This is a genomic window from Streptomyces sp. NPDC048441 (genome assembly GCF_043200235.1).
GTDB lineage: Bacteria > Actinomycetota > Actinomycetes > Streptomycetales > Streptomycetaceae > Streptomyces.
Genome location: NZ_JBICXM010000003.1, coordinates 171,657 through 229,327 on the forward strand (window position 1 = coordinate 171,657; position 57,671 = coordinate 229,327).

Consider the following 57,671-nt stretch of genomic DNA (forward strand, 5'->3'; position numbering starts at 1 on the left):
GGCTCGGCTACGGGGCGAGCTACGCCCTGCCCCTGACCACCGAGACGGTGGGCCGGATCGGCGCCGCGGTCTGGCTGTACGACGAGCCCGCCGAGCCCGGCGAGCGGCAGCGGCACCTCATCGGCCTCTACGCACGGCACGCCGCCGAGCACCTGGCGCGGCTGCTCGAACTGGACCGCGCCCGCACGACGGAGGCCACCCTGCGCGAAGAGCTGCTGCCCTCGCGCCTGCCCCGGGTCGCCGGGGTGCAGCTCGCCGTCCGGCACCGCACCTCCGCGCTCGGCGGCGGCGACTGGTTCGACGCGCTGCCGCTCCCGGACGCGGCGCTCGGCCTCGCGGTCGGCTCCGTCACCGGGTCCGGGCCCAGCGCCGTCGCCGCGATGGGGCGCCTGCGGGCCTCCTTGCGGGCGTACGCCGTGATGGAGGGCGAGGACCCCGTCGCCGTACTCTCCGATCTGGAGCTGCTGCTCCGGCTCACCGAGCCCGCGCGGTCGGCCACCGCCCTCTTCGCGTACTGCGAGCCCGCCCTGCGCAAGATCGTCCTGGCCGGGGCCGGACACAGCCCGCCCCTGGTGATCGGCGAGCGGCGCACCGAGTTCGTGGAGACCTCGCTCTCGGCACCACTGGGGATGCTCGCGTGCTGGGAGGCGCCGAGCGTGGAGATCCAGACGGAGCCTGGAGAAACGGTGCTTCTCTACACCGACGGCCTGCTGCACCGCACCGGGGACCCGATGGACCGGGCTTTCGCGCGGCTGCACGCCGCGGCGGCGAACGTGCCGAAATCCATGCGCGACGACCCGGACGCAGTCGCAGATCACGTACTGCGGACGGTCCTGCCGGAGGGGATCGACGCGGTCGACAGCGACGAGGACGTGGTCCTCCTGGCCGCCCGTTTCGAGTGAGGCTCCCCATCCCGTTCGAGTGACCTCCGCAATACGGCATGTAATGGGCCTTCCGGCTCTGGGCCCCCGTCCGTACGCCCGTACGATAGAGGGGGCCCAGTGTCGTACATAGGAGGCAGATCGTGTCGGAGGAGCTCATTCGGGAGAACCCGGAGACCCCGGAAGACCTGGAGATCGAGTCCGAAGAAGAGCCGATCAAGCAGCGCAAGAACGGCCTGTACCCGGGCGTCTCCGACGAGCTCGCCGAGAACATGAAGTCGGGCTGGGCCGACACCGAGCTGCACGACCTGCAGCCGATCGCCCAGGCCTCGCACACCGCCGCCCGCCGCGCCGCGCTCTCCGCGCGCTTCCCCGGCGAGCGTCTCGTAGTCCCCGCGGGCAATCTCAAGACCCGCTCGAACGACACCGAGTACGCCTTCCGCGCCTCCGTCGAGTACGCGTACCTGACCGGCAACCAGACTGAGGACGGCGTCCTCGTCATGGAGCCGACGGACTTCGCTGACGGCACGAGCGGCCACGAGGCCACCATCTACCTGCTGCCGCGCTCCGACCGCGAGAACGGCGAGTTCTGGCTGGACGGCCAGGGCGAGCTGTGGGTCGGCCGCCGGCACTCCCTCACCGAGGCCGAGACCGTATACGGCATCCCGGCGTCCGACGTGCGCGAGCTCGCCGAGGCGCTGCGCGAGGCGACGGGCCCCGTCCGGGTCGTGCGTAGTTACGACGCCGGTATCGAGGCCGCGCTGACCGACAAGGTCACCGCCGAGCGCGACGAAGAGCTCCGCGTCTTCCTCTCCGAGGCCCGTCTGGTCAAGGACGAGTTCGAGGTCGGCGAGCTGCAGAAGGCATGCGACTCCACGGCTCGGGGCTTCGAGGACGTCGTACGCGTCCTGGACAAGGCCGAGGCGACCAGCGAGCGCTACATCGAGGGCACGTTCTTCCTGCGCGCCCGCGTCGACGGCAACGACATCGGCTACGGCTCCATCTGCGCCGCGGGCCCGCACGCCACGACGCTGCACTGGGTGCGCAACGACGGAGCCGTGCGCTCCGGAGAGCTGCTACTGCTCGACGCCGGTGTGGAGACGCACACGTACTACACCGCCGACGTCACGCGGACGCTGCCGATCAACGGCCGCTTCAACGCGTTGCAGCGCAAGATCTACGACGCCGTGTACGAGGCGCAGGAGGCCGGTATCGCGGCCGTGCAGCCGGGCGGCAAGTACCGCGACTTCCACGACGCCGCGCAGCGCGTGCTCGCCGAGAAGCTGGTGGAGTGGGGGCTCGTCGAAGGGCCGGTCGAGCGTGTCCTCGAGCTGGGTCTCCAGCGTCGCTGGACCCTGCACGGCACCGGCCACATGCTCGGCATGGACGTCCACGACTGCGCGGCCGCGCGCCGTGAGACGTACGCCGACGGCGTCCTGGAGCCCGGCATGTGCCTGACCGTCGAGCCCGGTCTGTACTTCCAGGCCGACGACCTGACGGTGCCGGAGGAGTACCGCGGCATCGGCGTGCGGATCGAGGACGACATCCTCGTGACCGCCGACGGCAACAAGAACCTGTCGGCCACGCTGCCGCGGCGTGCCGATGACGTCGAGGCGTGGATGGCTGAGCTCAAGGGCTGAGCATCCTGCCGGACTGACCGGGTCCCTTCTTAAGAAGGGACCCGGTTTCTCGTATCCGGGGCCTGGCGCTCATCTCTGGGTCCTAGCGCTCATCCTCGCCCGCGATCTTGGCGGTGCTCAGGGCGATGCGGTTCCAGGTGTTGATGGTGAAGATCAGGGCCAGGACGTGGCCCAGTTCCGTCTCGTCGAAGTGCGCGGCCGCGTGGGCGTAGACGTCGTCCGGGACGCCGCCCCGGTCGACGCGCGTGACGGCCTCGGTCAGGTCGAGCGCCGCCTGCTCCTTGTCGGTGAAGAAGTTCCTGGCCTCGCGCCAGACGCCCACCATGTGCAGACGCGCCTCGTCCTCGCCTGCCTTGCGGGCGTCGGAGGTGTGCATGTGGAGGCAGTACGCGCAGCCGTTGAGCAGCGAGGCGCGGATCTGGATCAGCTCGACGAGGGCCGGGTCGAGGCCTTCGCGGGCGGCGGCGTCGAGGCCGATCACGGCCTTGAACGCCTTGGGGGCGGCCTTGGCGAAGTTGATGCGGGGGACGCGAGGGGCGGGCGTGAGGGTCTGTACGGCGGTCTGCGTGGCGGTCTCGTTGTTCGTCATGACCATGAATCTACGGGCGCAATAGACCTTGGATAGGGTGCATTCTCATGCCGGAATCATGGGTCAATTTGGCGGAGCGCATCGGGAGCGACCTGTACCTGGAGCTCTCCGGGGCCGGTGGCCGCCGCACCGTGCTCATCCGTGCGCTGCGGGACGCCGTGCGCGAGGGGCGGCTCGCTCCGGGCACGCGGCTCCCGCCCTACCGTTCCCTCGCCGCCGATCTGGGCATCGCCCGCAACACCGTCGCCGACGCCTACGCCGAGCTGGTCGCCGAGGGCTGGCTGACCGCACGGCAGGGGTCCGGCACACGGGTGGCCGAGCGGGCCGCGCCGCCCGCACGCACCCGGGTACCCAAGCGGGCCCCCGCCCGGCCCGCCACGCCGGCCCCGCCCACGTACGACCTGCGCCAGGGCCGGCCGGATGCCGCGTCCTTCCCGCGCACCGCCTGGCTCGCCGCGGCCCGGCGCGCCCTCAACGCCGCGCCGAACGACGCCTTCGGTCCGGGTGACCCGCAGGGGCGCATCGAGCTGCGCCGGGCGCTAGCCGACTACCTGGGGCGTGCCCGCGGGGTGCGCGCCGACCCGGAGCGGATCGTGGTGTGCTCCGGGTTCGCGCACGCCCTGCGGCTGCTGTTCGGGAGCGGGGGAGGCGGGATGCTGAAGGGGCCGTTGGCCGTGGAGTCGTACGGCCTCGGTTTTCATCGCTCCATCCTCGAGACCGCGCGCGTACGGACGGTCCCGCTCGGCCTCGATGAAGAGGGTGCCCGGATCGAGGAGTTGACCGGGAGCCAGCGGGGCAGGAGAGCGGCCCGGAGCGTACTGCTCACCCCCGCACACCAGTTCCCGACCGGCGGGCCCCTGCACCCGGCCCGGCGTGCGGCGGTGATCGACTGGGCGCGCACCCACGACGGCCTCGTCCTGGAGGACGACTACGACGGCGAGTTCCGCTACGACCGGGAGCCGGTCGGTGCCGTACAGGGTCTGGATTCCGAACGCGTCGTCTACATGGGCTCGGTCAGCAAAAGCCTCTCTCCGGGAGTCCGCCTCGGGTGGCTTGTTCTGCCCGAACACCTCATCGACGAAGTGCTCACGGCGAAGGGCGAGCGGGAGGCGTGGGCGAGCGTGACCGACCAGCTCACACTCGCCGACCTCATCGAGTCGGGCCACTACGACCGGCACATCCGCCGTATGCGGCAGCGCTACCGCCACCGCCGCGACCAGCTCGTCGCCGCCCTCGCCGCGCACGCCCCGCACATCGGCCCCACGGGTGTCGCCGCGGGCCTGCACGCCGTCCTGAGGCTGCCGCCCGGCACCGAACAGTCCACTGTCAAAGCGGCCTCCTGGCAGGGCCTCGCGCTGGAGGGTCTCGCCGATTTCCGCCATCCGGATGCCACGATGCCCGCACCCGACGGCCTGGTCGTCGGTTACTCCACGCCGCCGGAACATGCCTACGGAGCGGCGCTCGAGGCTCTGTGCAGGGCGTTGCCGCCCGGCTGAAACGGATGGGCGTCAGGCAGTGACGAGAGGCGTGTCCTCGCGCCATTTGAGGATCTTGTCGAAGCTGATCACCGCGCCGCCCCTGCCCGGCTTGTTGCCGAACTGCACATGATCGGCGAGCTCCTGGATGAGGAACAGGCCCCGCCCGTGCTCGGCGTTCTCGGAAGCGGGCACCGTGACGGGGATGAACCCCGGCCCGGAATCGGCCACTTCGATGCGGCACTTCTCGCCGTCGAGGTACGCCGTCACCCGATACGCGCCGGCCGATCCCTCGGGGACCGTCGCCCCGCCGTGCTCCACCGCGTTGGCACAAGCCTCACTGAGGGCCACTGACAGGTCATAGGAGACGTCCGGATCCACCCCCGCGGTCTCCATCGTGCCGATCAGCAGTCGGCGTGCCAGCGGGACGCTCGCAGCTTCGCGCCGCAAATGGAGAGACCACCACATGCTCATGCTCCAGCCTCCTGGCCGCGGCTCGACATACCGATACGTATTGCCGTAAGCGCCCGTGTATAAGCGCGCAGTTGACGTGATGCCGCCCATACGGCGGATGCGCGGACACCGCCGGACGGTGTAAACACGTCACCCGACCACTGCCCGTGAGCAGCCCAAAGGCGCACATTCAACACTTACGGGAATCGATGGGTACCCATCGGCATCCATGGGAGCTTGCGGACCTGCCGTATGTGGCGGGTAAGGCCAGTGCGATGATGGCCCGGCCATGACTGCCCCCCACCAGCGCGGAGCGCGCGACGGAGCCGGCCTCCGGCTGCTGAGAGCCACGGTGTTCGCCGTGCTCTGCGTCGTGCTGTCCGCTGGGGGCCATGTGCTCGCTTCCTGCGCCGCCGTCCCGCTGTGGACACTCGGCGCCGGATTCCTCGCCGTCCTCGCCGTCGCCGCGCCGCTCGCCGGGCGTGAGCGCTCGCTGCCGGGCATCGCCGGAGCGCTGGCTGCCGGGCAGGTGGGCCTGCACGCGCTCTTCGGGCTCGGCCAGCACGGCGGCACGGTGGCAGCGTCCGCCGACCCGTCCGCGGTGGAGCGGGCCGCGCGCCTGATCTGCGGAGCGGGAGCGGCGACGCTCAGCCCCGCCCAGGCCCAGCGGATCCTGACGACGGCGGGCCTGGAGCCGGGCGGTGGGGCCACGGGCCACACCATGCACCACGGCACCCGGGCCGCGGCGGCGGACACCGCGATGGACTCGATGTCGCTGTTGCCGTCGCTTCCGATGCTCCTCGGGCACGTACTCGCCGCCGTCGCCGCCGGATGGCTGCTGCGCCGCGGCGACATCGCGCTGCTCCGGCTCGTGCGGCTCTCGGCACACGGGGCGTATGGAGTCGCCGAAGGAGCGCTCGTACGTTCCTTGCGCGGGGCTCTTGGTCTCGTACGCGCCCTGTGCGCCGGGCTGCCCACCGCGCCCGGCGCGGGCCCCCGGACACCGCGTACCGCGTTCTTCGGACTACCGAAGCCGCACACCGCCACGCTCCAGCACACGGTGATCAGGCGCGGGCCGCCTCCGGCCGCCTCCGCACACGTACTCGCTGCCTGACGCGACGCACTCCACCGCAGTACTACGGAGAGGTGCCTCACGGTCGGCGGCATCCACGCGCGCGTGCCCGTGCCCGCTCGGTTCGTCGCCGCGCGCGCCCTCCCCCTGTTGATCACGCCTGTTGGTGACGCCTGTTGGTGACACCTGTTGGTCACGCCTATTGGTCATGACCACTGATCACCACAGCTGATCACCACTGCTGATCACCACTGCTGAAAGTGGAGTGTTCCCGCCATGTCTGTCCTGTCTGCTCTGTCCTCCGTGAAGGCCTCCCGCGTCTCCGTCGTCGGTGGCGTCGCCGCCTCCGCCGTCCTGCTGCTCTCCGTCCCCGCCTTCGCGCACGTCAGCGTCACGGCCGAGGGCGAGGCCGCCAAGGGCGGCTACGCCACGGTCAACTTCAAGGTGCCGAACGAGATGGACGACGCCTCGACCAACAAGGTCGAGGTCTCCTTCCCCGAGGACCACCCGCTCGCCTCCGTCATGACGGCGTCTGTCCCCGGCTGGACCGTGAAGGTCACCAAGACGAAGCTCGACAAGCCGCTCGAGATGCACGGCGAGAAGATCGACGAGGCCGTCTCCAAGGTCACCTGGACCGCCGACGGCAAGGGCGTCGAGCCGGGCTCCTTCCAGAAGTTCCCGCTCTCCATCGGCGCGCTGCCCGAGGACACCGACGAGCTGGTCTTCAAGGCCGTCCAGACGTACGACAACAAGGACGTCGTCCGTTGGATCGAGCCCCAGAAGAAGGGCCAGGAGGAGCCGGAGCACCCGGCCCCGGCCCTCGCCCTCACCGCCGCGTCCGAGGACGGCCACGACGCCGCAGCCTCGCACGACGACGCCAAGGAAGACGCCGAGTCGGACGACAAGAGCGAGAGCGCGTCCTCCTCCGACAGCAGCGACTCCACCGCCCGCGTCCTCGGCGTCGTCGGCATCGTCGTCGGTGCGGCGGGCGTCGCCTTCGGAGTGCTCGCCGGTCGTCGGCGCACCAACAGCTGAGCAACCCTCCGGGCCGCACCGGAGGCGCTTGGCCGCCCCCGGTGCGCCCGCGCCCCCTCACATCTGGGACATTTTCCTATGCGCAAGAAGAAGCTGCTCGCCGCCGCCATGCTGGCCGCGGCCGCCCTCACCCTGTCCGCCTGCGGCAGCGGTGACGACAGCAAGAAGCCCGTCGCGGACGTCTCCGCCGAGTCGAACGGCGACAAGGCCGCGACCATCCTCGACAAGCCCTTCGAGAAGCCGGACCTCGTCCTCAAGGACACCCACGGCAAGAAGTACGACCTGCGTGCGCAGACCAAGGGCAAGCCGACGCTCATCTACTTCGGCTACACCAACTGCCCCGACGTCTGCCCCCTGACGATGAGCAACATCGCCGTCGCCAAGAAGCAGCTGCCCAAGGCCGAACAGGACAAGCTCCAGGTCGTCTTCGTGACCACCGACCCCAAGCGCGACACCCCCGCGGCCCTCGGCAAGTGGCTCAAGTCCCAGGACACCGACTTCATCGGCCTGACCGGCGACTTCGACACCATCCAGGGCAGTGCCCGCACCCTCGGCATCAGCATCGAGCCCTCCAAGAAGGAGAAGGGCAAGATCGTCTCGATGCACGGCACCCAGGTCATCGCGTTCTCGCCGAAGACCGACGCCGGGTACGTCCTGTACGGCGAGGACACCACCGTGGACGACTACACCAAGGACCTCCCCAAGATCATCAAGGGAGCGACTCCGTGAACCACCGCCCTCTCCTGAGCGGGGCCGTCGCGCTGGCAGCGGGGCTCGCGCTAGCGGGCTGCTCGGACTCGTCGTCCGGCGACAAGGCAGCCGACAAGGCAGCCGACAAGCCCGAACTCAAGGTCGCCGGCGCCTTCATGCCCGAGCCCGCCATGGACACCATGGCCTCCGGGTTCTTCACCGTCACGAACAAGGGCGGCGACGACAAGCTCACCTCGGTGACCAGCTCCATCGCCCAGCAGATCACGCTGCACAGCACCAAGAACAACGCCATGAAGGAGCAGAAGTCGTTCGACGTGCCCGCGAACGGCGAGCTCGACTTCGCGCGGGGTGGCAACCACCTCATGTTCGAGGAGCTCAAGCACAAGCCGAAGCAGGGCGACAAGGTCGCGGTGACGCTGCACTTCGAGAAGTCGGACCCGATCGAGGTTGAGGTTCCGGTGAAGGCCGCCACGTACAACCCCAAGCCAGGCAAGCACGCGTCGCACTGAGGGACTGATTGTTGATGCAGACCATCGCTCCCCGCTGTGGAGCTCGCTCCGGGGCCGCCGCCCGCTTCGGGACACCCCCCGGCGTCGGACGGCTCCTGCTCGTCGTCGCCGTCCTTCTCGGCGCCCTGCTGGGCACGGCGGCGCCGGCCTCCGCCCATGCCGCGCTGACGGGCAGCGACCCCAAGCAGGGGGCGGTGGTCGACAAGGCGCCCTCCACCGTGTCGCTGACCTTCTCCGAGAAGGTCGCCATGTCCGACGGTTCCGTACGGGTGCTCGACCCGCACGGCAAGCGTGTGGACACCGGCAAGGCCAGTGACCTCGGGTCCAACACCTACGGCGTGAAGCTGCACAAGGGGCTGCCGGACGGCACCTTCACCGTGGCCTACCAAGTCGTCTCCGCCGACAGCCACCCCATCTCCGGGGCCTACACCTTCTCCGTCGGCGCGCCGTCCGACACGAAGGTCGCGCTGCCGGACCAGGAGGTGGGCGGCGGATTCGTCGGCGGGCTCTACGGCTTCGCGCGCTACCTCGCATACGCCGGGTTCATCCTCGTCGTCGGCGGGGCGGCCTTCGTGCTCGGCTGCTGGCCGCGCGGCGCCGGGGTGCGGCCCGTGCAGCGCCTCGTGGTGTCCGGCTGGGTCACGCTCGCCGCGTCGACCCTCGTGCTGCTGCTCCTTCGTGCCCCTTACACCGGGTCGGGGAAGCTCGCCGACGCCTTCGACATGGGCAAGCTCGGCGACGTACTTCAAACGAAGACGGGCGCCGCCCTGGTCTCACGGCTGCTCCTGCTCGCCGCGGCAGCGCTCTTCATCGCGGTGCTCTTCGGTGCGTACGAGAAGCGAACCGACCCCAAGGAGCGCAAGGACCTCACCTTCGGGCTCGCGATAGGCGGCGGCGTCGTCGCCATCGGGCTCGGCGCGACCTGGGCCATGGCCGAGCACGCGTCGACCGGCATCCAGGCGGGGCTCGCGATGCCCGTGGACGTCGTGCACCTGCTCGCCGTCGCCACCTGGCTCGGCGGACTCGCGGCGCTTGTCGTGGCCCTCTACTTCGCGCCTTCAGTAGAAGCCGGTGCGGTACGACGCTTCTCGCGCGTGGCGCTCTGCAGCGTGACCGCCCTGGCCGCGACCGGGCTCTACCAGTCGTGGCGGCAGGTCGGCTCGTGGTCGGCGCTCACCGGTACGTCGTACGGGCAACTGCTCCTCGTCAAGGTCGGCCTGGTCGTCGTCCTCGTCGGCATCGCCTGGACCTCACGGCGCTGGACGGCGCGGATCGCGGGCCAGGCGGGCGGGATGGCGCCGGAGGCCGCCGCGGCGGAAGTGATCGAGGACCGCGCGCAGAAGCGGGCGGAGAAGCTCGCGAAGCGAGTGGAGAAGAAGCCGGTGACGGTGCCCGCCGGGGGCGCGGAAGCGGGCTCCAAGCGCTCCGCCGAACTCTCCCGCCAGCAGGCCGCCATGACCACCGCCCGCGAGAAGCGGGTCCGCGACGCCGACCCGAACCGCTCCGGTCTGCGCCGCTCCGTGCTCGCCGAAGCGGGAGTCGCCGTCGTCCTGCTCGCCGTCACCACGGTCCTCACCTCCACCGAACCCGGGCGCACCGAGGAGGAAGCGGCGGCTTCCAAGACCGCTGCCGCGGCCGCTCAGCGCTCCGGCCCCCTCATCCTCAAGATCCCCTTCGACACGGGCTCTGCCGACGGCAAGGGCACCGTGCGGCTCGACCTGGACCCGGGCCGCACCGGCAGCAACGACATGCACCTCTACGTGAAGCGGCCCAACGGCAGTGCCTTCGACCTCCCCGAGGTGAAGGTCTCCTTCACTCTCAAGTCGAAGGATGTCGGACCGCTGCCTGTCGCTCCCGACCACATCACCACCGGACACTGGAGCGCGAGCGGGGTACAGATCCCGATGGCGGGCAACTGGAAGATCGCGGTGACCGTGCGCACCTCCGACATCGACCAAGTGACCGTGAACAAGAACGCGCAGATCGGCTGAACAACCATGACGGAGAGCGGGATCTCAAGGCGGCGGCTGCTCGGCACCGCCGGCGCGACCGGCCTGGCGCTCGGCGCGGCGGGTGGCGCGGCCGGCTATGCGGCGGCGCCCGCGGACACCTCGTCCTCGTCGCCTGCGGCGTCTCTGACGTCCCTCGGCGCTGACGCGGTCATGTTTCACGGGAAACATCAGCCCGGCATCACCACGCCCGTCCAGTCCCGCGGCCATCTGATCGCCTTCGACCTGGCGGCGGGCGCGGGCCGCAAGGAGGCGGCGGCCCTGCTGCGCCGCTGGTCGGCGACGGCCGAGCGGCTGATGGCGGGGAAGGCCGCCGCGGGCGAGGACACGGATGTCGCGCGGGACGCGGGGCCGTCGTCCCTGACCGTCACCTTCGGCTTCGGGCACAGCTTCTTCTCTCGCACCGGCCTGGAGAAGCAGCGCCCTGGGGCGCTCGATCCACTGCCGGACTTCTCCTCCGACCACCTCGACAAGGCGCGCAGCGACGGCGACCTATGGGCGCAGATTGGCGCGAACGACCCGCTCGTCGCCTTCCACGCGCTGCGCGCCATCCAGAAGGAGGCCGGTGACGCGGCGCGGGTGCGCTGGCAGATGAACGGCTTCAACCGCTCGCCAGGCGCGACCGCGCACCCGATGACGACACGCAATCTGATGGGCCAGATCGACGGCACGAACAACCCGAAGCCTTCGGACGACGACTTCGACCGACGGATCTATGTGCCCGCCACAGGAGCCGCAGGAGCCACGAGAGACCCGTCGTGGATGGCAGGCGGCTCCTACGTAGTCGTACGCCGTATCCGGATGCTCCTCGACGACTGGGAGAAGCTCGGCCTGGAGCACCAGGAGGCGGTCATCGGGCGGCACAAGTCCGACGGCTCACCGCTGACCGGTGGCACGGAGGCGACCGAGCCGAAGCTGGAGAAGGCGGGCGCGGACGGCAAGTACGTCATCGCGCTCAACGCCCACGCCCGCATCACACGGCCCGACCAGAACGGCGGCTCCGCGATGCTGCGCCGCCCGTTCTCGTACCACGACGGCTTCGACAAGGGCGGCGAGCCGGACGCGGGGCTGCTCTTCGTCTGCTGGCAGGCGGACCCGCTTCGCGGCTTCGTGCCGGTGCAGCGCAAGCTCGACCGAGGGGACGCGCTGTCGGAGTTCATCCGGCACGAGGCGAGCGGGCTCTTCGCCGTGCCGGGCGGGGCCGCGAAGGGCGAGTACGTGGGGCAGCGGCTGCTGGAGGGGTGAGCCCTGGCCTCTTCGTACGTGAGGCGCCTGCTTACGTGGGGCGGGTGCCGCCTGCTTACGTGGGGCGGGTGCCGCCTGCTTACGTGGGGCGGGTGCCGCCTGCTTACGTGGGGCGGGTGCCGCCTGATGAGACGCGTGAGCCATGCCACGTACGGGCCATTAGGGTGACGGTATGTCGGCGATGCGCTACACCTATCTCGGCCCCGAGGGCACCTTCACCGAGGCCGCCCTTCGTACGCTCCCGGAAGCGGCCACCCGGGAGCTCGTCCCGATGGTGTCCGTCCCGGCGGCGCTTGACGCGGTCCGGAGCGGTGACGCGGCGGCGGCGCTTGTGCCGATCGAGAACTCGGTCGAGGGCGGCGTGACGACCACCGTCGACGAGCTCGCCAAGGGCGCGCCCTTGATGATCTACCGCGAGGTCGTCCTGCCGATCGCCTTCGCGCTGCTCGTGCGGCCCGGCACGCAGATCAAGGACATCAAGACGGTGACCGGCCACCCCGTGGCCCAGCCCCAGGTCCGCAACTGGCTCGCCGCGAACCTCCCGGACGCCCTGTGGGAGTCGGCGGCCTCGAACGCGGACGGCGCGCGCCTGGTCCAGGAGGGACGCTTCGACGCCGCCTTCGCGGGCGAATTCGCGGCGGCGACGTACGGCCTCGAACCGCTGGTCAGCGAGATCCACGACGCGGCGACCGCCGAGACCCGCTTCGTCCTGGTCGGCCGCCCGGCCCGCCCCGCGGCGCCGACCGGGGCGGACAAGACCTCGGTGGTCATCTGGCTCGGCGACGACCACCCGGGCGCCCTGCTCGAACTGCTCCAGGAGTTCGCCGTGCGCGGGGTCAACCTGATGCGGATCGAATCGCGGCCCACCGGCCAGCGCATCGGCAACTACTGCTTCTCTGTGGACGCCGAGGGGCACATCACGGACCGCCGTGTGGGCGAGGCACTGATGGGCCTCAAGCGGATCTGTCCGCAGGTGCGCTTCCTCGGCTCGTACCCGCGGGCCGGGGTCGGTCCCGGTGACCTCCGGCCGCTGCGGCCCGGGACGACCGACGGCGAGTTCCTGGCGGCATCGGACTGGCTGACGCAGTGCCAGGACGGCCGGTTCTGAAGCGCCGGGGCGGCGGCTCCTGAGCGGTCTTACCTGCTGATTTACGTTATCCACAAAGTTATCCACAGGGCGGGTTCTCGACCTGGGGACAAGTCGACAACGAAGCGCGACATGGTCGACAAATCGGCCTACAACCCACAAGTCCGTCCACAGTCGCGCACGTCACCCCTCGTCCACTCTTTTCCATTGATCAACTCTTTGGAGCGAACCATTTCCACTCGAAAGTGGGTGTCGAGGTGGTTTGGGACAGGAATCCTTCGTCACACATGCGGCTTTCGGAATGATCACTTCCGGCATCCACAGATCTTTCGCACAGCCTGTGGATAACTTTTCTGAGGTATCCATTCCTGTGGACAACCGGGGCTCCAAGTTGCCCTCCCCACAAGGGGATCGAGTCAAGGAGGCGAGTCCCCTCTGCCCCTTTTCGGGGAATGAAGCCCTTTTCATTGACCCAGAACGCTGGAGTCCAGGGCGAGTGGAACTACCTGCGCGACCCGACCGCGACGACGGCGTGATGATGGCCCGGCAGTAATGCGTCATCGCGCAATCAGTGCACAGCCAGCGCGCGGCCAGTGCACAGCCGGCCCGCATTTTCAGGAATTCACATTCCGGCAAATAGGGCATAACGCTACAGAATGGAATACCGGGTCGTGGGCCGGAACCGCTCAACGGTAGCCTGGTGGGGTGATTGACCTTCGCCTGCTCCGTGAGGACCCCGACCGTGTTCGCGCCTCCCAGCGCGCCCGTGGAGAGGACGTCGCGCTAGTCGACGCCCTGCTCTCCGCCGACGAGCGGCGCAGGTCGTCCGGGCTCCGCTTCGACGAGCTCCGTTCCGAGCAGAAGTCGCTCGGCAAGCTCATTCCCAAGGCCTCCGGTGACGAGAAGGCCGAGCTCCTGAAGAAGGCCGGGGAGCTCTCCGCCGCCGTCAAGGCTGCCAACGCCGCCCAGGACGAGGCCGACGAGGAGACCAAGCGTCTTCTTCTGCAGCTGGGCAACCTCGTCCACCCCGACGTCCCGGTCGGCGGCGAGGAGGACTTCGTCGTCCTCGACACCATCGGCACCCCGCGCGACTTCGCGGCCGAGGGCTTCGAGCCCAAGGACCACCTGGAGCTCGGCGAGGCGCTCGGCGCCATCGACGTCGAGCGCGGCGCGAAGGTCTCCGGATCGCGCTTCTACTACCTGACGGGTGTCGGCGCGCTGCTCGAGCTCGCCCTGGTGAACGCGGCGATCGCGCAGGCGACGGAGGCCGGGTTCATCCCGATGCTGACGCCCGCCCTGGTCCGCCCGCGCGCCATGGAGGGCACGGGCTTCCTCGGCCAGGCCGCCGAGAACGTGTACCACCTGGAGAAGGACGACTACTACCTGGTCGGCACCTCCGAGGTCGCGCTCGCCGGTTACCACATGGACGAGATCATCGACGCCGACAAGCTGCCCCTCCGGTACGCGGGCTTCTCGCCCTGCTTCCGCCGCGAGGCCGGCACGTACGGCAAGGACACCCGCGGCATCTTCCGCGTGCACCAGTTCGACAAGGTCGAGATGTTCTCGTACGTCGACCCGGCGGACGCGGAGAACGAGCACCAGCGGCTCCTGGAGTGGGAGAAGCAGTGGCTGACCGGCCTCGGCCTGCCGTTCCAGGTGATCGACGTGGCCACAGGTGACCTGGGCTCCTCGGCTTCGCGGAAGTTCGACTGCGAGGCGTGGATCCCGACGCAGGGCAAGTACCGCGAGCTGACCTCCGCGTCGAACTGCGACGGTTTCCAGGCCCGCCGCCTGTCGATCCGGATGCGCGACAACAGCGACGGCAAGAAGGTCATGCAGCCGCTCTCGACGCTGAACGGCACGCTCTGCGCCGTCCCACGCACGATCGTCGCCCTCCTGGAGAATCACCAGCAGGCCGACGGCTCCGTGTGGGTGCCCGAGGTGCTGCGTCCGTACCTGGGGGGACGAGAGATCCTGGAGCCCATCAACAAGTGAGCCACCCTGCTCCCGCCGCCCCGTCCTTCCCGTACAAGCTCGTCGCGACCGACCTCGACGGAACGCTGCTGCGCTCCGACGACACGGTCTCGGCGCGTACGCGCGACGCGCTCACCGCGGCCACCGCGGCGGGCGCCGCGCACATCATCGTCACCGGCCGTGCCGTGCCCTGGACCCGGCACATCCTCGACGACCTGGGCTATGACGGCCTGGCGGTGTGCGGGCAGGGTGCGCAGGTCTACCACGCGGGCGAACACCGCCTGCTGACCTCCGTCACGCTCGACCGGCAGCTGGCGGGCATCGCCCTCGCCAAGATAGAGGCGGAGATCGGCCCGCTGGCGCTGGCCGCGAGCCGTGACGGCATCGACGGCGAAGTGATCGTGGGCCCCGGTTACGCGGTCCAGGACGGCCCGCTGCCCGCCGTCCCGTTCACCGATGTCGCCGAGCTGTGGGCGGCCCCGCTGAACAAGGTGTACGTCCAGCACCCCGGCCTGAGCGACGACGCGCTGGCCGCGGTGGCGCGTGAGGTGGCCGGGGGTCTGGTCGGCGTGACGATGGCCGGCGAGGGCATCGTCGAACTGCTCCCCCTCGGCCTCTCCAAGGCCACGGGCCTGTCCCTCGCGGCCCGCCGCCTTGGCGCGAAGGCCGCGGACACGATCGCCTTCGGCGACATGCCCAACGACATCCCGATGTTCGGCTGGGCAGCACATGGAGTGGCCATGGCCAACGCCCACGACGAACTCAAGGCGGTGGCGGACGAGGTGACGGACTCCAACGAGGAGGACGGCATCGCGGCGGTGCTTGAGCGGTTGCTGGGGTAAATCAGCCCGTCCGGCGTTTGGGGACGAACTCGGCGAAGCCGGTGACAGACGGCGCGCACCCGGTGCCGGGCCACCGAAGTCGGCGGCTCAAGCCCAGTGCAACGCCTCGCGGAGGATGCGCGGATCGAACGCGCGCGGGATTTCCGGTCCCGACGACGGCTTAGCAAGCCGCTGCCTTACCACTCGGCCAATCCTCCGGGTGGGCGGCCCGCGCAGCGAAGTGCGCGCTCGAAGCAGCCGCCCCGGGCAACTCCCCCGTGGGCGGGGCTCTCGGAGTGAGTAACTACTCCGAAGCCTGCCGCGGGCTGCCCTGCTGGGAACTCGACGGACTACTGAAGGACACGTCGGCTCCTCTCCCAGTAGGCGGGCGCCAGGGTCGTGGCGCGGTGACACAACTACTGTGCCCGCGCCCGCCAGTCGCCCGCCACTGAATTACTTCCTATTCCTCCCCGGCCAGCGTCAGCGACCGCAGCTTCTGCCCCGCGTACCAGGTGGCGAGGATCGTGACGCCGACCAGCAGCACGGTGGCGACCGGCAGCCCGACGTCCGAGGTGACCAGGTCGCCGCCCGCGGTCTTCTGGGCGACGGCGAGCGACCACTGCTGGACGCTGAGCGTGCGCGCCCCGGAGACCAGCGACCCGAAGAGCGCCTCCCACACGAGGGCGTAGACGAGCCCGAAGACCACGGCGTGCCGGGTGATCGTGCCGAGGAGCAGGAAGATCGCGGCGTACGCGATGGAGGCGACCAGGGCGGCGATGGTGTACGCCACCGCGATCTGCTGGCCGTTGCCGTTCAGGATCATGCCCGCGATGAACGTCGGGATCGCGGAGAACGCCATGGTCACGGCGATGGCGACGGTGAGCTTGGTGATGATGATCGTGGGCCGCTTGACCGGCTTGGAGAGGAGATAGACCACGGAGCCGTCGTCGATCTCGGGGCCGATGGCGCCGGTGCCCGCGATGACGCCGATGATCGGCACCATCGTGGCGAGCGCGAAGCCGCCGAGGAGGTCGACGGCGACCTGATCGTCGGCGCCGCTGAATCCGCGGACCGCGGCGGAGATGACGATCAGCAGGACGGGCAGGGCGCAGAGGATCAGAGCCCGGCGGCGGCCGAGCAGGGCCCGGTAGGTGAGCCGGGCGACAGTGGGGTCGTACACAATGGCTCCCTTCAGGCCGCGACGAGGTAGGAGAAGACCGACTCGAGGGACTCGTCCGAGGGCGAGACCGTGAGGAGTCGGATGTCGTGCTCGCGGGCGATGCGTGGCAACAGGGCGGTGAATCGCCCGAAGTCGATGGCTTGGATGCGCAACGCGCCTTCCTTGAGGTCGACTTCGATTCCGGCCGTCGACGGGTCAGCGATCAGTGCCGCGGCCAGTGCGCGGTCGTCGCTGGAGCGGATCAGGTAGCGGTGCGGGCGGTCGGTCATCAGGCGGCGGATCTTGCGGAAGTCACCGCTCGCGGCGTGCCGTCCGGCCACGATCACCTCGATGTGCGAGGCCAGTTGCTCGACCTCTTCGAGGATGTGCGAGGAGAACAGGACCGTACGGCCCTCGTCTCCCATACGCCGCAGCAGGTCCATCAGCTGCATGCGCTGGCGGGGGTCCATCCCGTTGAACGGCTCGTCGAGCAGGAGCACCGACGGCTCGTGGACGAGGGCGGACGCCATCTTCACGCGCTGGCGCATACCCTTGCTGTACGTCGAGATCTTGCGGTCCTGCGCGTACTCCATCTCGACCGTGGCGAGGGCCTTGTGCGCGGCACGCTCGTCCAGGCCGTGCAACTCGGCGTTGGCGACGACGAATTCGCGTCCGGTGAGGAAGTCGTACATCCCCTCACGCTCGGGGACGATGCCGATGTCCTTGTAGATCTGTTCGTTGCGCCAGATCGGCTTGGCGTCGAGGGTGACGCTGCCGGTAGAGGGGGCGAGGAAGCCGCCCATCATGTTAATGAGGGTGGACTTCCCGGCGCCGTTCGGGCCGAGGAGGCCGGTCACACCCGGGCCGACGTTCATCGTGATGTCGTTGACCGCCACCACGTTCCCGAACCAGCGTGAGGTGTGGTCGATGTTGATGGTCGTCACAGCCCGACCTTTCGGTAGCGGCGCATCAGTGCGCCATAGCAGCCCGCGATGAGGGCGAGGACGACGATCACGTAGACCACGCCCGTGCCGGACGAGGGGCCTTCCCCTCCGGGGAAGGCGGAGGTCGCGCCGAGGAAGGCGGTCTGTACGCCGTCGATGAGCGTGATCGGTGAGAAGAGACCGAGCCAGGCGATGGCGTCGGTGCTGCCCTGTTCGTAGGCGATGGCCTGGACCGTGGACACCGCTCCGTAGCTGATGGTCAGTACGGCGATGACGGCGGCGATTCCGAAGCCGCGGCGCGGTGTGATCGCCGAGACGATGAGGGCGATGCCGGAGAAGAGCAGCGAGAGGAGCGCCACGGAGACGAGTCCCTGTGCGAACCCCTTCGTCTGATCCGCGAAGTCGAGCTTGGCGAGCAGCGCCCCTACGTAGAGCACGAGCAGCGGCGCGGCCGTGAGGGCGAAGAGGGCCGAGGCCATGGCGGCAAACTTCGCGCGTACATAGTCGCTGCGCTCGATGGGACGGGAGAAGTAGAGCGGGACGGTCTTGAAGCGCAGATCGCGCGAGACCGTCTGGGGGGCCTGGGCGGCGAGGTAGAGACTGATGACGGCCTGCAGCACAATCGCGTAGCGGGTGTAGTCGAGCGGAAGGTCGTTCGCCTTGGTGGTCACGGCGACGGCCACCATGATCGCGGCGGGTACGCACATGACCGCGAAGAGGATCATGGGCAGGACCTTGGACTTGGCCGAGCGGCCCAGGCCGTACGCCCCGCGCAGGCTCTGTGAGAAGAGCGAGCGGCGGGCGTAGGAACGGCCCAGGCGCGGTCCGTCGTAGTTGCGATACCCGATGTTGTGGATCTGGGTCTGTTCGCCGGCGTGTGCCGGGGTCTGCTCAACCGCCATGACGGACCGCCTCCTTCCGGGCTTCCTGATCGGACTGCTCGGGCTGTCCGGATCGCTCGGTCTGCTCTGTCTGCTCGCTCTGCTCGGACTGGAAGACCTCTGCGATGTGGTGCCTGCGCTGTTCCATCCGGACCAGGCCGAGGCCGAGGTCCGCGACGAGGTCGCGCACCAGGTCGTACGTCTCGTCGCCGGTCGCTTCGAACAGCACGGTGTGCCCGGCGCCCGGCAGGCCGCTTCCCTCGTGGGTGGAGACCCCACGCCCCTGCAGCGCCTCGCGGAACGCCTTCGTGCCGTCGGGGTGCTCATCGGTGTCCGTCACTTCGACGGCCAGTGTGGTGGTGGTCTGGGTGAAGTCGGTGGTCGAGCTGGACCTCAGGAGCTTGCCGCCGTCGATGACGACGACGTGGTCACAGGTGCGCTCCAGCTCGCCGAGCAGATGCGAGGTGACCAGGACGGAGATGCCGAAGTCCGTGTGGACGCGGCGGATCAGGCCCAGCATCTCGTCACGGCCCACGGGGTCGAGGCCATTGGTCGGCTCGTCGAGGAAGACCAGGTCAGGGTCGTGGACCAGGGCCTGGGCGAGCTTCACACGCTGCTTCATACCCGTCGAGTAGCCACCGATGGGGCGGTAGCGCTCCTCGTACAGACCGACGTGCCGCAGGGTGTCCGCGGTGCGCTCGCGGGCCGCCGTGGGCGGCAGGCCCGACATGCGCGCCATATGGACGACGAACTCGGTGGCCGACACATCGGGTGGCAGGCAGTCGTGCTCCGGCATGTACCCGACGCGCTCACGGATCTGGCCGCCGCTGGTGGCGACATCGAGGCCGAGCACCGCGGCGGTGCCCTCCGTGGCGGGGGACAGACCCAGCAGGATCTTGATCAGTGTGGACTTGCCGGCTCCATTGGCTCCGACGAGTCCGGTTACACCGGGCCCGATATCCATGGAGAGCCGGTCAAGCGCGGTAACCCTCGGGAACCGCTTGCTCAGGCTTTCGGTCGCGATCACAGTCACATTTCGAAGGTAGTGGCGCAGGCCACATCAAGCGTCAGACCAGGGTGCTGTCCTCGCCTCACTCTCCGGTATTACGGGCCCGTAAGGGTCGTCCTGAGGTCGCCCCCTGGGGGATACCCCTCGGTCTACCCCGGAGTCCGGCCCGGCTCGTGCACAGCTATTGACGTAGCCGCTGAGCATTGTCACATTCATCAGTGTCAAGTTACGGACGCGTACTGCGATGGAACGGACACGGACGGACGGTGGCATGACCTCAGCAGTTGCAGGCGAACTCTCCGCGGAACTGCGGGGGTTCAGGGAAGTCCAGACCCTCGCGTATGAATGCGCGGAGGCGGTCGCGGCGCAGCTCAAGCCGGGTGTGACCGAGCGCGAGGCGGCGCGGATGCAGCGTGAGTGGCTGCGTGAGCGGGGTGTGCGGGACTGGTTCCACCTGCCCTTCGCCTGGTTCGGGGACCGCACGGCGTTCGTGAACTTCCGGATACCGCTGCAGTTCTTCCCCACCCACCGCAGGCTGGAGCCGGGGATGCCCTTCATCCTCGACATGGCCCCGGTCTACAAGGGCTACACCGCGGATATCGGATACTCGGGCTGCCTCGGCCTCAATCCCGTGCACGACAAGCTGCTCTCCGACCTGGAGGCGCACCGCGAGCTGCTCCTGCGCGAAGTGCGTGAGCGCCGCCCGTTGCGCGAGATATATGAGGACGTGGACCGGCTCATGGTCCGCCAGGGCTATGCCAACCGCCATCGCGCGTATCCCTTCGGCGTCATCGCGCACAAGATCGACCGGGTCAAGGAGCGCCGCCTGTCGCCGAATGTCTTCGGCTTCGGCACGCAGGCCTTGAAGGGCCTGGCTAGTGACGCGATCCATGGCCACCGGGACGGCTGGTCCCCGCTGTGGTCGCCGTACAAATTCTCCGACCACCCGCCCCAGAAGGGGCTGTGGGCGGTCGAACCGCACCTCGGTTTCAGAGGTACGGGCGCAAAGTTCGAGGAGATCCTGGTCGTCACCGACTCCAAGGACCCCGAGCAGAGCGCGTTCTGGCTTGATGACGATCTGCCGCATGTGCGGCGCTGGGCTGAGGAGAGGGCCGCCGCATGACCACGGGAGGAATCACCGACGGAATCAAGGACGCCCGCGAGCGCTGGGTGCGTACGGGCGGAGTCGAGCTGTGCGTCGCCGAGCTCGGCGACCCGACGCAGCCCACGGTGCTGCTCGTGCACGGCTATCCGGACTCCAAGGAGGTGTGGTCGGACGTCGCCGAGCGCCTCGCCGACCGCTTCCATGTCGTCCTCTACGACGTGCGCGGCCACGGCAGGTCGACGGCTCCGAAGCCGCTGCGCGGCGGCTTCACGCTGGAGAAGCTGACCGATGACTTCGTGGCTGTCGCCGACGCGGTGAGCCCGGACAAACCGGTGCACCTGGTCGGCCACGACTGGGGTTCGGTGCAGGCCTGGGAGTTCGTCACGGTCAAGCGCACCGAGGGGCGCATCGCGTCCTTCACCTCGATGTCGGGGCCCTCGCTCGATCACTTCGGGCACTGGATCAAGAAGCGGATGACCCGGCCCACACCGCGCAAGGTCGGCCAGCTGCTCGGCCAGGGCGCCAAGTCCTGGTACGTGTACATGCTGCACACGCCGGTGCTCCCCGAGCTCGCCTGGCGTGGCCCTCTCGGCAAGCAGTGGCCGAAGATCCTCCAGCGCATGGAGAAGGTGCCCGCGGGCGACTACCCGACGTCCTCGCTGCCGTCGGACGCCGCGCACGGAGCATGGCTCTACCGCGACAACATCCGCGCCCGGCTGCGCAAGCCACGCGCCGATGCCTACGCGCACGCGCCCGTGCAGCTCATCACGCCGTCCGGCGACAGCTTTCTGTCGGAACGGCTCTATGACGAACTCGAGCTGTGGGCTCCGCAGTTGGTGCGGCGCAGCATCCCTGCCAAGCACTGGGTGCCCCGCACCCGTCCTGACCAGCTGTCCGCGTGGATCACCGAGTTCGTCACGACCAATGAGGACGGTATGCCCGCCAACGACAGTGTGGCCACGGGGAAGCACGCCGATCGATTCGGCGGCCAGCTGGTGCTCGTGACGGGTGCGGGCAGCGGTATCGGCCGGGCCACCGCCTTCGCGTTCGCCGAGGCGGGCGCGCGCGTCGTGGCCGTCGACCGGGACGCGGAGAGCGCGGCGCGCACGGCGGAGATGTCCCGTCTGATCGGCTCCCCCGGGGCCTGGGGCGAGACGGTCGACGTCACCGACGAGCAGGCCATGGAGAAGCTCGCCGAGAAGGTCGCCAGGGAGTACGGCATCGTCGATGTCCTGGTGAACAACGCGGGGATAGGCCTCTCCGGCTCGTTCCTCGACACGAGTGCCGAGGACTGGAAGAAGGTCCTCGACGTCAATCTGTGGGGCGTGATCCACGGCTGCCGGCTCTTCGGCAAGCAGATGGCGGAGCGCGGCCAGGGCGGCCACATCGTCAACACCGCGTCCGCGGCGGCGTATCAGCCCTCCAAGGCCCTGCCCGCCTACAGCACGTCCAAGGCGGCGGTCCTGATGCTCAGCGAGTGCCTGCGCGCGGAGCTGGCGGGCCAGGGCATCGGAGTTTCCGCGATATGCCCGGGATTCGTGAACACGAACATCACGGCGACCACGCACTTCGCCGGGGTCGACGCCGAGGAGGAGAAGCGCCGCCAGAAGAAGACCTCGCGCCTCTACGGCCTGCGGAACTACCCGCCGGAGAAGGTCGCCGACGCGATCCTGCGTGCCGTCGTCAAGAACCAGGCCGTGGTCCCGGTCACCCCGGAGGCCCGTGGCGCCCACCTCATGTCCCGCTTCACGCCCAGGGCCCTGCGTGCGATAGCCCGATTGGAGCCGCCGCTGTGAGCACGGAGAAGAGAACCGACACGAACACCGAGGAGCACTACACGATCGTTCCGCGCCGGGTCTCGTTCGACTGGGAAGAGACCCCGCTGCACTGGATACCGGACGAACCCACCGCCACCCACGTCATCAACGTGCTGCATCTGTTGCTTCCGGCGGGGGAGCGGTGGTTCGTGAAGGTCTTCAAGGAAGGCCTGCCTCTGGTCACCGATCCGGTGCTGCTCAAGGACGTCAAAGGGTTCATGGGCCAGGAGGCCACGCACAGCGTGCAGCACGCGCATGTGCTCGACCACCTGGCGGCGCAGCGGCTCGACACCGCCGCGTTCACCAAGTACGTCGACTTCCTCTTCGAGAAACTGCTCGGTGAGAAGCCGCCGTTGGGTGCCCCGATACCGACGCAGGAGTGGCTGCGCTTCCGCCTCGCGGTCGTCGCGGCGATCGAGCAGTTCACGGCGGTCCTGGGGAACTGGGTGCTGCACGCCGAGGGCCTCGACCACGCGGACGCCGACGAGGTCATGCTCGACCTGCTGCGCTGGCACGGCGCGGAGGAGGTCGAGCACCGCTCGGTCGCCTTCGACATGTACCAGCACTGCGGTGGCGAGGGCCTGCCCCGCTACACCCGCCGTATCGCGGGCATGGCGGTCACGGCGCCCATGATGCTCTACCTGTGGGTGTGGGGCACCGCCTATCTGATGCGCCGGGACCCGGAACTCGCCGGGCGCCTGCGCTACTCACTGGCGGAGCACAACAAGGCGGTCAGGAAGGGCCTGCTGCCCACCTGGCGGGAGCTGGGTACGGCCATACCCCGCTACCTGCGGCGGTCGTACCATCCCTCGCAGGAAGGCTCGCTGCGCAAGGCCGTCGAGTATCTGGCGGAGTCACCCGCGGCACGGGCCGCGGCCGCCGCGATCGGCCGGGCAGCCATCGCCTAGCACGAGGTTTACGGAGGGCGGGGAGCGTGGACGAGCAGTCGGGCGCCGGGCAGGGGCCGGTGGACGGGCAGGGGCCGGTGGACGGGCAGGGGCTGGTGGAGTACCACGAGGCCGAGCACAGGCCGGTGGAGTACCGCATCGAGGACCTGGCGCATCACAGCGGGGCCACGGTCCGTACGATCCGCGCCTACCAGGACCGCGGGCTGCTCCCCCGTCCCGAGCGGCGCGGCCGCGCCAATGTGTACGGCGACGCGCATCTGTCCCGGTTGAGTCAGATAGCCGATCTGCTCGACCGGGGCTACACCCTGGCCTCCATCAAGGAGCTCCTAGAGGCCTGGGACGCGGGCAGGGGGCTCGGCGGTGTGCTGGGTCTCGCCGCGGAGGTCGACGGTCCGTGGACGGACGAGAAGGCCGATCGGATGACCCGGGCTGAGCTGGACGCGGCGTTCGGCGGCGACCCGGACGAGGCGGCGGTCGCCGACGCGATCGCGCTCGGTGTACTCGAACCCGTGCCGGGCCGTGACGACGAATTCCTGGTGCCGAGCCCTCAAGAGCTGGCCGTCGCCGTGGAGTTGTACGCCGCAGGAGTTCCGCTGTCCGCGATCTCGGGCCACCTGAGGGAGTTGAGGGGGCAGGTCGAGCACATAGCCGCCCGTTTCCTGGAGTTCACGACCGAGCATGTCTTCGCGCGCTACCTCGACCATCATCCGCCGAGCGAGGCGGACGCGGCAGAGGCGGCCGCGCTCATCCGGCGCCTCCGACCGCTCGCCCAGCAGTCCGTCGACGCCGAACTGGCCCGCGCCATGCGCCTGTTCGCCACCCGGCACCTCCAGGACCACCTCACATCGGGGCGACCTGTCCAACGTACGCAGGAGCCGCTCCCCGTCTCCCTGCCGGCCGCCACAATGCACGCCGTGGAGGGGCTGGTTGGGCGTGCGAACGCCACCGCGTTCATCGCAGCCGCCACTGAACGTGAGGTACAGGCCCGGACATTGGACTCACTTGCCTCAACTCATGGCAATAATGGATTTATTGACCAAATCACGTAAACGGCATGGGCGTTGTCCACAGAATCGCCAATTCCCCTGTGGATAACTGGACTTGGCTGTGGATCAAACCTGTGGACGAAAATCGGCGGATGAAAAGTCGGTGGACGAAAATCAAGTGCGGGGAGAACGGAACGACGCGAGGCTGAATGGATGAATAGAGAACCCCCCTCCAGCGACGCGGCTGCCGAGCGGCGCACCGTGAAGGTGTCGAAATACCTTTCCAGGCACCTGCGCCATCAGCCCGAGAGGATCGGGATCACGCTCGACGAGAGCGGCTGGGTGCGGATCGATACCCTCATCGCCGCAGCGACAGCGCACGGTTTCCGCTTCACCCGTGCCGAGCTGGAGCACGTGGTGACCGCCAACGACAAACAGCGTTTCGCCGTCGCGGAAGGCCGGATCCGCGCCAGCCAGGGGCATTCCGTGGACGTGGACCTGAAACTGCCTCCGGCGACCCCGCCCGCGTATCTCTTCCACGGCACAGTGGCCCGCAATGCCGCCGCGATCCGTACCGAAGGCCTGCGGCCCATGAACCGACATGCCGTGCACCTCTCGCCCGACCGCGAGACCGCCACCCGCGTCGGCGCCCGCCGCGGACGGCCCGTCGTGCTCTCCGTCGACGCGGGAGCGATGCACCGCGACGGGCATGTCTTCCAGGTCAGCGCGAACGGTGTCTGGCTCACCGCCGCCGTCCCCGCCGACTACATCCGCTTCCCGAACCGCCACTGACCAGGCATGATCGATAGGCATGGAGCACCTGCACAGCACCGAGGCCGCTCTCGCCGTTCTCCGTGAGATCGCGCACGAGTACGAGCGGGAGATCGAGATCTCGCACGACATCGGCGCCGACCAGACCTCGCGCCGGAGCTCCGCGGGCATCGGCGTGACCACGGATCCCGACGGATCGCTGCCCCACGAGGCCTTCGTGGAATTCGGCGGGCTGCCCCGCCTCTCGGTGCGGCTGTACCCCGACGACGATGCGCTGATCACCGTCGAGGGCGTCGAGTGCCCGGATGTCCCACGGGACCGGGTACCCGCCTTCCTGCGGTCCGTCTTCAGCGGCCTCGCCTACGTGAAGGGGCGGCGCTTCCCGCCCGGCTACCACCTGATCGTGCCGATGCCGGGTGACGCGACGCACAAGGAGTACATCCCCATGGTCGTCCTCACTCCCTGGCTGAGCAGCAGGTTCAGGTAGGGGCCGGGCAGAGCGGGGCATACGCTCGGATACATGAGTTTGCGTCTGAGCACCGTGATCCTTCCTGTCCGCCGCTGGCACGAGGGTGGCAAGGAGCGCTGGCAGCGGGCCGAGCAGCTGGGATTCCACACCGCGTACACCTACGACCACCTCTCGTGGCGGACCTTCCGCGACGGGCCGTGGTTCGGCGCGGTGCCGACCCTCACCGCCGCCGCGGCAGCCACCGACCACCTGCGCCTGGGCACGCTCGTCACCTCGCCGAACTTCCGGCACCCGGTGACACTCGCCAAGGACCTGATCACGCTGGACGACGTGTCCGACGGCCGGATCACCCTCGGCATCGGCGCCGGCGGCAACGGCTTCGATGCCACCGCGCTGCTCAGGACCGGCGAGGAGCCCTGGACCCCGCGCGAACGGGCCGACCACTTCGGCGAGTTCCTTCCGCTGCTCGACCGCCTTCTTACAGAAGACGTCGTTTCGCACGACGGTGAGTACTACTCGGCGTCCGAGGTACGGAACATCCCTGGCTGTGTACAGCGCCCCCGGCTGCCCTTCGCGGTCGCCGCCACCGGGCCGCGCGGCCTGAAGCTCGCCGCGCGCCACGGGCAGGCGTGGGTGACGACGGGCGACCCCAAGCTCTTCGAGAACGGCACTCCGGAGCAGTCACTTCAAGCCATCCGCGGGCAGGCCGAGAAGCTCGCCACCGCCTGCGATTCCATCGGCCGCGATGTCGCCGAGCTCGACAAGGTCCTGCTCACCGGTTTCACCCCGGACCGCCCCCTGGACTCCTTCGACGCCTTCGTGGACTTCGCCGGCAACCACGCTGAGCTGGGCTTCAACGAGATCGTGCTGCACTGGCCGCTCGCGGGGACGGGCTTCGCGGCGGACGAGAAGGTCTTCGAGCGGATCGCCACGGAGGCCCTGGCGCAGCTGGGAGACGCCACAACAGGCGCGTAAATGCACTCAAATGTGCGCCCCCGCGCACGCCCGTGCACCCAGATGCGGGACAATCGGTGGCGTGACCTCAGCTACCCCACGGCCCAAGCCCCCGGCCGTCTCCGTCCGCCACCGGCCCAAGGCCCGGCTGATCGCCACGGACCTGGACGGCACCCTGCTGCGTGACGACAAGACCGTGTCGGACCGCACCGTCGCCGCACTCGCCGCCGCCGAGGAGGCCGGGATCGAAGTCTTCTTCGTGACCGGCCGACCGGCTCGCTGGATGGACGTCGTCAGCGACCACGTCCACGGCCACGGCCTCGCCATCTGCGGCAACGGCGCCGCCGTGGTCGATCTGCACGGCGGCGCCGACGGCCATCGCTTCGTCAAACTGCGGGAGCTGCGGCGCGCGGCCGCGCTCGATGTCGTGCACCTCCTGCGGGCCGCCGCACCGGGCACGTCCTTCGCGGTCGAGCGGTCCGGTGGGCTGCACCACGAACCGACGTACCCGCCCCTGCACTTGGAGCCCGGTGAGAGCGTGGCACTCGCGGAGAAGCTCCTCGCCGAGGACTCCGACGTCGCGGACCAGCCCATCCTGAAGGTCCTCGCCTACCACCCCGAGCTCGCGCCCGACGACTTCCTCGTCGTGGCCCGCGCGGCCGTGCTCGACCGGGCCGAGATCACTCGTTCAAGCCCGAGCGCGCTGCTCGAGATCAGCGGCCCCGGCGTCTCCAAGGCCAGCACCCTGGAGCTGTGCTGCGCCGAGCGCGGCATCACACCCGCGGAGGTCGTCGCCTTCGGGGACATGCCGAACGACATCGAGATGCTCACCTGGGCAGGCACTTCGTACGCGATGGGCAACGCGCACCCGGACGTGCTCGCCGCCGCTTCGGGGTGCACGGTCGCCAACAACGAGGACGGCGTCGCGGTCGTCATCGAGCAGATCCTGAGCGAGCAGCAGGGGCGGTAGGCCCTCAGCAGGCCCCGCCGCCACGAGAGCACGAGAACGCGGGAGCGCAGGAGCACAGGACCGCAGGAGCGCAGGACCGCTAGAGCGGCACTCCCCGCTCCTCCAGCCACTTCCTGGGGTCCACCCCGGACCCCAGATCCGGCGTGAGCCGCACCTCGAAGTGCAGGTGCGGCCCCGTCGAGTTGCCGGTCGTGCCCACCTGCCCGATCCACTGCCCGGGACGCACCCGCTCACCCTGGTCGACGGTGACGGCGGCCAGATGCGCGTACTGCGTGTAGTAGCCGCCCTCGTGCGACACCACGACCTCGATTCCGAAGCCGCCGCCGCACGACACGCTCACCACCCGGCCCGCCCCGACCGCCCGTACGGGCGCCCCGATGCCGACCGCGAAGTCCTGCCCGGTGTGCCGATGCGACCAGTGCGCGCCAGCACTGTCGAAGCCCGCCGACAGTGCGTAGGTCTCCACGGGCGTCACCCACGCGCGCGTGGAGGCCGTTTTCGGCTGATCCAGGCGTACGGCGCCACGGCACTGCCCGGCCGCGACCGACCGGTCGGCCTCGCCTTGCAGGGTCCACTGCGCCGACGCCAGCTTGCTCGCGATCCCGCGCTTCAGCTTCGCGAGGCCCGCGTTGCGACGGTCGAGGCTGTCCTTGGCCCTGTCCGCCGTGCGCTTGGCGGTGGCGAGCCTGGCGGCGGCCCGCTGGGTCTTGGTGATGGCGTTGTTGACGGCGAGGTCCGCCTGCCACAACAGCCGCTGACCGCGCATCAGTTCTTCTGGGCTTTCGGCGAACAGCAGTTGGGCGGTCTGGGGAAGGCCGCCGCCGGTTCGGTACTGGGCACTGGCCATTCGGCCGAGGTCATCGTGCAGCACTTCGACCGCTTGCCGCTCCTTCGTAAGGAGTCGGTCCAGTTTCCGGACCTTCGTCCGTTGCGCCTTGGCCGCGCGTCGGCCCGCTTCGTAGTGTGCGGTCGCCACGGACGCCTCTTCGTAGAGCCGCGCCACGTCACGGCTGACGTCCGGTCCTTCGGAGGCGCGGGAGGGCGTAGGGCAGAGGAGCGCGCACAGCAGTACCGACACGATGACGAGCGGGTGGGTACCGCGGTGGCTCAGGCGCATGTCACGGATCGTTTCCCTGCCGCCGTCGCCGGGTCCTGCGCAACTCGTACACCTGGGGCAGCCGGTGCCCCGAACAGCCCACTGCCGTACGGCCGAACAGGGCCCCAGAACTCAGAAGCCGGTTCAGAACGGCGCCTGCCACACCACCGCCGTACCGCCGCCGCCCTCCCCGATGCCAGGGCCGTACCAACTGTCCCCGCCGAGTGACTCCGCACGCCTCTTGAGGTTCTTCAGGCCGCTGCGCCGCCCGCCCTCCGCGATGCCGACGCCGTCGTCCGAGACCGTCAGGCGTACGCCCTGTTGCCCGTCAGGCAGGATCACGGTCGCGTCGACGACGACGTCGATGCGATCGGACCGCGCGTGCCGGAACGCGTTGGACAGCGCCTCGCGCAGCGCCGCGATGAGGTTCTTGCCGGAGAGCTCGCCGACCACCGCGTCGACGGGGCCCACGAAGTGGTGCGTGGGCTTGAAGCCGAGCGGCACGGCGGCCATGTTGATCTCGCGCAGCACGCGCGTGCGCAGCCCCGACGGAGCCTCGGCAGGCCCCTGCTGCAAGGCGAAGATCGCCGTCCGGATCTCCTGGATCGTCACGTCGAGCTCGTCGACGGCCTTGCCCACACCGATCTGCACCTCGGGCACGACGGACCTGCGCTGGGCGCTCTCCAGCATCATCCCGGTGGCGAACAGGCGCTGGATGACGAGGTCGTGCAGGTCCCGTGCGATCCGGTCTCGGTCCTCGTACACCGCGAGCCGCTCGCGGTCGCGCTGCGCCTCGGCCATCATCAGCGCGAGCGCGGCCTGCGAGGCGAACTGCGTGGCGAGGGTCCGCTCGGTCTCGCTGAACGGGCGTGCCCCACGCGCGCGTGGCGTGACGAGCGTCCCCACGACGCGACCGTCGCTCTGCAACGGCAGCATCATGGCGGGGCCGTAGCCGCGGGCGAGGTCGGTCATGATGCGCGGGTCCGTGGCCGCGTCGTCGAGGAACACGGAGTCCCCGGCGAGGAGATCGCTGACGATCCGGCTCTCCGCGGGGATGATCACGCCGAGCGCCCCGGTGGGTTCGTCCGAGGAAACGGCGACGATCTCCATGCCGCCCTCATCGTCGGGCAGGAGCACGATCCCGGCGGCCGAGTCGGCGAGGTGACGGGCCTGTTCGGCGACGACGGCGAGTGCCTCCTCCGCGTCGCTGCCCGAGAGCAACGCCGTGGTGACCGCGACGGAACCGTCGATCCAGCGCTCGCGCTGCGTGGCGGCTTCGTAGAGACGTGCGTTGCCGATGGCGATGCCCGCCTCCGTGGCGAGCACGCGGACCATGTGCATGTCGTAGTCGTTGAATTCGGCGCCGCCCCGCTTCTCGGTCAGATAGAGGTTGCCGAAGATCTCTCCCTGTACGCGGATGGGGACACCGAGGAATGTCCGCATCGGCGGGTGATGCGCCGGGAAGCCGCACGAGCGGGGGTCAACCGAGAGGTCCGCGAGGCGCAGGGTCTCCGGCCGGTGGATGAGGGCGCCGAGCAACCCCTTGTGGCCGTCCGGCAGATGCCCGATCCGCTCCGCGGTCTCCTCGTCGATGCCGAAGTAGACGAAGTCGGAGAGCCCTTTGCCGTCTTCGGAGACGACGCCGATCGCCGCGTAGTGGGCGTCCGCGAGCTCGGCCGCCGTCTCACAGATGCGGTCCAGCGTGGTGTGCAGTTCGAGCCCGGCGCCTACGGAGCGCATCGCCTCGAGGAGCTGCGGCACGCGCGCGGTCAGCTCGGGGGAGAGCCCTTGCAGGCTGCGGGTCGCCTTCTTCGCCGCCTCGATCGGGCCCGGTGTGCCGTCGGGTTGCGGTGAGGCGGCGGAGGAGGCTGAAGGGGCTGACATGCCTTGAGAGTAGTTAGTCCTATTTAGCGAGGAAAGTCGGGACCCGTTCCCGGCCCGACCTGCGCCCCGCAGAACGACCTCCCAGGCCTACCCCGCCGAGCTACCTCGCAGACCTGCCCCAGACCTACCCCGCAGCCGTCACCAGCAGATCCGCCGCCCGCTCCCTCTCCAGCATGTGCCGCAGCGGCCCGTCCACCGCCACGAGAGCCGTGTACGCACCACGCTGCACCACCTGCCCCGCGTCCAGGACGATCACCTCGTCCACCGCGTCGAGCCCGGCAAGACGGTGCGTGATGAGCAGCGTCGTACGCCCCTCGGTAGCGGCGAGGAGGTCGTCGGTGAGGGCATCGGCGGTCGGCAGGTCGAGGTGCTCGGCAGGCTCGTCGAGGACGAGGACGGGGAAGTCGGCGAGCAGCGCGCGGGCCAGGGCGATGCGCTGCCGCTGTCCTCCGGAGACGCGTGCCCCGTGCTCGCCGACCAGGGTGTCGAGCCCCTCGGGCAGCGAGTCGGTCCACTCCTGGAGTCGGGCCCGCGCGAGGGCGCCCCGCAGTTCCTCGTCGCTCGCGCCCTTCCGCGCGATGAGCAGGTTCTCGCGTACGGAGCTGTCGAAGATGTGCGCGTCCTGGGCGCAGAGCCCGACGAACTCGCGCACGGTGTCGCTGTTCAGCGCGGCCGCGTCCGTGCCGCCCAAGGAGTACGTCCCTTCGCTCGCTCCCAGGAAGCGCAGGAGCACTTGCGCGAGCGTCGTCTTGCCGGAACCCGATGGCCCGACCACGGCGATGCGCCGTCCGCGCTCCAGGGTCAGGCCGACGCCCGCGAGCGCCTCCCGGTCCTGCCCCTCGTACCGGGCGTGCAGCCCCTCCAGACGGAGCGGGAAGGGCGTCTGCGGGCGCTGTACGGGCTCGGCGGGCTCGGGGACGGGTTCGGGTGCGTCGAGGACCTCGTAGACGCGCTCGGCGCTCTTCCTGACGCGCTGGCGGTACTGCACGGCGAGCGGAAGGCCGAGGACCGCTTCGAAGGCGGCGAGCGGGGTCAGGATGACGACGGCGAGCGCGACGCCGCTGAGCCGACCGTCGTGCACCGCCTGTACGCCGACGAGTGCGGCGGCCGCCACGGTGAGACCGGAGGCGAGCGAGCCGAGCCCGTCGCCGAGTGCGGTGGCCGTGGCGGTACGGGACGCGATCCGGGTCAGCTCGGCATCGGCTTCCTTCGCCTTGGCGGTACGTCGGGTCAGCGCGCCCGCGACCGTCAACTCGGCGGTGCCGGTGAGCAGATCGGCCACGCGGGTGGCGAGCACCCCGCGCGCGGGGGCCAGCTTTCGCTCCGCGCGGCGGGCGACGACTCCGGAGAGCAGCGGTACGCCCACTCCGGCGAGGAGCAGGCCGACAGCGAGGACGGCACCCGCTTCGGGCAGCAGCCAGGCGGTGAAGCCGACCGCCCCTGCGCCCACCGCGGCGGCGGCCGACGCGGGGAGGAGCCAGCGCAGCCAGTAGTCCTGCAAGGCGTCCACGTCGGCGACCAGGCGGGAGAGGAGGTCGCCGCGGCGGGTCTTCCTGAGCCCGGCCGGGGCGAGGCGTTCGAGGCGCCGGAATACGGCTACGCGGGTGTCGGCCAGCATCCGTAGGACGGCATCGTGCGAGACGAGGCGCTCCGCGTAACGGAAGACGGCGCGGCCAAGACCGAAGGCACGGGTCGCCGTCACCGCGATCATCAGGTACATCACCGGGGGCTGCTCGGACGCCCGGCTGATCAGCCACCCGGAGGTGGCCATCAGCCCTACGGAGCTGCCGATCGCGAGGGCGCCGAGGAGGAGGGCGAGCGCCAGCTTGCCCTTCCGTTGATGTGCCATGCCCCGCAGCCGGGCAAAGGCCCCGCCCCTCGGGCGGGACGTCTCCCGCCCGGGAGTACCCGGCGCTACCACCGCGTCACCGCCGGAGGGCTCATCCGCCGCTCCGGAGGGCGCATCCGCCCCTCCGGAGGGCACCGGCACGCTCCCGGAGCGGGCAGGCGGCGCGGCAGCCGAACTCGTGGCCGCCAGACCAAGACCCTGTTGCCGGACGCCGGCGGCGTTCAGCCGCACAACCCGGTCCGCGACCCCCAGCAAGGCGGGCCGGTGCACCACCAGCAGCACGGTCCGCCCCACGGCCAACCGCCGGACCGCCTCTACGACCCCCGCCTCGGTCTCCCCGTCCAGAGCCGCGGTCGGCTCGTCGAGGAGAACCACAGGCCGGTCGGCGAGAAACGCCCGCGCCAGAGCAAGGCGCTGCCGCTGCCCGGCGGAAAGCCCGGCCCCGTCCTCTCCAAGTACGGTCTCCATCCCGCCCGGCAGCGCGGAGACGAACTCCCAAGCCCCGGCCGCCCGCAACGCGTCCCGCACAGCGGGCTCCTCCGCGTCCGGCCGGGCGAGCCGCACGTTCTCCGCGATGGACCCGGCGTACAGGTGCGGCCGCTGCGGCACCCAGGCGATCCGCTCCCGCCACCGCTCCGGCGAGACCCCGGCCAGATCGACGCCCCCGACGCACACCCGCCCCTCGGCAGGTTCGACGAACCCCAGGATCACGTCGAGCAGCGTCGACTTGCCCACGCCGCTCGGCCCGACCAGAGCCACGGTCTCGCCCTGCTCCACCGCGAACGACACCCCGGAGACCGCGTCCGAATCCCGCCCCGGATACCGGACCGTCACGCCCTCCACACTCAACGCCCCCGAAGGCGCCGCAGCCTCCCCCGCGGTCCGCCCCGCGGTCTCCAGGACCTCGAAGATCTCCTCGGCGGCGGAGAGCCCCTCCGCCGCCGCGTGGTACTGCGCACCGACCTGGCGCAGCGGCAGATAGGCCTCGGGCGCGAGGATCAGGATGACCAGACCCACGTACAGATCCATGTCGCCGTGAACGAGCCGCATCCCGATCGTCACCGCGACAAGCGCCACCGACAGCGTCGCGAGGAGCTCGAGTGCGAACGACGACAAGAAGGCGATGCGCAACGTACGCATCGTCGCCTGCCGGTACTCGCCCGTGATCTGCCGAATCGATTCGGCCTGCGCCTTCGCGCGCCCGAAGACCTTCAGGGTCGGCAGGCCCGCCACCACGTCCAGGAAGTGCCCCGACAGGCGGGAGAGGAGCCGCCACTGACGGTCCATCCGGTTCTGGGTCGCCATGCCGATCAGAATCATGAAGACCGGGATCAGCGGCAGCGTCACCACGATGATCGCCGCCGACACCCAGTCCTCGGTGACGATCCTCGCGAGCACCGCCACCGGCACCACCACCGCGAGCCCCAGCTGCGGCAGATAGCGCGAGAAGTAGTCGTCCAGGGCGTCCACGCCCCGTGTGGCCAACGCGACCAGCGACCCCGTCCGCTGCCCGCTCAACCAGCCAGGACCCAACTGCCCCGCCCGCTCGAGCAGTCGCCCCCGGAGCTCCGACTTCACCGCCGCGCTGGCCCGGTGCGCGGCGAGCTCGGTCAGCCAGGCGATCAGCGCCCGCCCTGACGCGACCACCGCGAGCAGGACGAGCGGCGTCCCCAGATCAGCGGAGGAGAGCCCCTTCTGGAAGGCCCCGACCACTATCTCGGCGATGAGCATCGCCTGGGCGACGACCAGGCCCGCTCCGGCGACACCGAGAACCACCACCGCGATCAGGAAGAACCGGGTGGCGCGGGCGTACCGGAGCAGACGCGGGTCGATTGGTTTCACGTGAAACACCCTCCGAGGGACCGGGGACCGGGGGAAGACGGCAGAGAACTCAGGGACCTACGAACACCAAGGATGCATTCACAGAATGCATCCTTGGTGGAGGGATTCAGTGCGCCGCATCCGCGATGTGCTGCGTTCCGATCCGCTTGCGGAACACCCAGTAGGTCCACGACTGATAGAGCAGCACGATCGGCGTCGCGATCCCCGCACACCAGGTCATGATCCTCAGGGTGTAGGGGCTCGACGAGGCGTTGGTGACCGTGAGGTTCCACTCCTCGTTCAGGGACGACGGCATGACGTTCGGGAAGAGCGTCAGGAAGAGCATCGCGACGGCCGCCGCGATCGTGATCCCCGACAGCGCGAACGACCAGCCCTCACGCCCCACCTTGATCGCCCCGATGGCGCCGACCAGCGCGACCACGGCCACGACCATCGCGACCAGGCTCTTGCCGTCGCCGTTGTCCGCCTGTGTCCAGATCAGGAACCCGAGCGCCAGGACGGCGGTCACCAGGCCGAGGCCGAGCGCCAGCTTCCGCGCCCGCATCCGGATGTCCCCCACCGTCTTGAGCGAGGCGAACACCGCGCCGTGGAAGGTGAACAGCGTCAGGGTGACCAACCCGCCAAGAATCGCGTACGGGTTGAGCAGGTCCCAGAAGTTGCCCACGTACTCCTTGTGGGCGTCGATCTTCACGCCGCGCGTGATGTTGGCGAAGGCCACGCCCCACATCACCGCCGGGATCAGCGAGGTCCAGAAGATCGCCTGCTCCCAGTTGCGCTGCCACTTCTCCTCGGGCCGCTTGGCCCGGTACTCGAAAGCGACACCGCGCACGATCAGGCAGAGCAGGATGATCAGGAGCGGCAGATAGAACCCGGAGAAGAGCGTCGCGTACCACTCGGGGAAGGCCGCGAACGTCGCACCGCCCGCCGTCAGCAGCCACACCTCGTTGCCGTCCCAGACGGGGCCGATGGTGTTGATGAGGACCCGCTTCTCGGTCCGGTCACGGGCGAGCAGCTTGGTCAGGATGCCGATCCCGAAGTCGAAGCCTTCCAGAAAGAAGTAGCCGATCCACAGGACGGCGATCAGCACGAACCAGACGTCGTGAAGTTCCATATCGATCAACTCCCTCAGTACGAGAAGGCCATGGGCCGGTCGGCGTCTTCGTCACTGTCCGAACCCGATCCGGCTCCAGGACCGCCGATCTTGGTGGGCGGGTTGAGGTCGGCCTCGGTGAGCTCGGGCGGCCCCTGCTTGATGTACTTGAGAAGCAGCTTCACCTCGATCACGGCGAGGATCGCGTAGATCGCGGTGAACACGACCAGCGAGGTGATCACCTCACCCTGCGAAACCCCTGGCGAGACAGCGTCTCTGGTCTTCAGGACCCCGTAGACGACCCAGGGCTGACGCCCGGTCTCGGTGAAGATCCAGCCCCAGGCCGTGCCGATGAGGGGGAAGATCAGCGTCCACTGGGAGAGCCGCCACCACCAGTTGCCGAGCTTCGGCGTCAGCTCCTTGTTCTTGGTGAGCATGAGCTTCGGCACGTCGTCCTCGCCCGTGCGGTGCTCCGGCGCGAGCCAGAACTTCTTCCGCGTGAGCCAGAGTCCGGCGGTGCACAGGGCCATCGAGACCCCGCCGAAGCCGATCATCCAGCGGTAGGACCAGTAGGCGGTGGGGATGTTGGGCCGGTAGTCGCCGGGCCCGAACTTGTCCTGCGCCGCCTTGTTGAGGTCGTTGATGCCGGGGATCTCGGCGTTGAAGTTGTTCTTGGCGAGGAAGGACAGTATCCCGGGGATCTGGATGGCCACATCGTTGTGCCCCTTGGCGACATCGCCGTACGCGAAGAGCGAGAACGGTGCCGGCTTCTCCGACTCCCACAGGGCTTCGGCGGCCGACATCTTCATCGGCTGCTGCTCGTACATGACCTTGCCGAGGGTGTCGGCGCTGACCACGGTGAGCAGCGTGCCGGCGAACGCGGTGACCAGGCCGAGCCGCATCGACATCCGCATGGTGCGGATGTGCTGCTTCTTGCGCAGGTGGAAGATCGCGATGCCGGTCATGAAGGCGCCGCCCACGAGGACGGCCGCCGAGATGACGTGGGCGAAGTTGACGAGCGTCGTCTCCTGGAAGAGCACCTTCGAGAAGTCGGTGAGCTCGGCGCGCTTGGTGCCGTCCCGCTCGACGATCTTGTAGCCGACCGGGTGCTGCATAAAGGCGTTCGCGGCGATGATGAAGTACGCCGACAGAACGGTCCCGATGGAGACGATCCAGATCGTCGCGCAGTGCAGCTTCTTCGGCAGTTTGTCCCAGCCGAAGATCCACAAGCCGATGAAGGTCGACTCGAAGAAGAACGCGATGAGGGCTTCGAAGGCGAGCGGCGCTCCGAAGATGTCCCCGACGAAGCGCGAGTAGTCGGACCAGTTCATGCCGAACTGGAACTCCTGGACGATGCCGGTGACGACACCCATCGCGATGTTGATCAGGAACAGCTTTCCCCAGAACTTGGTCGCCCTGAGGTAGTGCTCCTTGCCCGTGCGCACCCAGGCCGTCTCGAGGATCGCCGTGAGGGCGGCCAACGAGATCGTCAGTGGGACGAACAGGAAGTGGTAGACGGTGGTGATGCCGAACTGCCATCGCGCCAGGGTCTCAGGCGCTAGAGCCAGATCCACGTCGACTTCTCCTTACGGCCGTGATCACATCGGCAGTTTGCCCCTTTAATCCCACTGATCCTCGGAGGAACCGGGACACGCTTGTGAACGCGTTCACATTCACAAGCAATTATGTCGTACTGGCTGTCGGCACCTGGAGGGGGGTACCCCTTTACCGGGGGAACGCGAGGAAGGGCCCCCGGGGAGTTCCCCGGGGGCCCTTCCTCTTCGACGTCGGCCCAAGGCTCATGCTCCTCGCGGGCTCATGCTCCTCGCACCGGAAAGCTAGAGCTCCTTGCGGAACGCCTCCGCCGCGTGCAGGAAGATGTCGTTGGCCTCGGTCTCCCCGATCGTGGCCCGCATCCCCTCGCCCGCGAACGGCCGCACGACCACACCGGCCCGCTCGCACGCCGCCGCGAAGTCGGTCGTACGCTCCCCGAGCCGCAGCCACACGAAGTTCGCCTGTGTCTCGGGCACCGTCCAGCCCTGTGCCCGCAGCGTCTCGACCACCCGTACGCGCTCGGAGACCAACGCGCCGACACGGCCCATCAGTTCGTCCTCGGCCCGCAGCGAAGCCACCGCCGCGTCCTGTGCCAGCTGGCTCACGCCGAAAGGCACCGCTGTCTTGCGCAGCGCCGCCGCCACCGGCTCATGGGCAATCGCGAAGCCGACGCGGAGACCCGCGAGGCCGTACGCCTTGGAGAACGTACGAAGGACGGCGACGTTCGGACGGTCGCGGTAGATCTCTACGCCGTCCGGCACCTCGGCGTCGCGGATGAACTCGCGGTAGGCCTCGTCGAGGACCACCAGGACATCGCTCGGCACCCGGTCCAGGAACCGCTCGAGCTCGGCCCTGCGGACCACCGTGCCGGTCGGGTTGTTCGGGTTGCAGACGAAGATCAGCCGCGTCCGGTCAGTGATGGCGTCGGCCATCGCGTCCAGGTCGTGGACGTCCCCCGGCGTCAGCGGCACCTTCACCGACGTGGCACCGCTCACCTGCGTGATGATCGGGTACGCCTCGAAGGACCGCCAGGCGTAGATGACCTCGTCCCCCGGCCCTGACGTGGCCTGAAGCAGCTGCTGGGCGACGCCGACGGAACCGGTACCCGTCGCCACGTGCGACACCGGCACCCCGAAGCGGTCGGCGATTTCACTCATCAGGCCGGTGCACGCCATGTCCGGGTAGCGGTTGAACGTGCCCGCGGCGGCGAGCGCGCTCTCCATGACGCCCGGCAGCGGCGGGTAGGGGTTCTCGTTCGAGGACAGCTTGTAGGCCACCGGACCATCGGCCGCACCGCCACCGGCGGCCGCGGCAGGCTTCCCCGGCTTGTAGGTGGGGATACCCTCCAGCTCGGCACGCAGCCTCGGGCTCGTCTCGCTCACCGCAGTCCTCCTCTTGAACACCTGAACAGCCTGCACGCCTGAACAGTCTGACTTCAATACTCCTCACCTTATGAGGATTCAGCTCTGCTGCGAATGGGTCAGGGGAATCCACCTGCGAAGGCGCGCGCAGAGGGGGGAGCGCTCCCTGTCACAGCACGCGCCGGTAGCTCACTCCGTGGCGCGCATCACCCGTGAAGGTGAGTTGAGACCTCTTCGAGACATCGCTCATTTGGCAGGCCTTTGCACGACGACAAGTGACCGTCGCCCCTGAATCCCACCAACTCCCTTGCAATCCAAGGTCATTGACCCGCCCCAGCCATGCAGAAACGTGCCTGTCAACGAGTGAATATGCGTCCGCACTACCCACCCCCATGAGCCCTACTATCGGCTCGCCATGACAGCAGCAGGGAACCATCAGGTGAGCCGAGCGGAGACCGCCCGCCGGGGCAACCGGCAGAGCCGAGCGGGCATCAGAGACGTCGCCGCCGCCGCCGGTGTCTCCATCACGACTGTCTCCGACGCTCTTAACGGCAAGGGGCGGCTTCCGGACGCCACCCGACGCCATGTCCGCGAGGTCGCCGAACGGCTGGGCTATCGCCCATCCGCCGCGGCCCGAACGCTCCGTACCGGCAAGTCGGGCCTCATCGGCCTGACCGTGACGACGTACGGGGATGAACCTTTCACCTTCACCGAATTCGCGTACTTCGCGGAGATGGCCAGAGCCGCGACCTCGGCCGCGCTGGCCCGCGGCTACGCCCTCGTCATCCTGCCCGCCACCTCCCGGCGCAGCCCGGTCGACGTGTGGTCGAACGTCGCGCTCGACGGCACCGTCGTCGTCGATCCGTCCGACCACGATCCCGTCGTCAGCGAACTGGTGCGCCAAGGCCTACCCGTAGTGTCCGACGGTCGCCCGGCCAGCTCTCTCCCGGTCACCGCCTGGGTCGACAACGACCACGAGGCGGCGGTCCTGGAGATCCTCGATCACCTCGCGGCGGCCGGAGCCCGCCGGATCGGGCTGCTCACCGGGACCACCACGGACACTTACACCCACCTGTCCACGACCGCCTATCTGCGCTGGTGCGAACGCGTCGGACAGGACCCGGTGTACGAGTCCTACCCGGCCCACGACCCGTGCGCGGGCGCCGTCGCGGCCGACCGGCTGCTCGCGAGACCGGACCGGCCCGACGCCGTCTACGGCCTCTTCGACCCGAACGGCACCGATCTCCTCGCAGCCGCCCGCCGGTACGGACTGCGCGTCCCCGACGATCTGCTGCTCGTGTGCTGCAGCGAGTCGACGGTCTACGCCACGACGGAACCGCCCATCACCACGCTCTCGCTCAAACCGCGGCGCATCGGCACGGCCGTGGTGCAGCTCCTCATCGACGCCATCGAAGGGCTCGATTCAGGCCGACCCGTCGAGCAGGTGATACCGACGGAGCTGATCGTGCGCACCTCGTCCGAGCGACGTCCACCGCGCACGACGGTCAGCCCTCCCCGCTCACCCGGACCCGGTTGAGCGTGCCGGCCGGCGGGGAGGAACACCCCGTCGGCCGGTGCCGCCAAGCACTGACCGACACTGAACCAACACTGATCGGCCCTGATCGGCACTGCCACGTCGTGATCTGCGGGGAAACCCCTACCCAATTCGGGAGAAAACCTCGGTGAACTGGGGTTCAGCACTGATTCACCACCCCTGGTGCACCACACAGCGCGAGCCGCATTCCTATGATGGGCGGACGACACCGCGGGCCGCTGCGACCAAGCAGTCCGATCTCGGTGCAGATGCGGCGCAATGGTGGTGGAGGGGTCGATGACTCAGGGGGCCGGTCAGGGACCCGATGTGCGGACGGCGACGTTGCGCGACTTCCGCGTACCGGCGTACGTCCATGAGACCGGTCCGGTGCAGGGAGGTTCGGTGAGCATGGTGGGTCCGGACGGCTCGAGAGACAGCCTCGGGGTGCCGGGAATGCCGGAAGCACCGGGAATGCCGGAAGCACCGGAAGCACCGGAAGCAGGCGACGGCTACACCCCGACCCAGCGCGACCTGCCCGTCATCAACCGCGGCGACACCGTGCGAGTGGAGGTGCAGGCCATGCCCGAGCCTCCCCAGGCGCCGGCCGCCGAGGAACACGGCCCGCTGTACGTCGTGGGCGATGTGCACGGCTATCTGGACGAGCTGCTCGCGGCGCTCCAGGAGCAGGGCCTCATCGACGCGGACGGCGACTGGTCCGCGGACAACGCGCGCCTCTGGTTCCTCGGCGACTTCACCGACCGCGGCCCCGACGGCATCGGCGTCATCGACCTCGTGATGCGCCTGTCCGCGCAGGCGGCCGCCGCCGGCGGCTACTGCAAGGCCCTCATGGGCAACCACGAACTGCTCCTGCTCGGCGCGAAGCGGTTCGGCGACACCCCGGTCAACTCCGGCGCGGGCACCGCCACTTTCCAGGCCGCCTGGCTCCTGAACGGCGGTCAGAAGACCGACATGGAGCGCCTGGAGGACCACCATCTCCAGTGGATGGCCCGCCTCGACGCGATCGAGTCGGAGGACGGGCATCTCCTGATGCACTCCGACACAACCGCCTATCTGGATTACGGCGACTCGATCGAGGCCGTGAACGACACGGTCCGCGAGACCCTCACGCGCAACGACGCGGACGAATGCTGGGACCTCTTCCGGAAGTTCACCAAGCGCTTCGCCTTCCGTGACGAGTCAGGCCCCGCTGCCGTACGCGAACTCCTCGACATGTACGGCGGCCACCGCATCGTCCATGGTCACAGCCCTATCCCGTATCTGCTCGGCGATGTCGGCTCCGAGGACGACTCGGACGGTGGCGGCCCCGTCATCGAGGGACCGCACATCTACGCAGGCGGCCTCGCCATCGCCATGGACGGCGGAGTGACCATGGCCGGAAAGCTGCTGGTCTGCCAACTTCCCCTGGATAGCTGAGCGTTCTCCGGGCAGGCACACGAGTACAGGATCACGCTGGCCAGGGGGCCTATTTCTGGAAACCCCCTGTCACCGCGTGCCGTCACGGCTCTACCATCGGCTTATCCGTAGCAGGCTCCCCTCCGTTTCTGCCCGACGGCTCGCACCCATGCGAGCCCCAAGCCCTACGGAGCATCGGGGGATGCACATGAACAGCGCTCCACACCTGCTGAATGAGGACCGCCCCGAATTCGAGCGGATCCTCGATGAGGCGCTGCGCACCGCACCAGATCGTCCTGATCTCGCCGCAGTGGGCGAGCGGCTCAATCCCGAGCAGCTGCGCACCATGGCACTGAACGCCACTGCGCTGATCACGGCCGCCGCCACGACCGAGTACGCGACCTACGTGAAGATCCGCGAGGAACTGCGCGAAAGCGGATCTGCCGCATCATCGATCCAGGAGAGGGGCAGCGAAGGGCCGGCGGAAACCGGCTCGGGCGGCCTCGGTCTCGCCACCACGATGGGGGAGGTCACCGCCCAGACGTCAGGGGCGGGGGCGATAGCGGTAGTCGCCGTGCTCGCACCCGTGCTCGCGGGGGCGGCCGCCGCGATCTTCCTGCTCGTCGGCTACATCCTGAAAATGCTCAACCCCGAGCCCGCCTTCGCGGACACCCTGATCACCGCGGGATGGCTGTTCGGCGCGCTCACCGCAGGGGGCATCCTGGTCGCCGCGATCGGTCTGCTCCTGGCCGCCCTGCGCAACGGCTCCACCTCGCTCCAGGCCGGTGCGTACGGCGAATGGAACGAGGAGGTGGTCCGCGCCAGGGAAGCCTGGGGCGAGGCACTCATGGAGCGCGGCGTCCTGCCGTTCCTGCGGGAAGCACTCGCGGATCCGGGGGCGGCACACGTGGCCCGTACGCCATCGACGGACCCGAGCCGCATACCCCAACTCGGCTATCACAGGCCGGGGTTCAGCAGCCCGGACGGCGGCCCGTCAAGGCCGCGCCCGAGCTACTCGAGCCCGGACTTCTCAAGCCCGGACTTCGGCGGCCCTGACCACAAGCCGGAGTAGTGCGCGACGCTGCCTCGGGCGGGCGCGAAGCCCGCCCGAAGCGCGGTGCGTACCGACCGATGCCCGGTCGGCGGCGGTGCGTGACGCCGCTCAGTCGGCGATCGGCAGATACACGCGGTTTCCTGCTGCCGCGAACTCCTTGGACTTCTGGTCCATGCCCGCCTTGATCTCGTCCTGCGTGCCGCCGTGCTCACGCCGGATGTCGTGCGAGATCTTCATCGAGCAGAACTTCGGCCCGCACATCGAGCAGAAATGCGCCGTCTTCGCGGGCTCCGCCGGCAGCGTCTCGTCGTGGAACTCCCGTGCCGTGACCGGGTCGAGGGCCAGGTTGAACTGGTCCTCCCAGCGGAACTCGAAGCGTGCGTCCGAGAGCGCGTCGTCCCAGTCCTGCGCGCCCGGGTGCCCCTTGGCGAGGTCCGCCGCGTGGGCCGCGATCTTGTACGTGATGACGCCGGTCTTCACGTCGTCCCGGTTGGGCAGGCCCAGGTGCTCCTTGGGCGTGACGTAGCAGAGCATCGCCGTGCCCCACCAGCCGATCATCGCGGCGCCGATGCCGGAGGTGATGTGGTCGTACGCGGGCGCGATGTCCGTGGTCAGCGGGCCGAGCGTGTAGAACGGCGCCTCCTCGCAGATCTCCTGCTGAAGGTCGATGTTCTCCTTGATCTTGTGCATCGGGACGTGCCCGGGGCCCTCGATCATGGTCTGTACGTGATGACGCTTGGCGATCGTGTTGAGTTCCCCGAGGGTGCGCAACTCGGCGAACTGCGCCTCGTCGTTGGCGTCCGCGATCGAACCGGGGCGCAGGCCGTCGCCGAGCGAGTACGTCACGTCGTACGACGCGAGGATCTCGCAGAGCTCCTCGAAGTTCTCGTAGAGGAAGCTCTCCTTGTGGTGCGCGAGACACCAGGCCGCCATGATCGAGCCGCCGCGCGAGACGATGCCGGTCTTGCGGTTGGCGGTCAGCGGGACGTACGGAAGGCGCACGCCCGCGTGCACCGTCATGTAGTCCACGCCCTGTTCGGCCTGCTCGATGACCGTGTCCTTGTAGATCTCCCAGGTCAGCGCCTCGGCCTGGCCGTCGACCTTCTCCAGGGCCTGGTAGAGCGGCACGGTGCCGATGGGGACGGGGGAGTTGCGCAGGACCCACTCGCGGGTGGTGTGGATGTTGCGCCCGGTGGAGAGGTCCATGACCGTGTCGGCGCCCCACTTGGTCGCCCAGGTCATCTTGTCCACCTCCTCCTCGATGGAGGAGGTGACCGCGGAGTTGCCGATGTTGGCGTTGACCTTCACCAGGAACTTCTTGCCGATGATCATCGGCTCGATCTCCGGGTGGTTCACGTTGGCGGGGATCACCGCGCGGCCCGCGGCGACCTCCGCGCGCACGACCTCGGGGTCGAGGTTCTCGCGGATCCCGATGAACTCCATCTCGGGCGTGATCTCACCGCGGCGGGCATACGCGAGCTGCGTCACCGCCTGGCCCTCGCGGCCCCTGCGCGGCTGGCGCGGGCGGCCGGGGAAGACCGCGTCGAGGTTCTTCAGGCCGCCGCGCGGTGAGGTGTGCTTGATGCCGTCGTCCTCGGGGCGGGGCGGACGGCCCGTGTACTCCTCGGTGTCACCGCGGGCGATGATCCAGTTCTCCCGGAGGGGCGCGAGGCCCCGGCGGACGTCGGTGTCGATGGACTCGTCGGTGTACGGCCCCGAAGTGTCGTACAGGGTCACGGCCTTGCCGTTGGTGAGGTGCACCTGGCGGACCGGCACCCGCAGGTCGGGGCGTGAGCCCTCGACATACGCCTTGTGCCAGCCGATGGACTTCCCGGCCTCCGCGGCGACGGTCTCGTCGTTCCCGCCGTTCTCGTCGCTGCTGGAGGCAGGCGTGCGTGTGTCCGATGTGGTCATGAGACCTACTCCCTACGCCGGCATTACCCGGTAACAGGTTCGGCGGTCGACGCAGCGAATCCCGTACGGCTCGTGCACTTTTTGTGCCGCTTCGTACGGAGGTCAGCGCCCTCTCAGCCCGGTGCTCCGAGCTCCCGCGATTGCAAAGGTGCCCCCACGCTAGCGTCCTGTCGGGCGCGCTGAACAGAGGGCCCCCTCCGTTCTTGCGATGATCGGGCAGTGACCACCACACAACCGCCGTCCCAGCCGCCCGCCCAGAACCCGCCGCCGGACCCGCACGGCCACTCCCACAACCACGGCCCGGCCGCGCCCGTCTCCAAGCATCTGCGCAAGGTCATCGCCGCCGTGCTGATCCCTTTCGCCGTGGCGGTCGTCGTAGGACTCGCGGTGCTCTGGCCCGGCGGCGCGCCCGCCCATGAGCGCACCGGAGTCGGCTTCGACCGGCAGACCCAGTCGGCCACGGTGACGAAGCTGCAGGAGCTCCCCTGCTCGGACGTGAACGCCTCACAGACCCCGCCCAACGGCGACACCTCCACCGCTGAGGGCCAGTCCGCGCAGTCCCGGGCGAAGGGCACCTGCAAGAAGGCCACGATCGAGGTGACGAGCGGCAAGGAGAAGGGCCGCACCTTCACCGAGATCGTCCAGCCGGACTCACCGCGGCAGTTGAGGCAGGGCCAGCAGGTGGTGGTCGCCTATGAGCCCAAGGCTCCCGACGCGCTGCAGTACTCGGTCACCGATGTGAACCGGAAGTTCCCCATGGCGCTGCTCGCCGGGATCTTCGCCCTCGCCGTCGTCGTGGTGGGCCGGCTGCGCGGCATCATGGCTCTGGTCGCACTGGCGTTGAGCTTCCTCGTCCTCACCTTCTTCATCCTTCCCGCGATCCTCCAGGGATCGAATCCGCTGGTCGTGGCGGTGATCGGGGCCAGCGCGATCATGCTGATCGCGCTCTATCTCTGCCACGGACTCACCGCGCGCACATCAGTGGCTGTCCTCGGCACGCTGATCTCTCTGCTCCTGATCGGGCTGCTCGGCTCGATCTTCATCGGCTGGGCCTCCCTCACCGGCAACACGGACGACAACACGGGCCTGATCCACGGCCTGTACCCGTCCATCGACATGAGCGGTCTGCTCCTCGCCGGCGTCATCATCGGCTCGCTCGGCGTGCTCGACGATGTGACCGTGACGCAGACCTCGGCGGTCTGGGAACTGCACCAGGCCGACCCCACCATGGGCTGGCGCGGCCTGTACCGCGCCGCCATCCGCATCGGCCGCGATCACATCGCCTCGGTCGTCAACACCCTCGTCCTGGCCTACGCGGGCGCCGCGCTGCCCCTGCTGCTGCTCTTCTCGATCGCCCAGAGCAGCGTGGGCACGGTGGCCAACAGCGAGCTGGTGGCCGAGGAGATCGTCCGCACCCTGGTCGGCTCGATCGGCCTGGTCGCCTCGGTCCCGGTGACGACCGCACTCGCGGCCCTCGTGGTCTCGGCCGACCGCGGGACCCCCACGGGCCGCGCGACCCGCGTGACAGCCACCCCAGGTGCTCCAGGTACTCCAAGCGCTCCCGCACCCGCACCCGCACCCGCCAAGCAGTCCCGCGGCGGCGGCGGGGGACGCCGCCGCAAGCACTGAGCCGCCGATGCCACGAAATGCACCAATATGCCAACCGGCTCCGTCCGTTGATCCGCAGGTCAGCCCGCGCTCTGCTCCTCGGCGAGGATCCGGTCCAGCGCCTCGTCCAGGTGCGTCTCGAAGTCGGCCAGTGCACGCTCCTGGCCCAGCGGCACCAGCTTGTCCGTACGGTCCAGGAAGGCGAGCAGCGGCGGGATGCCCACCCGGAACAGCGCCTGGTCCGCGCCGACCTGAAGCCTGATGAGGACCTCCTCGAGCAGCTCGGGATCGGTGGGCGCGATGCGCACGTCCCCGTCCCCGCACGCCCTGCCCACCCCGTCGATCAGCAGCTCGCGCCCGAAAGTCCAGGTCACGGGGGCGTCTCCGGGGAGGTGGAAGGTCAACCGGATGGCGTAGGGATCGCCGGTCTCATAGCTCAGTTCCACCGGGATACGGAACGACAGCTCCTCGGACACTAGGAAGTTCATCATGACCTCAGCCTGAACCGACTCGCGCATCGCCCGCCTACCCCGTCGCTAAACCTCGACTGGCCAGGAACCAACTCCCTGACACTCATGGCATCTTGCTTAACGTACACATCAGATCACAAGGAGTGAGTTTTCAGATGCTGATAGAGAAGGCAAGTGTCCCTAGTAGCTTTCCGATCTCACCTTGCAACCGCTCGGCTGCGGGCAGAAGCCGCTCAGCTTGGTAGGAGGGAACAGAAATGGCCATCGTGGCCGCTGTGTTACCCGCAGTGATCGGAATAGCGGCGCAGACCGTTCCCAACGCGTACTCCTGCCGCTCCACCACGGGCCGCATCCGCCCCATCCCGTTCAGGCGGCGCATGAGGCTCCGGTCGTCACGGACCGAGTACCGAGTGATCGATTGCACGGGATAGCGGTCGAGGTGGTCCTGCCGCTGTTCGTCGTCGAGTTGGGCGAGCAGACACTGCCCGATCGCATGAGCGTGGCCGGTCTCGCGGAAGTCGGCCCACTCCTCCACCGCCGGATTCCCCGGCGTGTCCGCGACAGCCACGACCTCGATCTCGCCCTCGCGGTAGACGGCGAAGTACACCGGTACGCCGATGGCGTCGCGCCAGTGCTCCAGGGCCTCGCCGATCATGCCGCGACGATTCTGCTGTGCCCCGCTGGCGCTCATTCGCTCGGCCGCCTCGCCGAGCACGAACACGCCCTTCTCCCGGCGCAGATAGCCTTCGTGCGTCAACGTGCGCAGCAGGTGATAGGCCGTGGGAAGCGCCAGCCCTGCCTCTCGGGCCAACTGCTTGGCGGGTGCCCCCTCCTGGTGCGAGGAGGCGGCCTCAAGGAGCCGTATCGCCCGCTGCACAGAGCCAATGAGGGTCGGCGCGGCGACAGTTGCGGCCGTGACCGTTGGCGACCCCCTGAAGGAGGGCTCGTTGGACGAAGTGTCGGCGGGTGTGGTGTCAACCGTGGCCAAGGTTCACTCCCGAAACGCGTGGGGTGTTCCACCCGTGCCCGGGGTTACGCGGGTGGGGGCGCAGTGCGCCCGAGCGGGGTTCGCCCCGTCGGTTTTCGGACTCTAACCCTTGGCCACCGATCTAAGGCGTCTCGGCAGGAAACTTCCCCCGCCCGAGCTAACAGTTGCGAGAAGTCACCAACCGCTGCGCGAAGAGGTCGAGCCGGTTATGAACTTCCGTACGACGTAGATCAGTCCGCCCACGATCGCCACGAAAATCAGCGCCTTGAACAACAGACCGACCACGAATCCCACGACGGTCGCTATCAAACCGCCGAACACGACCAGGGCGATGATCGGCACCGCGATCCACTTCACCCACCACGGCAATCCCGAGAAGATCTCCTGCGCTGCCATCGTCCCTTACCTCTCTTTGATCTCTGGTCTCTGCATCTCCGCATCTCTGCGTCTCTGCATCTCTGACTTCCTGCATCCGATGCTAGAGCGGCCGAGGGCCCAACGGGGGCCTCGGATCCCTTGTCCTCCCCTGATCCGCCCCCTAGGGAACCCCGAGGTCCCAGCCCCGAGGAGTCAGCCTTCCGGCGGAGAGGAGCGTCCCTCGGCGCAGAGAATCAGCCCTCCGGCGGCGAGAAGACGACGAGTACCCGCAGGTCCTCGCTGATGTGGTGGAACTTGTGGGCCGCGCCCGCGGGCACGTACACCACGCTGCCACGCGCGACTTGGGTGGTCTCCATGCCGACCGTGATCGACGCCCGGCCACTGACGATCATGTACACCTCGTCCTGCTGGTGAGGCTGCTGCGGGTCGGACTCCCCGGCGTCGAGCGCGTACAGCCCGACCGACATGTTCCGCTCGCGCAGAAACTGCAGGTACGCGCCGTCGTTCGCCGCGCGCTCCGTCTCCAGTTCATCCAGCCGGAATGCCTTCATCGTCCTCGTACGCCCCTTGCCCCAGCTCGCGAGCCGACCGCTCTGGTCGTCCGTCTGCCACGATCAGACACATGAAGAATTTCGTAGTCAAGACGATCGCCAACGCGGCGGCCCTGGCGGTCGCCGTATGGCTCCTCGACAAGATCACCCTGGGCGGCGACAGCACGGGCAAGAAGACCCTCACGCTGATCGTCGTCGCCCTGCTCTTCGGCCTGGTGAACTTCCTGGTCAAGCCGATCGTGAAGGTGCTCACCTTCCCTCTGTTCATCCTGACCCTCGGTTTGATCACACTCGTGGTCAACGCCCTGATGCTGCTGCTCACCTCGTGGCTCGCCGACAAGTTCGACGTCAGCTTCCACGTCGACGGGTTCTGGACCGCCGTCCTGGGCGGCCTGATCATCTCGGTCGTGTCCTGGGCGCTGAACGTCGTCCTGCCCGACGACAAGGACTGAGCCCCGCCAGATGCCCTTCTCCGTGTGTTTCGTCTGTACCGGCAACATCTGCCGGTCCCCCATGGCCGAATCCGTCTTCCGTGCGCGGCTCGACGATGCCGGGCTCGGGGGCCTGGTCCAGGTGGACAGTGCGGGCACCGACGGCTGGCACGAGGGGGACGGCGCCGACCCGCGCACCGTCGCCGTCCTGGAGGCGGCGGGCTACGAGGGCGATCACGTGGCACGCCGCTTCCAGGTCTCCTGGTTCTCGCGGCTCGACCTGGTGATCGCCCTCGACACCGGCCATCTGCGTACGCTCCGCCGCCTCGCGCCCACTCCGGCGGACGCGGACAAGGTGCGGCTGCTGCGCTCGTACGACCCCACGGCCACCGACCTGGGCACCCTGCACGACCTGGACGTTCCCGACCCGTACTACGGGGACGCCGACGGGTTCGAGGCGTGCCTGAGAATGGTGGAGGCGGCGAGCGACGGACTGCTCGACGCCGTACGCGAAAAGATGGAAGGGCGGGCAGCATGACGGACTCCGCGGGAATAGGTGACGGCACGAGAGCGGTGCGGGCAGGGCTTCCCGAACCGGTGAAGCACGAGCCGACCCTTCCGGGCCCGGTGTTCGCGGCGCACTTCCACCTGCCGGGCGATCCCACCGGGCCGTACACCTACGGTCGGGACGACAACCCCACCTGGACGCTGCTGGAACAGGCCATCGGCGAGCTCGAGGCGCCTGGCGGCGACGTCGAGACCCTCGTCTTCGCCTCCGGCATGGCCGCGATCTCGGCGGTGCTCTTCTCGCAGCTGCGCGCCGGTGACGCGGTGGTCCTGCCGGACGACGGCTATCAGGCGCTGCCCCTGGTCAGGGAGCAGCTCACCGCGTACGGCATCGAGGTGCGCACCGCCCCGACCGGCGGCGACGCCCAGCTCGATGTCCTGGACGGGGCCAAGCTGCTGTGGATCGAGACGCCGTCGAACCCGGGCCTCGACGTGTGCGACGTGCGGCGCCTCGCCGACGCGGCACACGCGCGTGGAGCCCTTGTCGCGGTCGACAACACCCTGGCCACGCCGCTGGGGCAGCGCCCTCTCGAGCTCGGCGCCGACTTCTCCGTGGCCAGCGGCACCAAGATGCTCACCGGCCATGGCGACATCCTTCTTGGGTACGTTGCCTGCCGCGACGCGGAGCTGACCGCTTCCGTGCGGCGCTGGCGCAAGATCGTCGGGGCGATTCCGGGACCGATGGAGGCCTGGCTCGCACACCGTTCGCTCGCCACGCTCCAGCTGCGCGCCGAGCGGCAGAACGCCAACGCCCTGCTGCTCGCCGAAGCGCTGCGCGGCCGCGGTGAGGTCACCGGGCTCCGCTATCCGGGACTGCCCGACGACCCCTCGTACAAGATCGCCTCGCAGCAGATGCGGCGCTTCGGGTGCGTGGTCTCGTTCACGCTTCCTACGCGCGCGCGTGCCGACCGCTTTCTCGACTCGCTGCGTCTGGTCGACGACGCGACGAGTTTTGGTGGCGTACGTTCCACCGCCGAGCGGCGTGGACGCTGGGGCGGGGACGCCGTCCCAGAGGGCTTCATCCGTCTCTCCGCCGGATCCGAGGACCCCGATGACCTGGTGGCGGATGTGCTGCGCGCGCTGGACGAGTCGGCGGACTGACGGCTTCCGGCGCCGCGAACCACTCCCGGCCGGCTCCGGACCAGTTCCCGGACGGCTCCGAGCTCGTACCGAACTACGCAGAACGAACGGCCCGAGCCTCCCCCCTCGTGGCTCGGACCGTTCCGGTTCTGCGCGCGAAGAACCGCGCGAACAAGGCTAGTTGACTCTGTGTCAGTGTCCAATCACAGTAGCGACAGAGACCTATCGACATATTTATAGTTGGGCACGGATCGCTGATCGCGGACCCGGAGCGCGGCCCACGGACCGGGAGGGAAGGGTGCTGGCATGGATCTGGCCCTGCTTCGCACGTTCGTGACCGTGCACCGGGCCGGTTCCTTCACCCGCGCGGCCGCCCTGCTCGGCCTCTCGCAGCCCGCCGTGACCTCGCAGATACGCACCCTTGAGCGGCAGTTGGGTCGCCCCCTGTTCCTGCGCCAGGCGCGCGGCGTGACGGCCACGACCATCGGGGACGAACTCGCCCACAAGGCCGCGCCGCATCTGGACGCCCTGGTGGAGATCGCCGAGACCGGGCTCGACGAGGACTCTTCGGTACGCACCCTTCACCTCGCGGGGCCACCGGAGTTCACAGCAGCCCGCGCCCTGCCCGCTCTCACCGCGCTGACCGGACAGGACGGCCAGGGCTTCGCGCTGCGTGCCTCGTTCGGCAACGCGGAGGAGGTGCTCGAAGGGCTCTCCGCGGGGCATCACGATCTGGCCATCACCACGGACCGGCCGCGCGGTGCGCTACTCACCGCGACTCCACTCTGCGACGAGGAGCACGTCCTGGTCGCGGGCCCTAGCTTTGCCGCCCGTATCGGCCCCGGAAAGCTGCGCCGCAAGGGCGCCTCAGCGCTGGAGAACCTGCCGGTGGTGGAGGTGCACGAGTCGCTGCCGCTGGTCGCCCGCTACTGGGCGGCCGTCTTCGACACCCGTCCGGCCGCATCGGGCGCCGTGATTGTGCCGGACCTTCGAGCGGTGCTCGCCTGTGTAGCCACCGGCGCGGGTCTCGCCGTGCTGCCCCGCTACCTGTGCGCGCCCGCTCTGGAGAAGGGGGAGGTCGTGGCCCTGCTGGACCCGGCGGTGCCCCCGCTGCGTACATATTTCCTCGTCGTACGCACCGGCACGCTCGCGATGCCGCATATCGCGCGGGCGCACGAGTGGCTGTTGCGCGCTGCCGTCGATTGGGCTTGAGCAAGGCTTCGACTGGTTCACGATGTTTCACGTGGAACAGTCCGGGCCACATTTCTCCCATGACCGTCCGACCCGTGGTCAAGCGCACCGCACGCGCCGTCCTGCTCGATGGCGACGACCTGATCCTGATCAAGCGGACCAAACCAGGTGTCGATCCCTACTGGCTCACCCCCGGCGGAGGTGTGGAGGCGGATGACGCGACCGTCGTCGACGCGCTCCATCGCGAGGTTCACGAGGAGCTCGGCGCCAAGATCTCCGACGTGGTGCCCTGCTTCGTGGACACCGTCGAGCACATCGGCGAGGACGGTGGCGCGACCGGCGTAAAGGTGCAGCACTTCTTCGTCTGCCGACTGGAGTCCATGGACGCCTCGCTGCGGCACGGACCCGAAATGGAGGAGCCCTGCGGCGAGTACGAGATCGTCCACGTGCCCTTCACCCGGGTCGGGATCGCCTCCGTCCATCTCGTACCACTCTCCCTGCGGCACTACCTGGACGGCAACATCGAGGGCGTACGCGCGATGCACGCGCCCGACCTGGGCTGATGTCCCGGAGGGTCAGTGATCCCTGAAGGCCGGTGATCCCTGAAGGCCGGTGATCCCTGAGGATCAGTCGCCCGCAGCGACCAGTTCCTCCACGGAGTCGTGGCGGATCCGGCCGGCCGGGATGCCGATGTCCCGCAGGGCGTCCACACCGCTGCGGATCATGCCGGGCGGGCCCGAGAGGTAGGCGTCGTACTCGTTCCAGGGGCCGTACTCGCGGATGGCGTCCGGGAATTGGGCGTGGTCGTCGATGACCGGGCGGACCGCGAGCCAGGGATGGGTCTGCTGGAGCCGCAGCATCGTGTCGATGTCGTACAGGTCATGGTCGGTGCGGGCGCCGTAGAAGACCTCCATCGGCCGCCGTTCGCCATGCTCGGCGACGTCCTCGACCAGCGCCTTGATGGGCGCGATGCCGGTGCCACCCCCCAGACAGAGCAGCCCGCTGTTGCTGGTGTGGTCGACAGTCATCGAACCGGCGGGCGCACCGAGGCGCAGCACATCACCCGGGCGGGCGTGGTGCACAAGGGCGTTGGAGACCCAGCCCGCAGGGACGGCCTTCACGTGGAAGGAGAGCAGCCCGTCGGAGCGGGGCGCCGACGCGAACGAATAGTGCCGCCAGATCCGCGGCCACCAAGGCGTCTCCAGGCTCGTGTACTGCCCCGCGAGGAAGGGGTAGGGCTGATCGGGGCGGACGGTGACGACAGCGATGTCAGGCGTCCTGAGGTCGTGCGAGACGACCTCGGCGAACCACCAGGCGGGGGCACGCAGTTCATCCGCGGCAGCCGCGTCGATCATGATCTGGGAGATCGTCGTGTACGTCCGGACCCAGGCGGCCTCGGTCTCGTTGTCCCAGGTCGTGCTCGCATACCGGCTGAGCGAGCCGATCAGACACTCGCCCACGGCTGGGTAGTGCTCGGGCTGTGTGCCGTACTTGCGGTGCCCACGGCCGAGGTTCTTCAAGTACGCGGTGAGGACATCGGAGTTGTCGATGTTCTCGGCCGCGGTCAGCAGCGCCTTGAGCAGCCGGTCGCGCTGGGTGTCCATCGCGGCGGGGAACAGGGGCCGCAGATCGGGGTGCCGGGTGAAGAGCAGGGCGTAGAAGTACGAGGTCACCTTGTCGGCGACGGGGCCGACTTCGGCCATGGTGCGCTGGACGAGGATCGCGTCGGGCGAGCCCTTGGGGGAGGGGCGCGGCTGCGGTTCTGGCCGTGACTGCGGCTGTGCCTGCGGCTGCGGCTGCTCCTGTGGTTCGGGCTGGCGCTGTGTACGCGGCTCCGGCTGGCCCTGCGTACGCGGTTCGGGGCGGTGCTGCGGATGCTGCCGCGGTTCCGGTACGCGCTCCGGGCGCGGTTCGGGCTGCGGTGCTGCGGGCTGCGCTTCCGGGGCCCTGGTGGCGCCTCTCGCCGCTGCCGGGGCGGTTCCCGGGGCTGCCGCTGCCGTGGCGGCCGGTATTCGCTCATCGGCGGCACGCTGAGGCGCGGGCTCGGGGGTCGGCGTGGGCGTAGGCGTCGGCGTGGGCGTCGGCGTGGGCGTCGGCGTCGGCCCAGGACGGCCCTCCGGGGAATCGGCTGAAGCGGCGCCCGCGGGCACCGCGCCGGGCCTGCCCAGAGGACGTATGGCGGCCACTCGACGCCCCTCGGTCGCGTCGGGCTCGCCGCCCTCGGGCCGTGCCGGCTCGCTGCCTTCCGGCGTTTTGGGTGCCTTGCGTGGGGTGAACCAGCCGCCCCCACCGCCGCTGTCGCCGGAAGTTCCGTCGCCCGCCGACGTGGTGGTCGGAGCGTCCATGCTGTGCCTCGCCTCGAACATCTCTCAGTCGGTCCGCGCCACTTCCCTGAAGGAAGCTGCTTACTTTCCCCGCTCTGCCTCGGCAGCCAATGTGCCCCGCATTCAACCTCGAATTCCGGACCCTACGGACAAGTAGGTAAGAAGTGTGACATTGGCCGCAGTCATCTCACCGCAGCGTCCCACCCATCACCGTCACACCGGTCGCATAACGGAAAGTTCAGGTCTTCGATCTCTTCGCCCCGTTAGGCTGCGTTGACCTCCGTTCGCGCCCCCAGGGGTGCGCTGCGATGCACCCGGCGCGAACCGGACTCGACCATACCGGCAGCCGTCCTGCACACAAGTCCCACCTTCTTCACCTGGAATTCGGTGGACCGCACCCGCCAATTACCCCAATTACTGGGCGCCCCGCACCAATTCATACGCCTTACGCAGATCCCGCCCGACATAAGAGTGGGTAGCGAGCCCGACCAGCCGCTGATCCGCATTGACAGCAACCGAAACAGGCACCGCGCCGAACAGCTCCAGGTCCGAGAGCGAGTCGCCATAAGCGACACAATCGGACCGCCCCACCCCGAACTCTTCACAGAGCCGGTCCGCGATCTTCACCTTGGCCGCGGCATTGAGAATGCCCGCAGGATTCACCGGCTCGGTGAACGGCACGGAGGGGAAAATCGAGCCATACGCGGCGTGCGCGCCCCACCCGAGCAGCCGCTCCACGAAGAACGACGGCGACAGCGAGATCACGGCGCAGTAGTCGCCGCCCTCGCGGATCTCGGCCCAGGTGTCCCGGATCCCCGTGAGCCAGGGCGCCTCCTCGAAAGCCGCCGTCACTTGCGCGTCCGTGAGGTCCGCCCACAGGCCGTGCACACGGACCGCGTACTGGGGCGGGTCGATCCGCTGCGCCACGAAGTCCCGCTCCAGCTCGGCGATCTCCGCGCCCAGGCCCAGCTGCCGGGATATCTCCACGGGGGCCGCCGTGCCATGCAGCAGCGTGCCGTCCAGGTCAAAGAGGTGAAGGCGTGCCATGTACGCCGAGGCTAGTACCCGCGGTTACTCCCGCTGTCAGACGCCTTCGGGCACCGCTCCGGGCACCGTGTTTCACGTGAAACTAAGCCGCCCCGCTCGCCGGGCCACCCTCGTCGTCCATGTCACCGCCGCAGCGGGCTGGCTCGGGCTCACGCTCGGTCTGCTTGCCCTCGCCTTCGCGGCCGTCACCACCGATTCCCTCCCGACCACCGAAGCCGCGGCCCGCTCCATGAAGCTCTTCGCCGACTGGCTGGTGCTTCCGCTCGCGCTGCTCACACTGCTGAGCGGTCTCCTGCTGTCGCTCGGCACCCCCTGGGGACTTGCCAAGCACCGCTGGGTCTACGCGAAATTCTGGCTGACCCTGGCCACCACCGCCGCGTCGGCCTTCGCCCTGCGTCCGGGCATCAACGACACTGTGGCCACCGTCTCCGCGGGCTCCCCGGTGACAGATCCGACCGACCTGATCGCCGGGCCCATCGTCTCGCTGAGCGCCTACCTCTTCATGATGGTCATCTCAGTTCTCAAGCCCTGGGGCCTGACCCGCCGTGGCCGGAAGCAGCGGAACCATCAGCCACGCGCTCGAAGCACTCGAAACCAAAAGCCAGATGCTTCTGCCCACAAACCGGTGGACGCCGAGGACCTGCGTCAGACAGCCTGACCCGAGTGTCGACACCTTCCCTCTCCACACTGCCCATCCGCCGACTGAGCCTCCGCGATCTCAGCGCCTGCGCCGACCTGTCGCAGGATCGCGGCTGGCCACGCGAGGACCATAAATGGGGGCTTCTACTCTCGGCCGGCAGGGGCTACGGCATCGACGACCCCGCCGGTGACGGCCTCATCGCCGCCTGCGTGGTGACCGAATACGGACCGCAGGAGCGCCCTGGCCTCGGAGCGATCGGCATGGTCCTCGTCGCCGAGCGACATGCCCGCAAGGGCCTCGGTCGCCGCCTCATGCAGTACGTGATCGAGGGTGCGGGCACCACCCCGCTCACGCTCCACGCGACACCGAACGGCCGCCCTCTCTACGAGCAGCTCGGCTTCAAGACCACCGGCCGCGCCGAGATGGTCCGCGGCCGGTTCACCCCCGGCGGCCCGCTGCCGGAGGTCACCACCCGGTCGGCGAACGCGGAGGACCTGCCCGCGATCATCCGGCTCGACAACGAGGTCTTCGGCCTCGACCGTACGCACATGATCACTCGCCTCCCGGCCTTCGTCGACCAGCTGCGGGTCGCGGAGGCGGACGGCGCGATCACCGGCTACGCGGGGGCCTGGCCGAACATGGAGACCTATGTCATCGGCCCCTTGATCGCCCGGGACACGGAGACGGCCAAGGCTCTCATCAGCTCGCTCGCCGCCGGCTCGGACCGACCGCTGCGTACCGACATCGACGTACGCCATGAAGAGCTTCTCGCCTGGGTGAAGGAGCGCGGCCTCGAACCGATCGCCTTCAACGCTGTGATGACGCACGGCATCCCGGAGCTGCCCGGCGACTGGACGCGGCGCTTCGCACCGCTGACGGTGGCTGCGGGCTGACTCCGGGACGCCGTACGTCCTGGGTGATGAGCGAGGGCTAGATGAGCGAGGGCTGGGCGAGCGCCGCTTCCACAGCCGCCGACGCGAACCCGTGGTCCTGCTCAGGCGCCCCGCCGCCGACACCGATGGCGCCGATCAGGCGGCCGTCGCGGTGGACCGGGATGCCGCCCGCGATGAAGAGCAGCGGGCGGTCGAGGGCGGTGGGCAGGGTGTGGAAGGGGCCTTCGGGCTTGACCAGGTCGACGAGGTCGGCGGTCGGGGCGCCCAGCTGAAGCGCGGTGTACGCCTTGCGGGTGCTCGTCTCGCCGGAGATCAGCACGGCTCGGTCGTCGCGCCGGAAGGCGAGCAGATGGCCGCCCGCGTCGAGGACGGTGACGCTGACCGTGACATCGGCGGCCTCGGCCGCGCGGCGGGCGGCGTTGACGAGTGCCTCGGCGTCCTGCGTGGTCAGCGGGGCGACGGCGGGGGTGGCGGTGCTCATGAGGTTTCTCCTTGTGCGGTGGTGCTTGTGCTGGGGGTTCGGGCGGGGCAGTGGCGGAGGAGGTCAGTGGCGGAGGAGGTCAGTGGTGGACGGGCGTCGCCTGTTCGACGGGGGCCACACCCGCGACGACCAGGCTCGGAGCGGCCGAGCGGCGCTCCAGAGTGGCCGAGACGACGGCCAGGACAAGTGCGGAACCGGCGAGGACCACGCCCACCCAGTTCGGGGCGGTGTAGCCGAGGCCTGCCGAGATCACGAGACCGCCGAGCCAGGCAGAGAGCGCGTTGCCGAGGTTGAAGGCGCCGATGTTCATGGCCGAGGCGAGCGTGGGCGCGCCGGAGGCCTGGTCGAGCACCCTCTTCTGCAACGGCGGCACGGTAGCGAAGCCCAGGGCGCCGATCAGCGTGATGGTCACGGCTGCCGCGATCTTGTTGTGCGCGGTGAGGGTGAAGAGGGCGAGCACGACGGCCAGCGAGCTCAGTGAGATGTAGAGCAGCGGCATCAGGGCGCGGTCGGCGAACTTTCCACCGATCAGGTTGCCGGCGACCATGCCGAGGCCGAAGAGGACGAGAAGCCAGGTCACGGAGGAGTCCGCGTAGCCGGCGACGTCCGTCATCATCGGGGCGAGGTAGGTGACGGCCGCGAAGACACCGCCGAAGCCGAGGATCGTCATCGCCATGGCGAGCAGCACTTGTACGTTGCGGAACGCGGCCAGCTCATGGCGCAGCCGTACGCCTTCGGGCTTGGGAAGGTCCGGCACGAGCTTGGCGATGCCGATCAGACCGATGACGCCGAGCCCCGCGACGATGGCGAAGGTGATCCGCCAGCCGAGGGTCTGCCCGACGAGCGTGCCGAGCGGCACACCGACCACATTGGCCACGGTGAGGCCCGTGAACATCATGGCGATCGCTCCGGCCTTCTTCTGCGGTGCGACCAGTTCGGCCGCGACGACCGACCCGA

Annotated in this window: 52 protein-coding genes, 1 tRNA gene and 1 riboswitch (2 of these 54 cut by a window edge); of the genes, 31 read left to right on the forward strand and 22 right to left on the reverse strand. The window is 69.1% G+C overall.

From position 1 onward, the window contains the following. Positions 1–902 carry the 3' portion of a PP2C family protein-serine/threonine phosphatase gene (locus ACGFSB_RS08730; protein ID WP_393396193.1) on the forward strand. Its footprint begins 523 nt before the window's first position, so 902 of the gene's 1,425 nt are visible here — the last part of the coding sequence; its start codon lies beyond the left edge, outside the window; it ends in the stop codon at positions 900–902. Positions 903–1,024: 122 nt separating this feature from the next. Beyond that, positions 1,025–2,521, forward strand: a complete 1,497-nt coding sequence (locus ACGFSB_RS08735; protein WP_393396195.1) for an aminopeptidase P family protein — start codon at positions 1,025–1,027, stop codon at positions 2,519–2,521. An 82-nt stretch (positions 2,522–2,603) separates the two neighbouring features. On the opposite strand, the gene ACGFSB_RS08740 is transcribed toward ACGFSB_RS08735, so the two are convergent. Continuing rightward, a complete protein-coding gene (locus tag ACGFSB_RS08740; protein WP_393396197.1) occupies positions 2,604–3,116 on the reverse strand; it encodes a carboxymuconolactone decarboxylase family protein in 513 nt (170 codons plus the stop codon). Positions 3,117–3,157: 41 nt separating this feature from the next. On the opposite strand from ACGFSB_RS08740, the gene ACGFSB_RS08745 reads away from it, so the two are divergent. Further along, positions 3,158–4,606: a PLP-dependent aminotransferase family protein gene (locus tag ACGFSB_RS08745; protein ID WP_393396199.1), complete on the forward strand. Its 1,449-nt coding sequence runs from the start codon at positions 3,158–3,160 to the stop codon at positions 4,604–4,606. 12 nt (positions 4,607–4,618) lie between these two features. Here ACGFSB_RS08745 and ACGFSB_RS08750 read toward each other — a convergent pair whose 3' ends face one another. Then, positions 4,619–5,059 (reverse strand): ATP-binding protein, encoded by a 441-nt coding sequence (locus ACGFSB_RS08750; protein WP_393396201.1) that lies wholly within the window; start codon positions 5,057–5,059, stop codon positions 4,619–4,621. A 268-nt stretch (positions 5,060–5,327) separates the two neighbouring features. Here ACGFSB_RS08750 and ACGFSB_RS08755 point away from each other — a divergent pair, with 268 nt between their 5' ends. The 9 genes from ACGFSB_RS08755 (at position 5,328) to ACGFSB_RS08795 (ending at position 15,522) form a co-directional block, all read left to right on the forward strand. Continuing rightward, positions 5,328–6,152: a hypothetical protein gene (locus ACGFSB_RS08755; protein WP_393396203.1), complete on the forward strand. Its 825-nt coding sequence runs from the start codon at positions 5,328–5,330 to the stop codon at positions 6,150–6,152. 261 nt (positions 6,153–6,413) lie between these two features. Then, positions 6,414–7,145 (forward strand): YcnI family protein, encoded by a 732-nt coding sequence (locus ACGFSB_RS08760; protein WP_393397012.1) that lies wholly within the window; start codon positions 6,414–6,416, stop codon positions 7,143–7,145. Positions 7,146–7,223: 78 nt separating this feature from the next. After that, complete coding sequence (locus ACGFSB_RS08765) at positions 7,224–7,874, forward strand: SCO family protein (protein ID WP_393396205.1); 651 nt, start codon at positions 7,224–7,226, stop codon at positions 7,872–7,874. After that, complete coding sequence (locus ACGFSB_RS08770; protein ID WP_393396207.1) at positions 7,871–8,365, forward strand: copper chaperone PCu(A)C; 495 nt, start codon at positions 7,871–7,873, stop codon at positions 8,363–8,365. Before ACGFSB_RS08765 ends, ACGFSB_RS08770 begins: the two co-directional genes overlap by 4 nt. 14 nt (positions 8,366–8,379) lie before the next feature. Then, positions 8,380–10,356 (forward strand): copper resistance CopC/CopD family protein, encoded by a 1,977-nt coding sequence (locus ACGFSB_RS08775; protein WP_393396209.1) that lies wholly within the window; start codon positions 8,380–8,382, stop codon positions 10,354–10,356. A 6-nt stretch (positions 10,357–10,362) separates the two neighbouring features. Then, positions 10,363–11,619 (forward strand): iron uptake transporter deferrochelatase/peroxidase subunit, encoded by a 1,257-nt coding sequence (gene efeB, locus ACGFSB_RS08780; RefSeq protein ID WP_393396211.1) that lies wholly within the window; start codon positions 10,363–10,365, stop codon positions 11,617–11,619. Positions 11,620–11,791: 172 nt separating this feature from the next. Further along, the gene (gene pheA, locus ACGFSB_RS08785) at positions 11,792–12,727 is read left to right on the forward strand and encodes a prephenate dehydratase (RefSeq protein ID WP_393396213.1); all 936 of its coding nucleotides are present in this window, start codon (positions 11,792–11,794) and stop codon (positions 12,725–12,727) included. A 684-nt stretch (positions 12,728–13,411) separates the two neighbouring features. Next, a complete protein-coding gene (serS, locus tag ACGFSB_RS08790; protein WP_393396215.1) occupies positions 13,412–14,701 on the forward strand; it encodes a serine--tRNA ligase in 1,290 nt (429 codons plus the stop codon). After that, a complete protein-coding gene (locus tag ACGFSB_RS08795) occupies positions 14,698–15,522 on the forward strand; it encodes an HAD family hydrolase (protein ID WP_393396217.1) in 825 nt (274 codons plus the stop codon). The genes serS and ACGFSB_RS08795 overlap by 4 nt, the downstream gene beginning before the upstream one ends. 109 nt (positions 15,523–15,631) lie before the next feature. Here ACGFSB_RS08795 and ACGFSB_RS08800 read toward each other — a convergent pair. The 5 genes from ACGFSB_RS08800 to ACGFSB_RS08820 form a co-directional block, all read right to left on the reverse strand. Beyond that, positions 15,632–15,719: transfer RNA gene (locus ACGFSB_RS08800), tRNA-Ser, on the reverse strand. A 242-nt stretch (positions 15,720–15,961) separates the two neighbouring features. Continuing rightward, positions 15,962–16,681 carry an ABC transporter permease gene (locus ACGFSB_RS08805; protein WP_393396219.1) on the reverse strand — a complete coding sequence of 240 codons (720 nt, stop codon included), beginning with the start codon at positions 16,679–16,681 and terminating at the stop codon, positions 15,962–15,964. 11 nt (positions 16,682–16,692) lie between these two features. Then, a complete protein-coding gene (locus tag ACGFSB_RS08810; protein ID WP_393396221.1) occupies positions 16,693–17,604 on the reverse strand; it encodes an ABC transporter ATP-binding protein in 912 nt (303 codons plus the stop codon). Beyond that, on the reverse strand, positions 17,601–18,506 hold the full coding sequence (locus ACGFSB_RS08815; protein WP_393396223.1) for an ABC transporter permease: 906 nt from the start codon (positions 18,504–18,506) through the stop codon (positions 17,601–17,603). Before ACGFSB_RS08815 ends, ACGFSB_RS08810 begins: the two co-directional genes overlap by 4 nt. Beyond that, positions 18,496–19,512: an ABC transporter ATP-binding protein gene (locus ACGFSB_RS08820; RefSeq protein ID WP_393397014.1), complete on the reverse strand. Its 1,017-nt coding sequence runs from the start codon at positions 19,510–19,512 to the stop codon at positions 18,496–18,498. Before ACGFSB_RS08820 ends, ACGFSB_RS08815 begins: the two co-directional genes overlap by 11 nt. 253 nt (positions 19,513–19,765) lie before the next feature. On the opposite strand from ACGFSB_RS08820, the gene ACGFSB_RS08825 reads away from it, so the two are divergent. From ACGFSB_RS08825 to ACGFSB_RS08860, 8 genes are all read left to right on the forward strand, one after another. Continuing rightward, positions 19,766–20,617, forward strand: a complete 852-nt coding sequence (locus ACGFSB_RS08825) for a M24 family metallopeptidase (RefSeq protein WP_393396225.1) — start codon at positions 19,766–19,768, stop codon at positions 20,615–20,617. Then, complete coding sequence (locus ACGFSB_RS08830; protein ID WP_393396227.1) at positions 20,614–22,395, forward strand: SDR family oxidoreductase; 1,782 nt, start codon at positions 20,614–20,616, stop codon at positions 22,393–22,395. The genes ACGFSB_RS08825 and ACGFSB_RS08830 overlap by 4 nt, the downstream gene beginning before the upstream one ends. Continuing rightward, positions 22,392–23,324, forward strand: coding sequence for a metal-dependent hydrolase (locus tag ACGFSB_RS08835; RefSeq protein ID WP_393396228.1), 933 nt, complete (start codon positions 22,392–22,394; stop codon positions 23,322–23,324). The genes ACGFSB_RS08830 and ACGFSB_RS08835 overlap by 4 nt, the downstream gene beginning before the upstream one ends. A 95-nt stretch (positions 23,325–23,419) precedes the next feature. After that, positions 23,420–24,373: a MerR family transcriptional regulator gene (locus ACGFSB_RS08840; RefSeq protein ID WP_393397016.1), complete on the forward strand. Its 954-nt coding sequence runs from the start codon at positions 23,420–23,422 to the stop codon at positions 24,371–24,373. Between the two features lie 150 nt (positions 24,374–24,523). Then, a complete protein-coding gene (locus tag ACGFSB_RS08845) occupies positions 24,524–25,102 on the forward strand; it encodes an RNA 2'-phosphotransferase (protein ID WP_393396230.1) in 579 nt (192 codons plus the stop codon). A gap of 19 nt (positions 25,103–25,121) precedes the next feature. Then, positions 25,122–25,568 carry a hypothetical protein gene (locus ACGFSB_RS08850; protein ID WP_393396232.1) on the forward strand — a complete coding sequence of 149 codons (447 nt, stop codon included), beginning with the start codon at positions 25,122–25,124 and terminating at the stop codon, positions 25,566–25,568. 33 nt (positions 25,569–25,601) lie between these two features. Next, complete coding sequence (locus ACGFSB_RS08855; protein ID WP_393396233.1) at positions 25,602–26,525, forward strand: LLM class flavin-dependent oxidoreductase; 924 nt, start codon at positions 25,602–25,604, stop codon at positions 26,523–26,525. 61 nt (positions 26,526–26,586) lie between these two features. Further along, complete coding sequence (locus tag ACGFSB_RS08860; RefSeq protein ID WP_393396235.1) at positions 26,587–27,474, forward strand: Cof-type HAD-IIB family hydrolase; 888 nt, start codon at positions 26,587–26,589, stop codon at positions 27,472–27,474. A gap of 79 nt (positions 27,475–27,553) precedes the next feature. Here the strand turns inward: ACGFSB_RS08860 and ACGFSB_RS08865 are convergent, their stop codons facing one another. The 6 genes from ACGFSB_RS08865 to hisC form a co-directional block, all read right to left on the reverse strand. Next, on the reverse strand, positions 27,554–28,591 hold the full coding sequence (locus ACGFSB_RS08865) for a M23 family metallopeptidase (protein ID WP_393396237.1): 1,038 nt from the start codon (positions 28,589–28,591) through the stop codon (positions 27,554–27,556). Between the two features lie 123 nt (positions 28,592–28,714). Beyond that, entirely contained in the window at positions 28,715–30,454 is a 1,740-nt protein-coding gene (locus ACGFSB_RS08870) for a GAF domain-containing sensor histidine kinase (protein ID WP_393396239.1), read from the reverse strand. Positions 30,455–30,578: 124 nt separating this feature from the next. Next, positions 30,579–34,145, reverse strand: coding sequence for a thiol reductant ABC exporter subunit CydD (gene cydD / locus ACGFSB_RS08875; RefSeq protein WP_393396241.1), 3,567 nt, complete (start codon positions 34,143–34,145; stop codon positions 30,579–30,581). Between the two features lie 106 nt (positions 34,146–34,251). Beyond that, positions 34,252–35,256, reverse strand: coding sequence for a cytochrome d ubiquinol oxidase subunit II (cydB, locus tag ACGFSB_RS08880; protein ID WP_393396243.1), 1,005 nt, complete (start codon positions 35,254–35,256; stop codon positions 34,252–34,254). Positions 35,257–35,270: 14 nt separating this feature from the next. Continuing rightward, a complete protein-coding gene (locus ACGFSB_RS08885) occupies positions 35,271–36,809 on the reverse strand; it encodes a cytochrome ubiquinol oxidase subunit I (RefSeq protein ID WP_393396245.1) in 1,539 nt (512 codons plus the stop codon). Between the two features lie 264 nt (positions 36,810–37,073). Further along, a complete protein-coding gene (gene hisC, locus ACGFSB_RS08890; protein ID WP_393396247.1) occupies positions 37,074–38,171 on the reverse strand; it encodes a histidinol-phosphate transaminase in 1,098 nt (365 codons plus the stop codon). Between the two features lie 394 nt (positions 38,172–38,565). Between hisC and ACGFSB_RS08895 the strand changes: the two genes are divergently transcribed. The 3 genes from ACGFSB_RS08895 (at position 38,566) to ACGFSB_RS08905 (ending at position 42,169) form a co-directional block, all read left to right on the forward strand. Further along, positions 38,566–39,687, forward strand: a complete 1,122-nt coding sequence (locus ACGFSB_RS08895; RefSeq protein WP_393396249.1) for a LacI family DNA-binding transcriptional regulator — start codon at positions 38,566–38,568, stop codon at positions 39,685–39,687. A gap of 279 nt (positions 39,688–39,966) precedes the next feature. Next, entirely contained in the window at positions 39,967–41,118 is a 1,152-nt protein-coding gene (locus ACGFSB_RS08900) for a metallophosphoesterase (protein ID WP_393397018.1), read from the forward strand. 181 nt (positions 41,119–41,299) lie between these two features. Continuing rightward, a complete protein-coding gene (locus tag ACGFSB_RS08905; RefSeq protein WP_393396251.1) occupies positions 41,300–42,169 on the forward strand; it encodes a hypothetical protein in 870 nt (289 codons plus the stop codon). 90 nt (positions 42,170–42,259) lie between these two features. Here ACGFSB_RS08905 and thiC read toward each other — a convergent pair whose 3' ends face one another. Continuing rightward, entirely contained in the window at positions 42,260–44,065 is a 1,806-nt protein-coding gene (gene thiC, locus ACGFSB_RS08910) for a phosphomethylpyrimidine synthase ThiC (RefSeq protein ID WP_393396253.1), read from the reverse strand. Further along, a riboswitch (TPP riboswitch) is annotated at positions 44,058–44,213 on the reverse strand. Its footprint overlaps the gene before it by 8 nt. 71 nt (positions 44,214–44,284) lie before the next feature. Here thiC and ACGFSB_RS08915 point away from each other — a divergent pair. Beyond that, the gene (locus ACGFSB_RS08915) at positions 44,285–45,694 is read left to right on the forward strand and encodes a YibE/F family protein (RefSeq protein ID WP_393396255.1); all 1,410 of its coding nucleotides are present in this window, start codon (positions 44,285–44,287) and stop codon (positions 45,692–45,694) included. A 59-nt stretch (positions 45,695–45,753) separates the two neighbouring features. Here the strand turns inward: ACGFSB_RS08915 and ACGFSB_RS08920 are convergent, their stop codons facing one another. The 4 genes from ACGFSB_RS08920 to ACGFSB_RS08935 all read right to left on the reverse strand — a co-directional run bounded on the left by ACGFSB_RS08920 (position 45,754) and on the right by ACGFSB_RS08935 (position 48,060). Beyond that, positions 45,754–46,191, reverse strand: coding sequence for an SsgA family sporulation/cell division regulator (locus ACGFSB_RS08920; protein ID WP_393396257.1), 438 nt, complete (start codon positions 46,189–46,191; stop codon positions 45,754–45,756). 103 nt (positions 46,192–46,294) lie between these two features. Next, positions 46,295–47,020 (reverse strand): IclR family transcriptional regulator, encoded by a 726-nt coding sequence (locus ACGFSB_RS08925; RefSeq protein WP_393397020.1) that lies wholly within the window; start codon positions 47,018–47,020, stop codon positions 46,295–46,297. A gap of 285 nt (positions 47,021–47,305) precedes the next feature. Then, positions 47,306–47,527: a DUF5326 family protein gene (locus ACGFSB_RS08930; protein ID WP_393396259.1), complete on the reverse strand. Its 222-nt coding sequence runs from the start codon at positions 47,525–47,527 to the stop codon at positions 47,306–47,308. Positions 47,528–47,742: 215 nt separating this feature from the next. Continuing rightward, entirely contained in the window at positions 47,743–48,060 is a 318-nt protein-coding gene (locus tag ACGFSB_RS08935; RefSeq protein ID WP_393396261.1) for a cupin domain-containing protein, read from the reverse strand. A 71-nt stretch (positions 48,061–48,131) separates the two neighbouring features. Here ACGFSB_RS08935 and ACGFSB_RS08940 point away from each other — a divergent pair, with 71 nt between their 5' ends. The 5 genes from ACGFSB_RS08940 (at position 48,132) to ACGFSB_RS08960 (ending at position 51,892) form a co-directional block, all read left to right on the forward strand. Next, on the forward strand, positions 48,132–48,512 hold the full coding sequence (locus ACGFSB_RS08940) for a phage holin family protein (RefSeq protein WP_393396262.1): 381 nt from the start codon (positions 48,132–48,134) through the stop codon (positions 48,510–48,512). A 10-nt stretch (positions 48,513–48,522) separates the two neighbouring features. Beyond that, on the forward strand, positions 48,523–49,029 hold the full coding sequence (locus ACGFSB_RS08945; RefSeq protein ID WP_393396264.1) for a low molecular weight protein-tyrosine-phosphatase: 507 nt from the start codon (positions 48,523–48,525) through the stop codon (positions 49,027–49,029). Then, a complete protein-coding gene (locus tag ACGFSB_RS08950; protein WP_393396266.1) occupies positions 49,026–50,159 on the forward strand; it encodes a cystathionine gamma-lyase in 1,134 nt (377 codons plus the stop codon). The genes ACGFSB_RS08945 and ACGFSB_RS08950 overlap by 4 nt, the downstream gene beginning before the upstream one ends. 285 nt (positions 50,160–50,444) lie before the next feature. Beyond that, the gene (locus tag ACGFSB_RS08955) at positions 50,445–51,350 is read left to right on the forward strand and encodes a LysR family transcriptional regulator (protein ID WP_393396268.1); all 906 of its coding nucleotides are present in this window, start codon (positions 50,445–50,447) and stop codon (positions 51,348–51,350) included. Positions 51,351–51,409: 59 nt separating this feature from the next. Next, entirely contained in the window at positions 51,410–51,892 is a 483-nt protein-coding gene (locus ACGFSB_RS08960; RefSeq protein ID WP_393396270.1) for an NUDIX domain-containing protein, read from the forward strand. A gap of 63 nt (positions 51,893–51,955) precedes the next feature. Here ACGFSB_RS08960 and ACGFSB_RS08965 read toward each other — a convergent pair whose 3' ends face one another. Both ACGFSB_RS08965 and ACGFSB_RS08970 read right to left on the reverse strand, forming a co-directional pair. Then, positions 51,956–53,674 (reverse strand): globin domain-containing protein, encoded by a 1,719-nt coding sequence (locus tag ACGFSB_RS08965; RefSeq protein ID WP_393396272.1) that lies wholly within the window; start codon positions 53,672–53,674, stop codon positions 51,956–51,958. A 393-nt stretch (positions 53,675–54,067) separates the two neighbouring features. After that, the gene (locus ACGFSB_RS08970; RefSeq protein ID WP_393396274.1) at positions 54,068–54,700 is read right to left on the reverse strand and encodes an HAD family hydrolase; all 633 of its coding nucleotides are present in this window, start codon (positions 54,698–54,700) and stop codon (positions 54,068–54,070) included. Between the two features lie 76 nt (positions 54,701–54,776). Between ACGFSB_RS08970 and ACGFSB_RS08975 the strand changes: the two genes are divergently transcribed. Further along, positions 54,777–55,358 (forward strand): DUF2269 domain-containing protein, encoded by a 582-nt coding sequence (locus ACGFSB_RS08975; RefSeq protein ID WP_393396276.1) that lies wholly within the window; start codon positions 54,777–54,779, stop codon positions 55,356–55,358. A gap of 5 nt (positions 55,359–55,363) precedes the next feature. Then, the gene (locus ACGFSB_RS08980) at positions 55,364–56,233 is read left to right on the forward strand and encodes a GNAT family N-acetyltransferase (protein WP_393396278.1); all 870 of its coding nucleotides are present in this window, start codon (positions 55,364–55,366) and stop codon (positions 56,231–56,233) included. A gap of 37 nt (positions 56,234–56,270) precedes the next feature. Here ACGFSB_RS08980 and ACGFSB_RS08985 read toward each other — a convergent pair whose 3' ends face one another. Together ACGFSB_RS08985 and ACGFSB_RS08990 are read right to left on the reverse strand one after the other, a co-directional pair. Next, entirely contained in the window at positions 56,271–56,714 is a 444-nt protein-coding gene (locus ACGFSB_RS08985; protein ID WP_393396280.1) for a heme-binding protein, read from the reverse strand. Between the two features lie 79 nt (positions 56,715–56,793). After that, positions 56,794–57,671 carry the 3' portion of an MFS transporter gene (locus tag ACGFSB_RS08990; protein ID WP_393396282.1) on the reverse strand. Its footprint extends 331 nt past the window's final position, so only the last 878 of its 1,209 coding nucleotides appear in the window; its start codon lies off the right edge, out of view; the stop codon is at positions 56,794–56,796.

Coding starts and splice junctions, on each gene's coding strand:
- ACGFSB_RS08905 (WP_393396251.1), top strand. CDS start 41,300: ATGCACATGAACAGCGCTCCACACCTGCTGAATGAGGACCGCCCCGAA.
- ACGFSB_RS08815 (WP_393396223.1), bottom strand. CDS start 18,506: ATGGCGGTTGAGCAGACCCCGGCACACGCCGGCGAACAGACCCAGATC.
- ACGFSB_RS08985 (WP_393396280.1), bottom strand. CDS start 56,714: ATGAGCACCGCCACCCCCGCCGTCGCCCCGCTGACCACGCAGGACGCC.
- ACGFSB_RS08865 (WP_393396237.1), bottom strand. CDS start 28,591: ATGCGCCTGAGCCACCGCGGTACCCACCCGCTCGTCATCGTGTCGGTA.
- ACGFSB_RS08855 (WP_393396233.1), top strand. CDS start 25,602: ATGAGTTTGCGTCTGAGCACCGTGATCCTTCCTGTCCGCCGCTGGCAC.
- ACGFSB_RS08930 (WP_393396259.1), bottom strand. CDS start 47,527: ATGGCAGCGCAGGAGATCTTCTCGGGATTGCCGTGGTGGGTGAAGTGG.
- ACGFSB_RS08830 (WP_393396227.1), top strand. CDS start 20,614: ATGACCACGGGAGGAATCACCGACGGAATCAAGGACGCCCGCGAGCGC.
- ACGFSB_RS08955 (WP_393396268.1), top strand. CDS start 50,445: ATGGATCTGGCCCTGCTTCGCACGTTCGTGACCGTGCACCGGGCCGGT.
- ACGFSB_RS08745 (WP_393396199.1), top strand. CDS start 3,158: ATGCCGGAATCATGGGTCAATTTGGCGGAGCGCATCGGGAGCGACCTG.
- ACGFSB_RS08850 (WP_393396232.1), top strand. CDS start 25,122: ATGGAGCACCTGCACAGCACCGAGGCCGCTCTCGCCGTTCTCCGTGAG.
- ACGFSB_RS08895 (WP_393396249.1), top strand. CDS start 38,566: ATGACAGCAGCAGGGAACCATCAGGTGAGCCGAGCGGAGACCGCCCGC.
- efeB (WP_393396211.1), top strand. CDS start 10,363: ATGACGGAGAGCGGGATCTCAAGGCGGCGGCTGCTCGGCACCGCCGGC.
- ACGFSB_RS08965 (WP_393396272.1), bottom strand. CDS start 53,674: ATGGACGCTCCGACCACCACGTCGGCGGGCGACGGAACTTCCGGCGAC.
- ACGFSB_RS08935 (WP_393396261.1), bottom strand. CDS start 48,060: ATGAAGGCATTCCGGCTGGATGAACTGGAGACGGAGCGCGCGGCGAAC.
- ACGFSB_RS08845 (WP_393396230.1), top strand. CDS start 24,524: ATGAATAGAGAACCCCCCTCCAGCGACGCGGCTGCCGAGCGGCGCACC.
- ACGFSB_RS08775 (WP_393396209.1), top strand. CDS start 8,380: ATGCAGACCATCGCTCCCCGCTGTGGAGCTCGCTCCGGGGCCGCCGCC.
- ACGFSB_RS08940 (WP_393396262.1), top strand. CDS start 48,132: ATGAAGAATTTCGTAGTCAAGACGATCGCCAACGCGGCGGCCCTGGCG.
- ACGFSB_RS08825 (WP_393396225.1), top strand. CDS start 19,766: ATGACCTCAGCAGTTGCAGGCGAACTCTCCGCGGAACTGCGGGGGTTC.
- ACGFSB_RS08755 (WP_393396203.1), top strand. CDS start 5,328: ATGACTGCCCCCCACCAGCGCGGAGCGCGCGACGGAGCCGGCCTCCGG.
- ACGFSB_RS08950 (WP_393396266.1), top strand. CDS start 49,026: ATGACGGACTCCGCGGGAATAGGTGACGGCACGAGAGCGGTGCGGGCA.
- pheA (WP_393396213.1), top strand. CDS start 11,792: ATGTCGGCGATGCGCTACACCTATCTCGGCCCCGAGGGCACCTTCACC.
- ACGFSB_RS08945 (WP_393396264.1), top strand. CDS start 48,523: ATGCCCTTCTCCGTGTGTTTCGTCTGTACCGGCAACATCTGCCGGTCC.
- ACGFSB_RS08765 (WP_393396205.1), top strand. CDS start 7,224: ATGCGCAAGAAGAAGCTGCTCGCCGCCGCCATGCTGGCCGCGGCCGCC.
- cydB (WP_393396243.1), bottom strand. CDS start 35,256: ATGGAACTTCACGACGTCTGGTTCGTGCTGATCGCCGTCCTGTGGATC.
- ACGFSB_RS08740 (WP_393396197.1), bottom strand. CDS start 3,116: ATGGTCATGACGAACAACGAGACCGCCACGCAGACCGCCGTACAGACC.
- ACGFSB_RS08970 (WP_393396274.1), bottom strand. CDS start 54,700: ATGGCACGCCTTCACCTCTTTGACCTGGACGGCACGCTGCTGCATGGC.
- ACGFSB_RS08960 (WP_393396270.1), top strand. CDS start 51,410: ATGACCGTCCGACCCGTGGTCAAGCGCACCGCACGCGCCGTCCTGCTC.
- ACGFSB_RS08870 (WP_393396239.1), bottom strand. CDS start 30,454: ATGTCAGCCCCTTCAGCCTCCTCCGCCGCCTCACCGCAACCCGACGGC.
- ACGFSB_RS08750 (WP_393396201.1), bottom strand. CDS start 5,059: ATGAGCATGTGGTGGTCTCTCCATTTGCGGCGCGAAGCTGCGAGCGTC.
- thiC (WP_393396253.1), bottom strand. CDS start 44,065: ATGACCACATCGGACACACGCACGCCTGCCTCCAGCAGCGACGAGAAC.
- ACGFSB_RS08920 (WP_393396257.1), bottom strand. CDS start 46,191: ATGCGCGAGTCGGTTCAGGCTGAGGTCATGATGAACTTCCTAGTGTCC.